Source organism: Arthrobacter cavernae, from assembly GCF_017368795.1.
Taxonomy (GTDB): Bacteria; Actinomycetota; Actinomycetes; order Actinomycetales; family Micrococcaceae; genus Arthrobacter; species Arthrobacter cavernae.
This window is the reverse complement of the sequence record NZ_JAFNLL010000002.1, coordinates 56,541-114,211: the sequence shown is the minus strand read 5'-3', so window position 1 is coordinate 114,211 and position 57,671 is coordinate 56,541. Positions and strand designations below refer to the sequence as shown.

43 protein-coding genes and 3 pseudogenes (2 of these 46 cut by a window edge) are annotated in these 57,671 nt (G+C 67.4%); 17 read left to right on the top strand and 29 right to left on the bottom strand.

The features are described from left to right. From mfd to lepB, 5 genes are all read left to right on the top strand, one after another. Positions 1–1,485 carry the 3' end of a transcription-repair coupling factor gene (gene mfd / locus J1902_RS00515; RefSeq protein ID WP_207614540.1) on the top strand. It extends 2,109 nt beyond the left edge of the window, so 1,485 of the gene's 3,594 nt are visible here — the last part of the coding sequence; its start codon lies beyond the left edge, outside the window; its stop codon occupies positions 1,483–1,485. A gap of 4 nt (positions 1,486–1,489) precedes the next feature. After that, positions 1,490–2,302 (top strand): metal-dependent hydrolase, encoded by an 813-nt coding sequence (locus J1902_RS00510; protein ID WP_207614234.1) that lies wholly within the window; start codon positions 1,490–1,492, stop codon positions 2,300–2,302. 240 nt (positions 2,303–2,542) lie between these two features. Then, positions 2,543–3,802, top strand: coding sequence for an S-layer homology domain-containing protein (locus tag J1902_RS00505; RefSeq protein ID WP_207614233.1), 1,260 nt, complete (start codon positions 2,543–2,545; stop codon positions 3,800–3,802). A gap of 281 nt (positions 3,803–4,083) precedes the next feature. Beyond that, a complete protein-coding gene (locus tag J1902_RS00500) occupies positions 4,084–5,568 on the top strand; it encodes a multicopper oxidase family protein (protein WP_242701414.1) in 1,485 nt (494 codons plus the stop codon). A 46-nt stretch (positions 5,569–5,614) separates the two neighbouring features. Continuing rightward, the gene (gene lepB / locus J1902_RS00495; RefSeq protein ID WP_307794335.1) at positions 5,615–6,079 is read left to right on the top strand and encodes a signal peptidase I; all 465 of its coding nucleotides are present in this window, start codon (positions 5,615–5,617) and stop codon (positions 6,077–6,079) included. A gap of 68 nt (positions 6,080–6,147) precedes the next feature. On the opposite strand, the gene J1902_RS00490 is transcribed toward lepB, so the two are convergent. The 13 genes and pseudogenes from J1902_RS00490 to nirB form a co-directional block, all read right to left on the bottom strand. After that, complete coding sequence (locus tag J1902_RS00490) at positions 6,148–6,375, bottom strand: hypothetical protein (protein ID WP_207614231.1); 228 nt, start codon at positions 6,373–6,375, stop codon at positions 6,148–6,150. A 54-nt stretch (positions 6,376–6,429) separates the two neighbouring features. Further along, positions 6,430–7,122 (bottom strand): deoxyribose-phosphate aldolase, encoded by a 693-nt coding sequence (gene deoC, locus J1902_RS00485; protein ID WP_207614230.1) that lies wholly within the window; start codon positions 7,120–7,122, stop codon positions 6,430–6,432. A gap of 136 nt (positions 7,123–7,258) precedes the next feature. Beyond that, positions 7,259–8,175 (bottom strand): annotated as a pseudogene (locus J1902_RS00480) (FAD-dependent oxidoreductase). 136 nt (positions 8,176–8,311) lie between these two features. Next, positions 8,312–9,673 (bottom strand): patatin-like phospholipase family protein, encoded by a 1,362-nt coding sequence (locus J1902_RS00475; RefSeq protein WP_207614229.1) that lies wholly within the window; start codon positions 9,671–9,673, stop codon positions 8,312–8,314. Continuing rightward, on the bottom strand, positions 9,670–10,155 hold the full coding sequence (locus tag J1902_RS00470) for a hypothetical protein (RefSeq protein WP_242701413.1): 486 nt from the start codon (positions 10,153–10,155) through the stop codon (positions 9,670–9,672). Before J1902_RS00470 ends, J1902_RS00475 begins: the two co-directional genes overlap by 4 nt. Then, complete coding sequence (locus tag J1902_RS00465; protein ID WP_207614228.1) at positions 10,152–10,634, bottom strand: DUF1772 domain-containing protein; 483 nt, start codon at positions 10,632–10,634, stop codon at positions 10,152–10,154. The genes J1902_RS00470 and J1902_RS00465 overlap by 4 nt, the downstream gene beginning before the upstream one ends. Beyond that, positions 10,631–11,599 (bottom strand): acetoacetate decarboxylase family protein, encoded by a 969-nt coding sequence (locus J1902_RS00460; protein ID WP_207614227.1) that lies wholly within the window; start codon positions 11,597–11,599, stop codon positions 10,631–10,633. The genes J1902_RS00465 and J1902_RS00460 overlap by 4 nt, the downstream gene beginning before the upstream one ends. Then, positions 11,596–12,633, bottom strand: a complete 1,038-nt coding sequence (locus J1902_RS00455) for an alpha/beta fold hydrolase (protein ID WP_207614226.1) — start codon at positions 12,631–12,633, stop codon at positions 11,596–11,598. Before J1902_RS00455 ends, J1902_RS00460 begins: the two co-directional genes overlap by 4 nt. 2 nt (positions 12,634–12,635) lie before the next feature. Continuing rightward, positions 12,636–14,696, bottom strand: a complete 2,061-nt coding sequence (locus tag J1902_RS00450; protein ID WP_207614225.1) for a hypothetical protein — start codon at positions 14,694–14,696, stop codon at positions 12,636–12,638. Continuing rightward, complete coding sequence (locus tag J1902_RS00445; protein ID WP_207614224.1) at positions 14,693–17,347, bottom strand: GMC family oxidoreductase; 2,655 nt, start codon at positions 17,345–17,347, stop codon at positions 14,693–14,695. Before J1902_RS00445 ends, J1902_RS00450 begins: the two co-directional genes overlap by 4 nt. A 128-nt stretch (positions 17,348–17,475) precedes the next feature. Further along, the gene (locus tag J1902_RS00440; protein WP_242701412.1) at positions 17,476–18,651 is read right to left on the bottom strand and encodes a uroporphyrinogen-III synthase; all 1,176 of its coding nucleotides are present in this window, start codon (positions 18,649–18,651) and stop codon (positions 17,476–17,478) included. Positions 18,652–18,661: 10 nt separating this feature from the next. Beyond that, positions 18,662–19,696 carry a uroporphyrinogen-III C-methyltransferase gene (gene cobA / locus J1902_RS00435; RefSeq protein ID WP_207614223.1) on the bottom strand — a complete coding sequence of 345 codons (1,035 nt, stop codon included), beginning with the start codon at positions 19,694–19,696 and terminating at the stop codon, positions 18,662–18,664. 8 nt (positions 19,697–19,704) lie between these two features. After that, positions 19,705–22,338: a nitrite reductase large subunit NirB gene (nirB, locus tag J1902_RS00430; RefSeq protein WP_207614222.1), complete on the bottom strand. Its 2,634-nt coding sequence runs from the start codon at positions 22,336–22,338 to the stop codon at positions 19,705–19,707. 280 nt (positions 22,339–22,618) lie between these two features. Here nirB and nirD point away from each other — a divergent pair, with 280 nt between their 5' ends. Continuing rightward, on the top strand, positions 22,619–22,999 hold the full coding sequence (gene nirD, locus J1902_RS00425) for a nitrite reductase small subunit NirD (RefSeq protein WP_207614221.1): 381 nt from the start codon (positions 22,619–22,621) through the stop codon (positions 22,997–22,999). A gap of 55 nt (positions 23,000–23,054) precedes the next feature. On the opposite strand, the gene J1902_RS00420 is transcribed toward nirD, so the two are convergent. From J1902_RS00420 to J1902_RS00405, 4 genes are all read right to left on the bottom strand, one after another. Beyond that, complete coding sequence (locus J1902_RS00420) at positions 23,055–24,800, bottom strand: phospho-sugar mutase (protein WP_207614220.1); 1,746 nt, start codon at positions 24,798–24,800, stop codon at positions 23,055–23,057. Between the two features lie 125 nt (positions 24,801–24,925). Beyond that, positions 24,926–25,468 carry a hypothetical protein gene (locus J1902_RS00415; protein ID WP_207614219.1) on the bottom strand — a complete coding sequence of 181 codons (543 nt, stop codon included), beginning with the start codon at positions 25,466–25,468 and terminating at the stop codon, positions 24,926–24,928. Between the two features lie 2 nt (positions 25,469–25,470). Then, positions 25,471–26,028: a hypothetical protein gene (locus J1902_RS00410; RefSeq protein ID WP_207614218.1), complete on the bottom strand. Its 558-nt coding sequence runs from the start codon at positions 26,026–26,028 to the stop codon at positions 25,471–25,473. A 219-nt stretch (positions 26,029–26,247) separates the two neighbouring features. After that, positions 26,248–27,066: a purine-nucleoside phosphorylase gene (locus J1902_RS00405; protein ID WP_207614217.1), complete on the bottom strand. Its 819-nt coding sequence runs from the start codon at positions 27,064–27,066 to the stop codon at positions 26,248–26,250. Positions 27,067–27,185: 119 nt separating this feature from the next. Between J1902_RS00405 and J1902_RS00400 the strand changes: the two genes are divergently transcribed. Continuing rightward, positions 27,186–28,595: an NAD(P)H-quinone dehydrogenase gene (locus J1902_RS00400; protein WP_207614216.1), complete on the top strand. Its 1,410-nt coding sequence runs from the start codon at positions 27,186–27,188 to the stop codon at positions 28,593–28,595. Between the two features lie 114 nt (positions 28,596–28,709). Here the strand turns inward: J1902_RS00400 and J1902_RS00395 are convergent, their stop codons facing one another. Genes J1902_RS00395 through J1902_RS00385 form a run of 3 tightly spaced genes read right to left on the bottom strand, consistent with a single transcriptional unit; the run spans position 28,710 to position 33,886 of the window. Beyond that, on the bottom strand, positions 28,710–30,275 hold the full coding sequence (locus J1902_RS00395) for an FAD-dependent oxidoreductase (protein WP_207614215.1): 1,566 nt from the start codon (positions 30,273–30,275) through the stop codon (positions 28,710–28,712). Further along, on the bottom strand, positions 30,272–32,473 hold the full coding sequence (locus J1902_RS00390) for a molybdopterin oxidoreductase family protein (RefSeq protein WP_207614214.1): 2,202 nt from the start codon (positions 32,471–32,473) through the stop codon (positions 30,272–30,274). The genes J1902_RS00395 and J1902_RS00390 overlap by 4 nt, the downstream gene beginning before the upstream one ends. Beyond that, entirely contained in the window at positions 32,474–33,886 is a 1,413-nt protein-coding gene (locus tag J1902_RS00385; protein WP_207614213.1) for an MFS transporter, read from the bottom strand. Between the two features lie 294 nt (positions 33,887–34,180). On the opposite strand from J1902_RS00385, the gene J1902_RS00380 reads away from it, so the two are divergent. Further along, entirely contained in the window at positions 34,181–35,593 is a 1,413-nt protein-coding gene (locus tag J1902_RS00380; RefSeq protein WP_207614212.1) for an MFS transporter, read from the top strand. A gap of 117 nt (positions 35,594–35,710) precedes the next feature. Here J1902_RS00380 and J1902_RS00375 read toward each other — a convergent pair whose 3' ends face one another. The 4 genes from J1902_RS00375 to J1902_RS00360 form a co-directional block, all read right to left on the bottom strand. Beyond that, complete coding sequence (locus J1902_RS00375) at positions 35,711–37,522, bottom strand: acetyl/propionyl/methylcrotonyl-CoA carboxylase subunit alpha (RefSeq protein WP_207614211.1); 1,812 nt, start codon at positions 37,520–37,522, stop codon at positions 35,711–35,713. Between the two features lie 115 nt (positions 37,523–37,637). Beyond that, positions 37,638–38,315, bottom strand: a complete 678-nt coding sequence (locus J1902_RS00370; protein ID WP_207614210.1) for a Maf family protein — start codon at positions 38,313–38,315, stop codon at positions 37,638–37,640. A 993-nt stretch (positions 38,316–39,308) separates the two neighbouring features. Beyond that, the gene (locus tag J1902_RS00365) at positions 39,309–41,831 is read right to left on the bottom strand and encodes an MMPL family transporter (protein WP_207614209.1); all 2,523 of its coding nucleotides are present in this window, start codon (positions 41,829–41,831) and stop codon (positions 39,309–39,311) included. A 1-nt stretch (position 41,832) separates the two neighbouring features. Beyond that, positions 41,833–42,549, bottom strand: coding sequence for a TetR/AcrR family transcriptional regulator (locus J1902_RS00360; RefSeq protein ID WP_207614208.1), 717 nt, complete (start codon positions 42,547–42,549; stop codon positions 41,833–41,835). A gap of 212 nt (positions 42,550–42,761) precedes the next feature. On the opposite strand from J1902_RS00360, the pseudogene J1902_RS00355 reads away from it, so the two are divergent. Together J1902_RS00355 and J1902_RS00350 are read left to right on the top strand one after the other, a co-directional pair. Next, positions 42,762–43,159 (top strand): annotated as a pseudogene (locus tag J1902_RS00355) (DUF6228 family protein). A gap of 226 nt (positions 43,160–43,385) precedes the next feature. Then, positions 43,386–44,846: an HNH endonuclease gene (locus J1902_RS00350; RefSeq protein WP_443623193.1), complete on the top strand. Its 1,461-nt coding sequence runs from the start codon at positions 43,386–43,388 to the stop codon at positions 44,844–44,846. Between the two features lie 14 nt (positions 44,847–44,860). On the opposite strand, the pseudogene J1902_RS19625 reads toward J1902_RS00350, so the two are convergent. The 5 genes and pseudogenes from J1902_RS19625 to J1902_RS00325 all read right to left on the bottom strand — a co-directional run. Beyond that, positions 44,861–45,049, bottom strand: a pseudogene (locus J1902_RS19625) (YbjQ family protein); the annotation flags it as partial. A 90-nt stretch (positions 45,050–45,139) separates the two neighbouring features. Then, the gene (locus J1902_RS00340) at positions 45,140–46,582 is read right to left on the bottom strand and encodes a dicarboxylate/amino acid:cation symporter (RefSeq protein ID WP_207614205.1); all 1,443 of its coding nucleotides are present in this window, start codon (positions 46,580–46,582) and stop codon (positions 45,140–45,142) included. Positions 46,583–46,879: 297 nt separating this feature from the next. Then, positions 46,880–48,565 carry a DUF885 domain-containing protein gene (locus J1902_RS00335; RefSeq protein WP_207614204.1) on the bottom strand — a complete coding sequence of 562 codons (1,686 nt, stop codon included), beginning with the start codon at positions 48,563–48,565 and terminating at the stop codon, positions 46,880–46,882. A 67-nt stretch (positions 48,566–48,632) separates the two neighbouring features. After that, positions 48,633–48,908 (bottom strand): acyl-CoA carboxylase subunit epsilon, encoded by a 276-nt coding sequence (locus J1902_RS00330; protein ID WP_207614203.1) that lies wholly within the window; start codon positions 48,906–48,908, stop codon positions 48,633–48,635. Then, the gene (locus J1902_RS00325) at positions 48,905–50,488 is read right to left on the bottom strand and encodes an acyl-CoA carboxylase subunit beta (RefSeq protein WP_207614202.1); all 1,584 of its coding nucleotides are present in this window, start codon (positions 50,486–50,488) and stop codon (positions 48,905–48,907) included. Before J1902_RS00325 ends, J1902_RS00330 begins: the two co-directional genes overlap by 4 nt. Before the next feature lie 206 nt (positions 50,489–50,694). Here J1902_RS00325 and J1902_RS00320 point away from each other — a divergent pair, with 206 nt between their 5' ends. From J1902_RS00320 to ligA, 7 genes are all read left to right on the top strand, one after another. Continuing rightward, positions 50,695–51,582, top strand: coding sequence for an SDR family oxidoreductase (locus J1902_RS00320; protein WP_207614201.1), 888 nt, complete (start codon positions 50,695–50,697; stop codon positions 51,580–51,582). Between the two features lie 56 nt (positions 51,583–51,638). Continuing rightward, entirely contained in the window at positions 51,639–52,562 is a 924-nt protein-coding gene (locus tag J1902_RS00315; protein WP_207614200.1) for a biotin--[acetyl-CoA-carboxylase] ligase, read from the top strand. After that, a complete protein-coding gene (locus tag J1902_RS00310; protein ID WP_207614199.1) occupies positions 52,555–53,157 on the top strand; it encodes a PH domain-containing protein in 603 nt (200 codons plus the stop codon). Before J1902_RS00315 ends, J1902_RS00310 begins: the two co-directional genes overlap by 8 nt. Beyond that, positions 53,147–54,313 carry an adenylate/guanylate cyclase domain-containing protein gene (locus J1902_RS00305; protein ID WP_207614198.1) on the top strand — a complete coding sequence of 389 codons (1,167 nt, stop codon included), beginning with the start codon at positions 53,147–53,149 and terminating at the stop codon, positions 54,311–54,313. Before J1902_RS00310 ends, J1902_RS00305 begins: the two co-directional genes overlap by 11 nt. 63 nt (positions 54,314–54,376) lie before the next feature. After that, positions 54,377–55,207 (top strand): PP2C family protein-serine/threonine phosphatase, encoded by an 831-nt coding sequence (locus J1902_RS00300; RefSeq protein WP_207614197.1) that lies wholly within the window; start codon positions 54,377–54,379, stop codon positions 55,205–55,207. Between the two features lie 126 nt (positions 55,208–55,333). Next, the gene (locus J1902_RS00295; protein WP_207614196.1) at positions 55,334–55,927 is read left to right on the top strand and encodes a hypothetical protein; all 594 of its coding nucleotides are present in this window, start codon (positions 55,334–55,336) and stop codon (positions 55,925–55,927) included. Between the two features lie 93 nt (positions 55,928–56,020). Next, positions 56,021–57,671 carry the 5' portion of an NAD-dependent DNA ligase LigA gene (gene ligA, locus J1902_RS00290; protein WP_372434282.1) on the top strand. Its footprint extends 593 nt past the window's final position, so the window shows 1,651 of its 2,244 coding nt (coding positions 1–1,651); the start codon lies at positions 56,021–56,023; the stop codon falls past the right edge of the window.

The window sequence follows — 57,671 nt, the reverse complement described above, 5'->3', positions numbered from 1 at the left end:
ACCACGCTGCTGGCCCAGCAGCACTACGAGACGTTCACGGAACGGTTCTCCGGCTTCCCGCTGCGCGTCAAGCCGCTGTCCCGCTTCCAGGGGGCCAAGGAGGCCAAGGAGACTGCCGAGGGTGTCAAGAACGGCTCCGTCGACGTCGTGATCGGCACCCACCGCCTCCTGTCCAAGGACTTCGAGTTCAAGGACCTGGGCCTGGTGGTCGTGGACGAGGAACAGCGCTTCGGCGTTGAACACAAGGAGGCGCTCAAGAAGATGCGCACCAATGTGGACGTCCTGGCCATGAGCGCCACCCCCATCCCGCGCACCCTGGAGATGTCCCTCACCGGCATCCGCGAGACTTCCACCCTGGCCACGCCGCCGGAGGAACGCCACCCGGTACTGACCTATGTGGGCCCGTACAGCAACAAGCAGGCCTCCGCCGCGATCCGGCGCGAGCTCATGCGCGAGGGCCAGGTCTTCTTCGTGCACAACCGCGTCTCCTCGATCGAACGGACGGCTGCCCAGATCCGCGAGCTGGTCCCCGAGGCCCGCGTGGAGGTGGCGCACGGGCAGATGTCCGAGAGCCGGCTGGAGAAGATCATTGTGGACTTCTGGGAGAAGCGCTTCGACGTCCTGGTCTGCACCACCATCATCGAGACCGGCCTGGACATCTCCAACGCCAACACCTTGATCGTGGACGGCGCGGACAAGTACGGGCTCTCGCAGCTGCACCAGCTGCGCGGCCGCGTGGGGCGTGGCCGCGAACGCGCCTACGCCTACTTCCTGTACCCCTCGGAGAAACCCTTGGGCGAGGTGGCACTGGAACGGCTCAAGGCCGTCGCAGCCCACAACGAGCTGGGCGCCGGCATGCAGCTGGCCATGAAGGACCTCGAAATCCGCGGCGCCGGCAACCTGCTGGGCGGCGAGCAGTCCGGCCACATCCAGGGCGTCGGCTTTGACCTCTACATCCGCCTGGTAGGCGAGGCCGTAGCCGAGTACCGCGGCGACGCCGAGGAAAAGGCAGCCGAGATGAAGATCGAGCTGCCGGTCAACGCCCACCTGCCGCACGACTACGTGCCGGGCGAACGGCTGCGCCTGGAGGCCTACCGCAAGCTGGCCGCTGCCATCACCAACGCGGCCATCGACGAGGTCCTGGCCGAGCTTGTGGACCGATATGGCGAGCCGCCGCTGCCGGCCAAGAACCTGATCTCAGTGGCCCGCTTCCGGGTGGGTGCCCGCGAAGCCGGGCTGTCCGACGTCGCGCTCCAGGGCAACTTCATCAAGTTCTCCCCGGCACAGCTGCCGGAGTCCAAGACCATGCGCCTGAACCGCATGTACCCGGGTTCGCAGTCCAAGCCGGCACTCGACGCCGTCTTGATCCCCAAGCCGAAGACCGCCAGGATCGGCGGCCGGGACCTGCAGGACGCCGAAATCCTCGAATGGGCCAACGGCGTCATCACGGCGATCTTCACTGATGTACCCCTGAAGGCGGGCTGACCGGATGATGGGAGGACACCACGCCGCGTCAGGTGCCGCGGCGTGGATAGCCATTGCCTCGACCGGTCCGTATGCCTTGGGCTGGTATCCGCTGGACTCCACCGGGATCCTGATCGGAGCCATGACGACGGCGGGAACCGCGCTGGTGTGCGACTGGGACCACCGCTCCAGCACGATCGCCCATTCTCTGCCGCCGCTCTCGAAGGTGATCGCGATCGGGATCGAGAAGGCCAGCGGCGGGCACCGGCAGGGGACGCATTCCCTGCTGGGGGCCTCGGCCTTCGTGATCCTCGCGGCCATGGCCGCACAGTTCCAGGTGGCCACGCCGGTGGGCCGTCTTTCCCTCGGGGCGGGGCTGCTGTGCATGTTCATGATCAACCTGGCCGCGGACGCGCTGAAGCTGTTCCCGAAACATGGCTGGCTCGCCAACTGGGTCTTCGCCCTGGTCATGGCTGGGCTGGTCACGTGGTTTGCCCCGCAGCAGTGGGGATGGCTGCCGCTGTCCATGCTGGCCGGCGTCGTGGTCCACATCGTGGGGGACATGATCACGGTGGGGGGAGTCCCCCTCCTCTGGCCGATCGTCATCAAGCCGCCCAAATTCTGGCGCAAGCTGCCGCTGGTGAGCGGGATCTGGAAGGCGAACGGGGCGTTGTCCATCCCGCTGCTGGGCAAGGCCGGCTCGCGCAGGGAATGGCTGGTGCTCATCCCGGTGAGCGGCTACGCCATGGTGGGAATGGGCGTGGCCTTGTGGGCACTGGCCCAGGACCACTGGCCCCTCGTGCAGGCCCTGTTGGACAAGGCCGGACGGGGGTCTTAGTCCGTTCCGATGAAACCGGCAGCGGAGAGCGGCGACTCGGGTTCCAAGGGTTTTCCCAAGCTTTGCCAAGCACAGTGGGCGAACGGGCGACCGCGGGCTGAAGCGGTTACCTTCGACGACAAGGGGACGGTTTTCATGAATCAGACGAAATTTCGCCGCAGCCCACGCTCAGGGGGGCAGCGGCACTTGCTTCGAAAGGCGGTGACGGGGCTGGCGGCCGGGGCCATGTTGGCGACCGTGATGTCAGTTCCGGCACACGCACTGCCCGAGACAGGGCCCATCGATCCATTCCACGGCTATCCTGCCTGGTATACGGACTCGGCCGGCGTCCAATTGGAGCTGTGCCTTGAGGGACCGCTCTGCCTCGCCTCCGGCGAGCTGCCCAATCCTGAGGCTCCGGTGAGCCCTCCCGGTGGCGGTAATTTCCCCCCGGAATCCTTCTGGTGGGCCGGCGAGGCCGCCATCACCACGGATACCACGGATGCCCTGCTGGTGTTGGCGCAGGAGGCTGCGTTCACCACTGAGGAGGCTGTGAACGGCGAACAAATAGCGTTCAACCGGGTGCGGATCCGGGTCAATGGCCTTGACTTTGGCGCAAGCTACACGGTCACCCATCCCTACGGTTCGGCAGTCTTTGTTGCGGAGGACGACGGTGTTGGAGGGGGCAAGATCAACAATACCGTTGACATCGGCTGCTTTGCGACGCCGTGTTCCCAAGCGGACTTCGGCCTGGCTCTGCCTTCGAAGCCGTTTCTACGCTGGGATCCGGCTGTAGGACCTGCAGCACCAGCCGGGTTCATCGGGGATCCTACTGTTGACCACGAAGTGGTAGGCAGCCCGACGGGCAACAACTTCTTCCGGGTGGTAGGACCGAACGTCGGAGGCCCTGGCGTCAACGCCATCCAGACGAACATGTTCGCCATCCAAGGCAAGCTCGCCGGGCCGTTCACCGACGTCCCGACGAACCACCAGTTCGCCACCGAAATCACCTGGATGAAGGATCAGGGCATCACCACCGGGTTCCCGAACGGTACGTTCCAGCCGCTGGGCTCGGTCAGCCGCGCTGCGATGGCGGCGTTCATGTTCCGGTTCTCCACGGACTCTGCTGCCTTCGTACCGCCGGCGGTGTCACCGTTCACAGATGTGCCGACCAACCACCAGTTCTACAAAGAGATCACGTGGCTGAAGAGTAAAGGCATCACCACGGGATTCACGCCCACCACGTTCGCGCCGCAGATGGCCGTGAACCGCAAGGACATGGCTGCGTTCATCTACCGTCTGGCCGGTGAACCTGCCTTCACGGCGCCGGCCGTCTCGCCGTTTACGGACATGACTCCTACCAGCCAGTTCTTTAAGGAAGTGTCCTGGCTGTCCACCACCGGCATCACCACCGGTTTCCCGGACAACACGTTCCACCCGTTTGAAGACGTCCACCGCGATGCCACGGCGGCGTTCCTCTTCCGCTTCGACCAGGCCTTCGGGGCACCCCCGCTTCCGTAGGTCCATCACCAAGCTGAGTGAGGGCAGCGGCCCCGGTCATCATTGCCGGGGCCGCTGCTTTTAGCACGCCGAACGAAACCTCCAAGGTTTCTCCAAGCGTTCCGGCGCATCCTGTTGATGACGATTAGTTTGTGCCCAAGGGGAGGGAAATCGTTATGTCCATCAGCCGACGGAGTCTGCTTGCGGCGGGTGGCTTCGGTGTTCTGACCGGAGCCGCTGCGCTGTACGGACCGCTGGCCACTGTCAGTGCTAAATCGGCCAGCAGGCTGGACAGTTCAAGGATGCCCGTCCCGTTCCGCCAGAAATTCGTCATCCCGCCGTTTCTGGCCCCGTACAAGAGGGGCATAGATCCCGGGGACGGACAGCCCGTGAACTACTACCGGGTGACCGAGCAGTCCACGACGATGGAGATCGTGCCGGGGATCAAGACGCCGATACTCGGTTACAACGGGGTCTTTCCCGGGCCCACAATCAGCAATGACCAAGGCACCCATGCCGTGGTGACCATGCGGAACCAGCTGCCCAGGAAGCACCCGGTGCTCGGCACACCGATCGCCACCTCCACCCATCTGCACGGCTCGGCGTCCCTGCCGCAGTACGACGGCTACGCCAGCGATACTACGCTGCCCGGTTTCAAGAAGGACTACCACTACCCGAACGTCCAGGATGCGCGCACTCTCTGGTACCACGACCACGGTGTCCACTTCACGGCCCAGAATGCGTACTCGGGCCTGGCGGCCATGTACATCATCCATGATCCGGTGGAGAAGGCGCTGCTCCCGCAGGGCGAATTCGACATCCCGCTGGCGATCAGCGACATCCAGTTCCAGGCCAACGGCTCGGCGATGTACGACGACCACAGCCACAGCGGCCTCTGGGGGGACGTCATTCTCGCCAACGGCGTCCCGTGGCCCGTCATGAACGTGAAGCGGCGGATCTACCGGTTCCGGCTGCTGAACTGCAGCATTTCGCGGTCCTTCCAGTTCCACCTGAGCACCGGCGACCCGCTGATCATCGTTGCCACTGACGCCGGTCTCATGCCCAAGCCGCAGCCGGTCAGGGAGTACCGGCACGCGAACTCAGAGCGCTACGAGTTTCTGATTGACTTCTCCCGGTACAAGCCGGGGCAGGAAATCGTTCTGAGAAACAAGTCGAATCCGTTCAACATCGACTACAACCACACAGACAAAGTCATGAAATTCGTGGTCACGGATGAGCCGTTCAACACGAACGATCCAACGGCCCGGACCATCCCCACGGTGCTGGCGGACAGCGCGGTGATGCACTTGGCGCGCTCACAGTCCAAGATCACCCGGAACCTGCAGGTGGAGCGGAAAAACGGCGAATGGAAACTCAGCGGCAAGAGCTGGGCGGACGTGATTGCCAGCAATTTCCAGTGGGCATGGGCCAACCCGGGCCTGGACGACGTCGAAATCTGGGAGATCGAAAACAGATCCGGCGGCTGGTTCCACCCTGTGCATATCCACCTGGTCGATTTCCACATCCTCAGCCGCAACGGAAAGCCCGCCTTCGCCTACGAAGAGGGGCCGAAGGACGTCATGTACGTCGGGGAAAATGAAAAAATCCAGGTCATCATGCGGTTCGAGCACCACAAGGGACGGTACATGGTCCACTGCCACAATCTGCCCCATGAGGACCACGACATGATGATCCAGTTCCGCGTCGGCCTGAAGGAAGGTGAATTCGATCCGAACGACCCTATCAAGGCGGCCCGTCCGGTCTGGGACACACCGGCACCAGCCTAGCGGCGGTGTTCGGCGCGCCCCGGCCAAGGTCCGGGACCTGGTTCTGGTGGCCACGGCAATACTCCTGCTGGTGGTCATCAGAATCTTCATTCTGCAGCCCGAACGAGTCGCCTCCGACAGCATGCAGCCAACACTGGCTCCGGGGGACGTGATTGTGCTGAACAAGCTTGGGCCAGCCCTTGGCGGCATCCACACCGGCGACCTCGTCACTTTGGACAGTCCTGCCAGCGGCGAATCGATCGTGAAGCGGGTAGTCGCCACGGGTGGACAGTCCGTGGAAATCTATGGCGGCGAACTGGTGGTGGACGGCAATGTTGTGCATGAATCATACGTTGACATGCACAACATGGGCGGGATCTTTTTCGGACCGGTGGCAGTCCCGGAGGGCCAGGTGTTCCTGATGGGGGACAACCGGCTGGCGTCAATTGATTCCCGCGACTTCGGGGCCGTTGACGCCGGTTCGGTGGAGGGCAGCGTCCTGCTGACTTTACCGCTAGGGGAGCGTGGATAGCTCCGGAGAGCCCAGGCCTTAAATGGCTGTGGCCCGGGCATCAGCCCGGGCCACAGCCATGAAAAGAATCAGCTTTCGCCGGCGGAATCCGAGCGGCCAAGAATGGTCTGCGGGATCCAGAAAGCCAGGGCAAACAGGCCCAGACAGACGGCCATCGGCCACGCGTTGTCCAGCGTCAGGAAGGCCAGCGAGTAGATCGCACCCAGGAACAGGACGATGCAGACCAGGAACAGAACAATGCTCTGGACGAGGTTGTTCTCTTTTTCAATGGGCGCGCTTACGGCGTTCTTGGACATTGCTTTCCTCCTCGGCCCCTCCGGGGCTCAAAAACTGTGGCGTGTGCGGATGCGTCAGTAGTCGGACGAACCCTGCTCGCCCTTGACAATGGCAATTCCGGAACTCGCGCCGATACGTGTTGCACCAGCAGCAATCATAGCCTGCGCGTCAGCCAGCGAGCGCACGCCGCCGGAAGCCTTGACGCCCAGCCCGGGTCCCACTGTCCGGCGCATCAGGGCCACGTCCTCGGCCGTGGCTCCGCCGCCGTTGAAGCCCGTGGAGGTCTTGACGTAATCGGCGCCGGCTTCCACGGAGGCCTCGCAGGCCAGGACCTTCTGCTCGTCGTTCAGCATGGAGGTCTCGATGATGACCTTCAGGATGGCACCGCCGGCGTGGACAGCCTCGGCCACGGCCTTGATGTCATCCACCAGGGCTCCCTTGTCGCCGGCGCGTGCGGCGGCCATGTCGATCACCATGTCGATCTCGTCGGCGCCGTCCAGCACGGCGCCGCGGGCCTCGAAGGCCTTCACATCGCTCGGTGTGGCGCCCAGCGGGAAGCCGATGACCGAACAGGTGAGCACGCCGGAACCCTTGAGGGCCTTGGTGACGGTCTTGACCCAGATCGGGTTGATGCACACGGACTTGAACTTGTACTCGGCGGCCTCGCTGCAGACCTTCAGGACCTCGGCCTCGCTGGCCTCGGGCTTCAACAGGGTGTGGTCGATGTACGAGGCAATGCTTGCGCCGGTGTCTGCTTCGTTGCTCATGGCATCCTTCCATGCCGGGCGTGGCCGGCCCGGTGGCCGCAAGGTTGTCACTGCCCGTCAAAGCACCATCTTGCCACAGCGAGGGGCCGGGGTTCAGGGGCCCGGGTTCAGGGGGCAGGGGCTCAGCGGGCGCTGATCACGCAGCGGCCGCTGTGGCGGTGCCGTCGCCCGGGCGGCGTTCCGACGCCTGACCCTTGTTTTCCAGGAGACCGTGGTCTTCCAGGAGCCCGGCGGCGCAGCGCCCGGCAGCGGCCTCGGCGGACAGGACCAGACCCAGGCGGAGCCCCTCGCAGGAGGCGCGTCGCCGATCGCCCAGATGCCCGGCACGGACGTGGCCATGTCGATGTCCACGGCAATGCCGCCGTCGGGGGCTGTCCTCAGACCGGCACTTCCGGCGAGATCGGTCCGCGGCGTCCGCTCCTCGGCCAGTACCACCAGGTCACCGTTCATGCTGCTGCCGTCCTCGAAGACGATGCCAGTTGCGGGGAGCACTGATTCGGCGCTGGAACGTCCCGCAGGGGAGGGAACGACGGCGGCCGGGCGGAGCGTGGTGCGCACAGGGCGGACGCCCCGGGCGCGGAGTACGGCTTCTGCCTGGCCGGCGGCCGGTCCGGTTCCCACGAGAATGCCGAGCGGGCGGCGTCCCAGGACGCGTGTGATGTCCCTGACGGCATCGCCGATCGGCCCGGCGTCGTCGATCGTGGAGTAGCTCAACCCTCCTTCCGCGCCCTGGACAGGAGGCAGCGCGGGTGCCGAGCCGGTGGCGATGACCAGGTGGTCGTAGGCGAACTCCATGCCGTCGCTCGTGGCGACGATGCGGGCCGTGGCGTCGATGAAGCTTGCCGGCTGGCCGAAACGGACGGAGACCTGGGGGAGGGCCGCCAGATCCAGCAGGGCTTCGGGGTTGTCGTCGCGGTTGCTGAGCACAGTGATGGTTCCGCCGACTGGTGCTGCGCCCGGCCGGCTGGTCAGGCGGCGGACCAGCGCCTGGGCAGCAGGACCGGCGCCGGCGATGACGATGCGGGGGGATGCTGCGGACGGGGTGGCGGACATGTTTGGCCCTTTCGCTGGACTGACCTTCAGGTATTGGTCTCCAGCGTAGGGTTGCGGTTTTTCGGCGTTGTTTCCCTCCTGTTGCCGTTTTGCAGCACGGGGACACACCATGTTTACCGGCCGGTAATAATGTGCATCACACTGCGCTTGAGTACCGCCGCAGCAGTTCCCTCAGCCCGTTGGCAGCGAAGGCGCCCACCGCGGCGGCGCGGTCTACGAAGCCGTGCGATCCCACGGGTTCGATGGAGGCGAGGAGCCCGGCGGCGTCGGCGAGGCTCATGGTGAGCCCGGTGTCCAGCCTGGTGCCGAGCTGGAGCCGGGCCTGGCGGGAGTCGGCCCAGGCATCCGGGCCGGGGTCGTCGTGGAGAGTCCGCGTGACCGCGAGGTCCTGCCACCCGTCGTCGAGCCTGACGCGGGCACGGTACCTGAGCTCCTCACCCCTGGCCTCCAGCCGGCCATCGGCGAGAAACACGCGCGGCCCGAAGGGCGCATAGTCCAGGAAACCGGAGAGCTGTGGCTGCTGGCCTGCGTCCTCAGACGGCAGCACCACGGTGGCCTTGAACGTGACTGTTTCGCCGTCCACGGTGCCGCGGAGAGTGTCGTTGAACCTGACGCCGGGGGCGGGCTCGGTCATGGCAGTGCAGCTCGCGTCCTTGGCGAGCCCTTCCGGGGTCATGGTGTCCAGGTACCTCCGGGCGTCCCGGTAGCCCATGCCGATCAGCGTGTCGGCGTCGATCCTGTTCAGGTAGAACTCGGGGTCCAGCGGCAGCGGATGCTCGGGCCGCACCACATGCAGCACAAACTCACGTCCAGCCGCCTGGGCGGTCTCGAAGTCCGCAAGAAGTGCGCCCATCGCGCTCATTTCGATCATATGGACGTACTGTTCCAGGGGGCCGTCGCCCCAGTACGGGGAGTTGCCGATGCACCAGATGAGCCATACCTCTTCGGCGCCGCGGCGCAGCGCCTCCGCCACATTGGCGTCCCGCACCCACACGGCGTCGGTCCAGATCTGCGCGCCCCGCCGCAGCGGCGTCAGGAAGATCGGCAGGGACATGCCGGCGGCCATCAGCTCGGCGTCGATGTCCGCAGCGTCAATCGCGTGGCAGCGCTTCCCGCCGAACTCCACCACGTTGAAGGAACCCCCGACGGCGCCCGGTTCCGCCGCGCGGCGGCTGATCTCCCCGGCGTCGATCCCCAGAGCCGGGAAGACCTTGGTGAGGAGGCCGTCCGCGTCGCCGATCGCGGGCAGCGACCACGGACCTTTCAGGTAATCGCCCAGCGGCAGGGCCGAGCCGAAGTCCTTGACGTTGACCCCGGACCAGTTGCTGCACATGTCTTCCGGCGAGACCCCGGAGAGCATCATGCCGGCCGTGAGGATACCGCCCGAGGTACCGTCCACGTGGTCGAATTCCAGCCCTTCCTCGGCGAGGGCCCGGACCACACCGGCCTGCCATGCCACGCGCATGCCGCCGCCGGCGAGCACTAGCGAGCGCTTCATGCCGCGCCTCCGGGACGTGCTGCGTCCTCGACGCGCGTGAGCCGGCGCCAGTACAGATACAGGAGCACCGCCGTCGTGAGGTCGAAGACGGCGACCGCCAGCGCAAGGGGAGAGAACACGGAGTTCAGCACGCCGGTGCCCACCGCACCGAAGGCGCCCAGCTTTTGGAGCCCGGACCAGAAAACCACGTCTGTGGACGGGGACGCGCTGAGCAGGGTCTGCAGCAGCAGCCCGCCCACCACCACCATGAACATGCCCACGGTGCCGAACAGCTGGCGCGCATCTGGCGTCGGCTCCGCGCCCAGCAGCTGCAGGATGGGCCCGCCGAACGGCACCTGAGCGGCGCCCGATACGACCGTGATGACGGCGATTGCCGCAAGAACGGCGCGCAGGGGATCGGCGGCCGCCCATCTCAGGGTGCCCGGGGGATGCGGGCGGTGCTGGCGGCCCGGGTGGCCGTGCGGCTGGCCGGTCGCGCTCATGCGAACGACTCCAGCAGACGGCCGCGGTCCGCCAGGAGCCACACCATGGCGGCCCAGGTCAGGGTGGAGACGTAGAAGCGGATGTCGTTGAGAACCATCCAGCGCTGCAGCAAGGACCGGAGTTCGCCGTCGTCCTTGAAGTCGCCACCGCGGATCCGGACGTTGATGGGGATGATGATGCCCTGGCCCACCACCGTCAGGACGATGATGCCGAGCAGGCAGATGACGGCCGGAATGACGCGGACGGTGCCCCACTCGGACCACACCAGAACGCCGCCGGAGATGAACATGACAGGGACCACCAGGGTGAAGAACTTGGTGGCCTGCCGGGTGGGCGTGCCAAAATGCATGTCCACGTTGTCGCGGGCCAGGGAGCGCCACGTGGGGTAGAGGAACCACTTGAGCACCCACATGGTGCCCACGTACATCGTGGCGCCAAACAGGAAGTAGAGCGCATTCAGGAGCAGCAGCCAGTTCATCGCGAGCTTCCCCGCCCGGGCTCAACGCGGGATTCCTGGGTCGTGCTGCGGTCCGGCGGCTCCAGCCAGTCCTGCCCTTGCCCCAGGCCCACCACGCTGTCCATCATGTCGCCGCCGCGGATGGCGGCGGCTTCGGCCTCGGTGGGGGCAGTGAGGAACCAGGTCTCGTAGTGGTCATCCAGCACGCCGTGGGCCTCGGGCAGCCAGGCGGTGAAGACCGGCTTGCTGCCCACTTTCAGTTTCTTCAACGGCGCGACGCCGGGCGCGTCGCCGAGGACGAGGCGCGCCTTGGCCTGCCCGCCGAGGGCGATGTCGCCGGTGGCTTCAAAGTAGATGTCCGATTTCCAGAGCATACCGCGGAAAGCGCAGTAGTTGGAGGCTGCGAGTTTCAGGGGCAGTCCGAGCGGGGCGGGCCGTTCGATTTCGATATAGCAGCCCAGCACGCCGTCCTGCTCGTACTGGGCCGAGACCGTGGTGTCCGTGACCACGAAGTCCAGATTGGCCTGGTGCTTGGGCATGCCCCAGATTCCCTTGCCCCCCTTGACTGAGACCTCGGTGCTGACGGGCAGGTCCACCACGAACTGGCCCAGCTTGAAGGTCTTCTGGAAGAGCAGCGGGAGGATGGGCGGCGCGGGCCGGCTGCCGTGGGTGATGGCGATGGCCAGCGAGTATTCGATGTATTTGCCGATGTCCGTGGACTTGTAGTTGACCACCGTGACCACCAGCAGGCCCTTGCCGCCGAGGCTGAACGGCCGCATTTCCCGGCCCGGCAGGGCGGTGGCCGCGGCCCGCTTGTTGATGGGGAACGCGGCCATGAGCACCGGGGAATCGTCCGAGTTCACCGGCATCAGGTACTTGATGCCGTCCACGCGGGCGTGCTGGCCGCGCAGCTGCTCCTGGCGGCGGGGGACCGGGGAGGGCATGAGCCTGAGCAGCGGGGCAAGCAGCTGGGTGAGGTTTTTCATGAGTTCAGCTCCTGGACAATGATCGGGAAGGTGTCCTGCCAGGCCCGGGCGCCGAAGAACACGTCCAGATGGCCGTAGCCGGGGATGAGGTGCAGCGAGTCCTTGCCGGGCCGGTGCTGCTGGAAGAAATCGAAGGTGCGCTCCTGGCTTTCGGGCAGGAAGCACAGGTTGTCCTGCCCGGCCAGGAAGGCGAAGCGGGCGTCGGTCTGGGGTGCCTGCGCCACGAAGTTCCGCGGAAGCTCGGGGTGGTTGCCAGCCGCCACCATGTGCCCGGCCCTGATGCTGCGGCCCATTTCCTTGAAGAACGTCATGGGAACCTCGGCGAACTCCCCCTTCAGCCATTCGTGCGTGGCGTGGTCGAGGTTTTCGTGCGACCACAGTGCCGGGCGGCCGCTGCCGTACGTGAAGCTCACCAGCTTGCAAACGGTGTTGTCGCATTCGTGGTGGCTGGCTTTGACGATTCCGCGGATGAAGCGGGTGAAGTAGCCCTGCGACTTGTAGCCCCAGGCGGGGGACAGATAGGGCGTGAACACCTTGACGATGGGGGTCAGGTAGTCGATTTTCAGCCGAGAGAACGGCGGCACCACCGGATGCAGGGACACCGCGTTGGAGACGATCGTGTCCACCCGGGGCAGCAGCCCGGCCACGGCGGACATCGTGAACGAGGTGGAGCCCTGGCAGTGGATCACGGCTTTGAGCGTGTCCGCGCCGGTCGCGTCCAGGACGTGCTCGACGGCGGCGGGATGGTCGTACACGGCGGCATCCGCGAGCGTCCAGGATAGCGGGTCAAGGTCGATTGAGGCCCGCCAGTTCAGCATCCACACGTCCCAGCCATCGTCCAGCAGGACGTCCACGATGGTGGTGGGAATCGGCGGCCGGAACAGTTCGGCCCGCACCCCGGAACCGTGGACCAGCAAAACCGGCCCCTTGGTGGCCTCCGAGGGCGAGCTCACGTGCACCAGGCTCAGCGGAGTGTTGTCCCGCGCCCGGAACGGGATGACGTCGGTCCGGTGTTCGGCCCGGGTGATGGTCATGGTCAGGCTCCCTTCCGGGCGATGGTGACCGGCTGCTCCAGCAGCCGGACGGCGGGCAGGCCGGACACCGGCACCAGGCAGGCGCCGTCGTCGTTGTCCTCCAACTTCCAGTCGCGGCAGATGCTGTCCACGGCCAGCGGGTAGACGGTGACGGAGCCGTCCGGGGCCAGGTGCAGGCGCAGGAAGCCCTTGTGGTCCTCGATGGCCTGGCCGGACATCCGCCACGAAGCCACCTCGCCGCCCGGCGTCCCCTGGATGAAAAACGCGAAGGCCTCACTGCCCACGGCCCAGCCGCCCACGTACACCAGCGCGAGCGCGAGGGCGGCGATAAGGAAATGCGGCCAGGGATTGGGCCACGGAATCAGGATCACGACGGCGGCACTCACCGCGAGGGCGGACAGCTGGTACAGGGCGCCGCGGAGGAAGACCACCAGGCCCCTGCGGGCGAGGCCAAGCCACTTGGCCAGCAGGGCCAGGAGGCCCAGCAGGACCAGCGGCACGGCGACCAGGAGGACGGCGAGCAGGAGGACGGCGAGCAGCAGGGTGTTTCCCCGGGTGAGGCCGCGCAGGCTGTCCACGAAGGACAGGCCGCGGAAGGCGCTGAACACTGTCCACAGCGTCAGGAAGGCCACCAAGTGCACGATGCCGAGCAGCACGCCGAACCCCGGATTGCGCACGGGCAGCCAGTACGGGGACAGCGGGTTGGCCAGGCGGCGGCCGTAGCGCCGGGAATCCGCAGGCTGGGGGTAGATGCCGGGCATGCGGGTGAAACGCCTGCCGCTTGCTCCGGGCGCTGTTGTCTCCGGCCCGCTTGCTTCCGGCACAGCCGACGACGGCGGCTGGGCGGCCGATTCCCCCGGCGAGCCTGCCATGGGAGGAAGGACAACGTCCTGTGGGAGCCAGTGCGCATCGGACAGGTAGGCGCCGCCCAGGCCGCAGGTGATGAGCTGGGCGCGGGCGGGATCCGGCGGAAGCTCCTGGGCCTCGCCCGGGCCGCGCTGCTCGTAGCGCGAATAGTGGTGGAGGTCGCCGCTGAGCCAGAGCCGCACGGTGGCCCCGGTGGCCTCGAACAGGCCGGTGTCCGGGTTGAAGCGCCGGCGCAGGTAGTCCTGCTCGAAGAAGTTGACCTGGCGGAACTCGCTGCTGCCGGGCTGGTCCGCGTAGACCCAGTACGGGGCGGCAACGCACAGGATGATGGCATCGCTTGGCTGCAGCCGGGTGGTGACGTTGCGGTAGAAGTCGTCCAGCTGTGGTTCGTCGATGTACTGCCCCAGCTGGCTGTCCAGCCCCAGCAGCCACCAGCCGGGAGTGCCCTGGTGTCCTTCGCGAGGGCCTTCGCCGCTGAGCCGCACGGCGAAGTAGCTGCGGGTCTGGATGGTGCGCCAGGCTCCGATGCTGCGCTGCCGCGTGAACATCCGGATGAACGAGGTCAGGCCGTCGTACCAGTCGTGGTTGCCGGGGAGCGCCAGCATGACCGCGGCAGGGGCGGCAACGGCGGCCGGGGGCCCGGCGGGGCCTCCGGCGGCGTTTCCGGGGATGGGGTTTCGAGACGCCGGGAAGGCCATCCGGTAGGGGCCGGTCATCCGGTCCTCATAGGCCACGGGCGAGGCCACGGGATAGACCTCGTCGCCGCCGAGCACCAGCACCCTGCCGCGCGGCAGCACCGCGCCGCCGACGTCGAGCGTTTCCTGGGCCAGCAGCAGCGCCACGGAGTATGTGGCGTCGAAGCCGTCGCCGAGGTCCGCGGCGAAGTCGAGCCACAGTTCCTTGCCCGTGTTGCTGGTTGCGGCTTCCTCGGCGGCGGGCTCCCCGGGAGACGGCAGGGGCCTGCTGCCCACCGGTGGTTGGGCGGGCTGCCCGGGCACCGGAAGCCGGTCCAGGTCCAGCGGATCGGAGGGGAAGCCGCCCTCCAGTTCGCGCTTGTCGCCGAAGTCCGCGAAGACCGTGGCGGCCATGACCTTCAACGCGGTCCGCGCCAGCGACATCGGCGAGAGCCAGCGGACGGCCTCCCGGGGCGTGAACCCCAGGACGGCGCGGTGTTCCGCAAGCTCCCGGCGTTTCATGGCCGCGGCTTGAAGGGGAACGGAACGCGTTTGGCGGCCCGGCCGTAGACGTACCACAGCTCGCCCATGAAGAGCTTCCCGAACGCGGCAAGCCCCGCGGCCGGGGAGGGGCCCACGGCCCGGAAAGTGGTCAGCTGTCTGGCGAAGTCCAGCGGCCGGATGTGCAGGATCCCGGCGCCGGCGATTCCGGGATCGACGGCGCCAGGCTCCGGCTCTGCACCCAGCAGCGGCTCCGGCGGCGGCACATGGCCGCGCAGGATGGTGGCGTACAGGATGGTGGTGTCCGCCCAGACGTCCAGCCCGGCGTCGTTCCGGATCTCCTTGAATCCGGTGAACGTCAGCGGGGTGCCGCCGGGATCGCGCAGCCACAGGCGGTACAGCATGCGGCGCGAGGGTCCGGCGTCGGATCCTGCACCGGGGCCGTCGGCAACGAACAGATTGAACCAGCCGCGCTCCACCGGCAGCCGGCCGCCGAACTGGTCCACCAGGACGTAGCCCTCCGCCGTGGCCGGGTGCGAGGGATCCGCCACGAAGGCGTCGATATCCTCGGCCGTGATGGTCAGTTCGAACATGATCCGCCGGCCCCTGTCGCGGCCCAGGCTGCGGCCCTTCTCCGGATCGGCCACTCCCGGGCTGAACCAGCCGTGCATCTGTTCGGTGAAGCTGACGGATGTCGCCTGCGGTCCGGCCGCCGCCCTTCCAGCGTCCAGTCCGCGTACCCGCCCTCGGGTCCCGCCTTCGGCAGGCGCTGTAGCCGCGGCGGGACGCTCTTCGCGCCCGGACTTCCCCTTGGTGGCGTCCGGTGCCAGTGCGCGGGGAGCCAGCTCTGCGGCGTCGACGACGGCGCCCGCCGCCACCGGGGCGGCCGCCGGCTTTGCTGCTGCCTCCAGTCCGCCGCGGCTCCGTGCGTCTGTCCCGCCCGCAGCAGCAGTCCCGTCGGCGGCAGGAGTGCTGCCGGCGTCGAGGATGCGCTCGCAGGCCCGCTCGGCGAAGGCCGCAATGGTCAACGAGGGATTGGCGCCCACCGGGCCGGGCATAGCGGCCCCGTCCACCACGTACAGCCCGGGGTAGCCGAATACTTCGCCGTAGGAATCGCAGACCCCTTCGGCCGGGTTGCGCCCGGCCGGTGCGCCGCCGATCGGGTGCACCGTGATGACGCGTTTGGCCCACCAGAGCGGGTTGTCCACGAAGTCCCCGTCCAGTTCCCGGGCGATCGAGGCCATGGTGGAACGGACCCTGTCGAAGTACGCCGTTGACGTGGACAACGTCCAGTCGATGGCGAGCCTGCCGTCCTGCAGGCCCATGACGCCGTCGGGGATGTCGCGGCCCATGCCCAGCAGGGGCAGGGAACTGGCAGACAGCCGGCCGTCGCCCAGGGCCGCGGCAACGTCGGCGGAGATGTTGGAGCGCCGGGCCTCGAAGAGCCTGTCCTTGAGCAGTTGCCTGGCCACCCGGAGGGTGCGGGCGGCAACCTTGCCCAGCTGCCCGGTTTCGATCAGCCAGTTCATGAAGGCCGGGTAACCGGCGTCCTCCACGTAGTAGCCGCGGCCGTCGCCGCCGTCGCGGGTGTCCGGCACACGGATGGCCGTGGTGATCACCGGGCCGCGGCTCCCGGACAGGGTCCGCACACCGGTGGCGGCGCCGTTGCCGTTGTCCGAGCCGTTGCCGCGCGTCTTGGCGTCCATGATGAAGGTCAGCAGATCCCCGTTCCCGCTGAAGCGCGTGCCGAGGGCCTCGCTGAGCGCCGGGAGCGAGCCGCGGTTGCGCAGGAGCAGGAAGTTGGTGCCGAAGGTGCCGGCCCCCAGGATGAGCCTGCGGCAGCGGATGAGCCGTTCGGTGAGCAGGGCGCCCGGGTTCGCGGGGTCGTGGACGACGTAGCGGACCTCGTAGCCCCCTCCGTCGAGGGGGCGGATGCCACGGACGTCGTGGAAGGTGCGGAGGTCCGCGTGCCGGGCCGCCGCCGAGAGGTAGTTGTGGTCCAGGGTGTTCTTGGCGCCGGAGTTGCAGCCGATGTCGCATTCGCCGCACAGGATGCATGTGGTCCTGACGGTGCCTTCGCCGTGGACGCTGCCGTAGGGCGCGGCGGGCAGGGGCTGGTTGGTGCCGGGGACCGCGCCGGGCCGCGCGGCGAAGGTGACGGCGATGGGCGGACGGCTGATGGACAGGCCCAGCGCTGCCGCGCTGGCCTCCATGGCGTTGGTCTTGGCGGTGTCCCGGTACGGGTAGGGGACCGGCTGGAGCATGGCCTCCGCGGCGTCGTAGTACGGGTCAAGATCGGCCCGCGTGAACGGCCAGTTCTCGTAGCCGCCGCCGGGCACCGGTGATTCCTTGACGAACCAGTTTTCGTCCTTGCGGAGCAGCACATTGGCGTAGATGAGGGAGCCGCCGCCCAGGCCGCTGGACACGAGGCCTTCCAGGCCGCGGAACGTCCAGGCATCGAAGAGTCCGTACAGTCCGCGGTCCGGGTCCCAGAAATTGCGGCCCATCTCGGCCGGGGTCCGCGCGAAGCTCCCAGGAGGGTAGGGCTTGCCGCGCTCCATGAGCACCACGGATTGCCCGGCTGCGGACAGGCGGTGGGCGGCCACTGAGCCGCCAAAGCCCGAACCCACCACCACGGCATCCACGGCCTCAATGGCCTCCAGCCCAACCATGGCCGTTCCTCTCGAGGAAGAGCAAATATAGCGCTATGTTCCCACCGGGCCTGGAATCTGTCCATGACTTGGAGTAATTCCCGGCAGGAAAGGCTATGGGAAGGCTGAGCGCTCTCCCGCCGTAAGTCTCAGACGCGGAGCCGGTACCCGCGCTTCACTACCGTTTCGACCAGCTTGCCGTCCGGCAGGGCGGAACGCAGCCGGCTGACGGTCATGTCCAGGGCATGGACGGAGCCGCGAAGCTCCAGCAGATCCGACAACGCCTCGCGGGACAGCACGGCGCCTCCGGCTCCGAGGAGGGCGCGCAGGAGCAGCAGGGGGGCCGGTGCCAGCTCCACCACCTCGCCGTCGATCCGCAGGCAGCGGCCGCGCAGTTCGATGTGGCCCGTGCTGGTCTCCAGCCGGCGCACGTGGTTCAGGGCGAGGTGCTCGGTGACGAGGCGGATGAGGGCACCCATCCGGAAACGCTCCGGGATCAGGGGCGAGAGGCCGGCGTCGATGAGCGGCTGGGCCGTCACGGGCCCGACGGCGGCAACCGTCACGGGACCCTGCAGGCTTTCGATCAGCTGCTTGTAGAGTCCCATCTCGTGGGCGGTGCTCCATACGGCGTCCACCGCGGGGGCGCTGGTGAACGTGAGCACATCCAGGTTGCCGCTGCAGGCGGCCTCGATCAGCCTCGGCAGCTTGTCCGCGCCGTCGGGCTTGACCCAGCGGTACGGGGTCACGGTCAGGACCGTGGCGCCGGACATGCGCAGCCGCTCCAGCTGGCGCACATCGGTGTAGCCATGCAGCTGCACGGCAACGGTCTTGCCGCGGACGCCTTCAGCGAGCAGCATGTCCACCAGGGTGGCGGTGGTTTCGTCACTGCTGATCCCGACGTCGGCCAGGCCGGCCGCGCGGACCGCGCCGCGGGCCTTGGGTCCCCGGACGAACATGCGGCAGGCGGACAGCGTTTCGAGCAGCTGTTCGCCGATGCCGAAGGAGTCGGCGGCTTCGCACCAGCGGCGCATCCCGTAGGCGGTGGTGGCGATGCAGATGTCCGGGCGGGCGTCGATGATGGCACGCGTGTCCTGGATGAGCGACTCGTCCTCCTGCACCGGGGCGATCTTCAGCGCAGGGGCGTGCAGCACCGTGGCGCCGCGGCGCTCGAGGGCCTCGATGAGGTCCCGGGAGCGGCGGTGCGAGGTGACGCCGATGCGGAAGCCGTCCAGGGGTGCGTCGGACGGATCCGGCAGCGCGGCCGGACGGACGGTATCGAGGGGACTGACGGTATCGGGCGATTCAAGGGTGTTCAGTGCACTCATGGGGTTTCCTTCAGGCTTCAAGAAGCGAAGCCGCGAGCCGGCTCAGTTCAGCGGAGGCACCGGCATGATTCCGGTTGGCTTCAGCCACCCGGACCACCTCGCCGATGACCAAGACGGCCGGGTTGCTGCAGCCGGAGGCTGCCGTTTCGATGGTGCCGAGCTCGGCAATGGTGGTGCGCTGGCCGGGGCGGTAGCCGCGTTCGACGACGGCCATCGGCATGTCTGCCTTCATGCCGGCGCGGCGCAGCCCGGCCGCCAGCTGGGGCAGGGTTCCGATGCCCATGAGCACCACGATGGTGCCGCCGAGCCCGGCCAGGTGGGTGTGCTCCTTGTCCGTGAGCGGTGCGTGGCCGGAGACCACGGTGAACATGTGGCTGACCTCGCGGTGCGTGACGGGGATGCCTGCCGCCGCCGGAACGGAGATGGCACTTGTGACGCCGGAGATCACGCGGACCGGGACGCCGGCGGCCACGCAGGCTGCCACTTCTTCGCCGCCGCGGCCGAAGACGTAGGGATCGCCGCCCTTGAGGCGGACCACGTTCTTGCCGGCCAGGGCACTGTCCACCATGAGCTGTTCGATGTCGCGCTGGGTCACCTTGTGGTGGCCCGGCTTCTTTCCGACGTCCACCAGCTCCGCCGAGCTCAGGGATGCCAGCAGCTGGTAGGGGGCCAGCCGGTCGTAGAACACGACGTCGGCATCCCGCAGGGCGTTGACCGCACCCACGGTGAGCAGGTCCAGGGCGCCGGGCCCGCCGCCCACCAGGGTGACGTGTCCTTCGGGTCCCGGTGCCGGTTCGGTGCTGACCGGGATCCCGGCCGTGAGGCAGCGCTGCAGCAGCGGCTCCCAGCCGGGCTCGCCGTCGTCGACCATTGCCACCAGGAAGGGGCGCTCGGGGAGGTGGCCGTCGCCCGGGGCACCGTCAGGGGTGCTCAGCCGGTAGACCACCGCGCCGGCGGCCTCGTAACGGCGGACGGCCTGGCGGGCTGCCGTGGCCGAACCGGTGACCAGGACTTCGCGGCCGGTGAGGTCGATGGTGAGCTGCATGGTTGCCCCTAGTTCTCTACGCCGGCGGCCGCGCTGCGGACCGGGATGGTGGAGGCGATGAGCACACCGCCCTTTTCCTCGTTGGTCGCCGGGCGCATCTGGCCGCGCTCGTCGGAGACGAAGGTGATGGAGTCGTCCTTCTGGTCGGGTGCGTTGACGAAGGAACGGAAGCGGCGCAGGCGCTCGGGGTCCTTGAGGGTGTCGGCCCATTCGTCCACGTAGGTGTCCACGTGCTTGGCCATGGCCGCTTCGAGCTCCTCGGCGATGCCCAGCGTGTCCTTGACCACCACGTCCTCGACGTGCTTGATGCCGCCGTCGAGCTCTTCCTGCCAGCGCGCGGTGCGCTGCAGGCGGTCGGCGGTGCGGATGTAGTACATGAAGTAGCGGTCGATGTACTTGATCAGCGTCTCGTCGTCCAGGTCCTTGGCGAGGAGCTGGGCGTGGGCCGGGGTGGCACCGCCGTTGCCGCCCACGTAAAGGTTCCAGCCGTCGGCCGTGGCGATCACGCCCACGTCCTTGCCGCGGGCCTCGGCGCATTCACGGGCACAGCCGGACACGCCCATCTTGAGCTTGTGCGGGCTGCGCAGGCCGCGGTAGCGCAGTTCCAGGGCGATGGCCATGGCCACCGAGTCCTGGACGCCGAAGCGGCACCAGGTGGAGCCGACGCAGGACTTCACCGTGCGCAGGCTCTTGCCGTAGGCCTGGCCGGATTCGAAGCCAGCGTCCACCAGTTCCTTCCAGATTTCCGGCAGCTGCTCCAGCCGGGCACCGAACATGTCGATGCGCTGGCCGCCGGTGATCTTGGTGTAGAGGTTGTATTTCTCGGCAACGGCGGCGATGACGCCAAGGCCCTTGGGGGTGATCTCGCCGCCGGCGATGCGCGGGACCACCGAGTAGGTGCCGTCCTTCTGCATGTTGGCCAGGGCGCGGTCGTTGGTGTCCTGCAGGGTGCCGCGGCCGGCGTCCAGCACGTAGGCGCTGTTCTGGCTGGCCAGGATGTTGGCGATGGTGGGCTTGCAGATGTCGCAGCCGGCGCCGGTGCCGTACTTGGCCATGATCTCCTCGAAGGAGGTCAGTTCCAGGACACGGATGGCGTCGAACAGTTCCTGGCGGGAGAGTTCGATGTGCTCGCACAGGGCCTTGGAGACCTCGACGCCGGACTTGGTCAGTTCGGTTTCCAGGAGCTTCTTGAGCATCGGCACGCAGGATCCACAGCTGGTTCCGGCGCGGGTGCAGCCCTTGAGCTCACCGAGTTCCTGGACGGGGGCGTTGCCGTCGCAGGCGCCGCAGCCGTTGACGGTGTCGCGGATGGTTCCGGCGGTCACGTTGTTGCAGGAGCACAGGATGGCGTCGTCCGGGAGTTCGGTGTCCGGGGCGTCGCCGCCGCCGGCCGCCGTGAGGTAGGCACCCGGTTCGGCGGACAGCTCGCGGCCCAGCAAGGGGCGCAGGCTCATGTAAGGGGAGGCGTCGCCCACGAAGATGCCGCCCAGGAGGGTCTTGGCGTCGTCGGTGGTGACGATCTTCTGGTACACGCCGCGCGCGGGGTCCGCGTAGACGATTTCGAGGGAGTGCTCGGTCCTGGCGAAGGCGTCGCCGAAGCTGGCCACGTCCACGCCGGAGAGCTTGAGTTTGGTGGCGGTGTCGAAGCCGGGGAAGGTGGCTTCTCCGCCGTGGAGGCGATCCGCCACGATCTCGGCCATGGTGTTGGCCGGGGCCACGAGGCCCAGGCACATGCCCTCGAAGTTGGCGACCTCGCCGATGGCCCAGATGCCGGGAACCTCGGTGGCGCAGGAATCGTCGATGACCACACCGCCGCGGGGGCCGAGGCCGAACAGCTGCTCTTCGCCCTCTACCGCGCGGAAGAGTTCGTCACGCGGCTTCACGCCGATGGCCACGATCACAATGTCGGCGGCGATGGTGCGGCCGTCGGCCATGAGGACGCCGGTGACCTGGCCGTCGTCGTCCGTTACAACCTCGGACGGGAAGACGCCACCGTGCACTTCGAAGCCCTTGGCTTCGATCAGGCGGCCCAGGGCCTGGCCCGCGCCCTCGTCCAGCTGGGTGTTCATGAGCCACGGCGAGCCGTTGATGACAATGGGAGTGGCGCCGAGCTGCTCGGTGCCGGCTGCGGATTCGAGGCCCAGGAGGCCGCCGCCGATGGTGACGGCGTTGACCTTGCGGCCCAGCTTTTCCGTCAGCTCGGCGATGGCCTTGTTGATGGCCCAGACGTCCTCCAGCGTGCGGTAAACGTGGGTGTGCTCGGCTCCCGGGATGGGGAGGCGGGCGGCGTCGGAACCGGTGGCGACCACCAGTTCGTCGTATTCGTAGCTGTTGCCGGCCGCAGTGGTGACCGTTTGGGAAACGGTGCAGATCTTCACGGCGCGCTCGCCGGTCCGCAGGTCCAGGGCCTCGTGCTCCCACATGGACGCGTTGCCCAGGGTGAGGTCCACGTCTGTTTCGGTGAGTGCCTTGCTCAGCGCCACGCGGTCGTAGGGAAGGTGTGCTTCCTCCGTCAGTACCGTGACCTGCCAGCCTTCGAGTCCACGGGTATGCATGGCGTCGGCGAATCGGTGGGCAGCGGGGCCGCCTCCGGCGACAACGATGCGGCGCGGGTTCTCGATGCTTGAAGTGTGTCCGGTCACGGGTGGGCCTTTCGCAAGTTGTTGCAGAAGGAGCTCTGCAACTTATGGATCCAGCCTAGGGAGCCGCAGTTTCGCTTCAGTTTCCCCTTTGTTTCGTGGTCTTAACTTCTGCATCACGAACACATTTCCGGTTCCGTGAGGTCTCTTTTACGCCGCCGACACAATTGGGGAGCGCCGCTGAAACACCCGGGTTTTAGCGTGGAGCTGTGGCCGTAAGCGCGGCCCGGCCTGGGAAGTACCGGCGGAAGCGCCGCACCCAGGCACTGCGAGAGGGGCTGAAATGACCGTAATTCTGGACCGTGTTGAAGAGCGGCGTGACGAACTGACTGAGGCGGCCGCTGCCGGCTGGCACCGGGTGTGCCCGGTGGATGAGCTTGAGCTTGCCTGGGGCGAAGCCGCGTTGATCGAGGGCCGCCAGGTGGCGCTGTTCCGCACCGCCCTGGACGAGGTGTACGCCGTCGCACAGCAGGACCCGGCCACCCTGGCCAATGTCATGGCACGCGGCATCATCGGTTCCCGCGGGAACCGGCCCACCATTGCCTCGCCGCTCCACAAAGAGGTCTACGACCTCAAGACGGGCGAATGCTTCACCAACCCTGAGCTGGCCTTGGCCACGTTTAGCACCCGCCTGGTTGACGGGTACCTCGAAGTCGAACTGTAGGCGGTACCTCCGGCCTACCCTCTTCCGGAGGACCGGTTTCTAGAGGCCCGGTTTTCTAGAGGCCCAGTGCCTCGCGGACGTCGTCCAGGACGTGGTCCAGAGCGGCGCGGGCGGCTTGGCGTGCCTGGGGTAGTTCGGCCGCGGAGCCCACTGCCTGGATGACTTCCAGGTAGCACTTGAGTTTGGGTTCGGTTCCGCTGGGGCGGATGATGACCCGGCTCTGGTCCCGGGTGATGTAGAGCAGCCCGTCCGTGGGCGGCAGTTGCGCGCTGCCTTGGGCGAGGTCCGTGAAGGTCTCGACGGCGGAGCCGGCGAACGCCTCGGGCGGTCTGACGCGGAGCCGGTTCATCATGGCGTCCAGCAGGCCCAGGTCGGCCACCCGGATGCTGAGCTGGTCACTCGCGTGCAGCCCGTGCACCAGGTACAGCTCGTCCAGGGTGTCGAAGATGGTCTTTCCTTCGGCCTTGGCCGCGGCGGCGAGCTCTGCGATGAGGACCGCGGCCGAGATGCCGTCCTTGTCCCGCACCAGTCCGGGGGCTACGCAGTAGCCCAGGGCTTCCTCGTAGCCGTACACCAGGCCGGGGACCCGGGAAATCCATTTGAAGCCTGTGAGGGTTTCCTCGTGGGCGAAGCCTGCCGCGGCCGCGACGCGGGCCAACAGCCGCGAGGACACGATCGAGTTGGCGAACACGCCCCCTGCTGCGTCCCCAGCGTGTTCCGAGGCCAGCCGGGCCACCACATGCGCACCCAGCAGGGCGCCCACCTCATCGCCGCGCAGCATCCGCCACGCCCCGCTGTCCGGGTCCTTGGCCGCAACCGCCGCACGGTCGGCGTCGGGGTCGTTGGCCAGCACAATGTCCGCGTCGAAGCGGTCCGCTGCGGCCAGCGCAAGGTCCAGGGCACCCGGTTCCTCGGGATTGGGGAACGGCACCGTGGGGAAGTCAGGGTCCGGGCGGGCCTGTTCCTCCACCAGGGTTACGTCCGTGAAGCCGGCGGCGTTCAGTACGGACACCGCCGTCGCACCGCCCACGCCGTGCATGGGCGTGAGCACGATCTTCAGCTCCCGGGCCGGGAAATTCGCGGTGTCCGCGAGGCCGGACATGGCGGCCTCATAGTCCGTGGCGATCGAGCCGGGCAGCACGGTCCAGCCATCGGCCGCCAGCACGACCGTGTCCAGGGCACCCACGGCGTCGATCTTCGCAGCGATCTTGGCGTCGTACGGGGCCACGATCTGCGCGCCGCGTCCGCTTTCCTCCACGGCGTGCCGGCCCAGGTACACCTTGTAGCCGTTGTCCTGCGGCGGGTTGTGGCTGGCCGTGACCATGACCCCGCCGTCGCAGTCCAGGGCCCGCACGGCGTAGGCCAGCAGGGGAGTCGGCAGTGCCGATGGCATCAGGAACGTATCAATGCCGGCCGCCGCGAAGATCGCCGCCGTTTCCAGCGCAAAGATGTCGGAATTGTGCCGGGCGTCGAAGCCGACGACGGCGCGTGGCCGGGTCCCCGGGGCCGCCGCGGCCAAGGCGTCGTTCAAGAAAGCCGCCAGTCCGGCCGCCGCACGGCGGACCACCACACGGTTCATTCGGTTCGGGCCCGGGCCCAAGGCCGCACGGAGCCCTGCCGTGCCGAACTGCAGTGTTCCGCTGAAGCTGTCGGCCAGCTGCTGCCCGGCGGCCGGGTCGCCCGCGGCGGCCAGATCGGCAAGTTCAACAAGGGCAGCCGCGTTGGCCGGATCCGGGTCCTGGGAAGCCCACTCGCGGGCTTCGATGATCAGTTGCTCGAATGCGGCACCGTTCGACGTCATAGGGATAAAGCTATCGTCAAAGCAGCCGGAAGCGCAGACCGTGCCCTCATCGGTCTGGTTACAGTTTGCGCCGCTCCGACCGCTTTGTATGACCTTGCTGTCCTGACGGTGCAGCGAACCGCCAATTAGCTGGCGCCGGGGGTCTCGGGACGGGCGCCGATTGCCGCGGCCAGCAACCGATCAAAGCTGGCGGGCCCGTTCTCCGGGGGGATAATGGTAAAGACCACAAACCATTTCTCGGGGGCATTTTTCTCCAGCGTTGAAGCCCGTTCCACGTGCAGATTCAACCCGGGCACCCCGTTGACGATGAGCGGAAGCTGCTCGCCGCTCTTGACCAATTGCCGAAATTGCCTGACCGAGAGTTGGTCATGAGGGTTGCCGGTCACTTCACCGATGGTGTCGTTCACCCTCTTGGTTAGCCCCCGCATAAAACTCCTCCGGCCGGAAGCCGTGGGAACCGTGAGAATCGCGGCGAAGATGGCCGTGAACAGTGCAACGGCACCGAAACTTCTGAGGCCGGGCATGAAGATCATCAGGAACAGGCACAGGATCAAACCAAGGACACTGAACATGATGAACTTGATGATGGGATCTTCGCCTGGCTTCTTCGACCAGCGCACGAGTGTGACGGTGTTCCTGCGCGGCTGATCGTGCGCTGAATTCTCCATGTTTAGTACCCCTTCACCTCCATGAGCGCTTCAGCCAGGATGACTGCCTCGCGTGCTTCCTTGAGATCGCTACGCAGACCCAGATCGGGAATGGTTGCGGCGGCGCCGGTTGAGCCGGCCAGCTCGGAAAAGGCCCTGCTCAGGTTTTCGCGGTCCTGGGACAGCATTCGGGACGAATTCAGCTTGACCCTGCTGACCTCAAGCTCCAGGAGTGACTTGTCGATTGCGTCGCGACGTCCCTGGATGACCGATAACTTTTCCGTGACGCGCAGGGTGCGGGCACGGAGCATCGATTCCATCTTCACTGCCACGTCGTGGAGCTCGCTCAGAGCGGTGTACGTCTGTGGCGTCCCAGAATGCCGGGCCAGCTGCTCGCTGACGTGGACGCGCCGTCGTTCCCATTTCCGTACGGCCGATTGGTATGGTCCCAAGAGCAACGAGACGGCCGTAAGTGCCCTGTCCAGCGATCCTGCCCGCGTGCTCAGGCTTGCCGTGGCTGCATCCAACCTCGCGAGGAACGCGGCGTAGCTGTCATGGGGCGGAATATTTCTAGTATTCATGCGTCACTCGCGCGCGGTGCCGCCGGATCCCGCTCAGGATGGCGGGATTCCCCTCGCCAAAATGTGACCCGAACGCTCATGGCATGAGAATAGAGGCTCCGAGCTCGTTCTCATAGGCTTCGGCGCGCTTTCCACGTGGGGAAGGTAGATGTGGACGCCGTCGGGCCTCTGGCGCCGGACCCGGGCCTGTGAAGCAACGGCGAGTCAGGGGCCGGTGCCCTAGAGTTTGGCGATGATGTCCGCGAGCAGTTTGGAGATGCGCTTGCCGGCGGCCTGGCCGGCTTCGAGGACTTCCTGGTGGCTCAGCGGGACCGGGCTGATGCCGGCGGCGAGGTTGGTCACCAGCGAGATGCCGAAGACCTCCATGCCTGCGTGGCGTGCGGCGATGGATTCCAGGGCCGTGGACATGCCCACCAGCTCCGCACCGATCCGCTTGGCGTACTGCACCTCGGCGGGGGTTTCGTAGTGCGGGCCGGTGAACTGGGCGTAGACGCCTTCGTCCAGGGACGGGTCCACCTCGCGGGCCAGCGCGCGGATGCGGGAGGAGTACAGATCCGTGAGGTCCACGAACGTGGCCCCTTCCAGCGGGGACGCGGCCGTCAGGTTGATGTGGTCGCTGATCAGCACCGGGGTGCCGGGGGTCCACTTCTCGTTGAGCCCGCCGCAGCCGTTGGTGACCACGAAGGTCTTGCAGCCGGCGGCGGCTGCCGTGCGCACGCCGTGGACCACGGCGCGGACGCCCTTGCCCTCGTAGTAGTGGGTGCGGGCGCCCAGAACCAGCGCGCGCTTGCCCTCCTTGGTCAGCACTGAACGGATAGTGCCCACATGGCCTTCCACGGCCGGGGCGTGGAAGCCCGGAACCTCGGAGGCCGTCAGGGTGGCGGTGGTCTCGCCGATGAGCTCGGCGGCCTCGCCCCAGCCCGAGCCCAGCACCAGGGCCACGTCATGGGATTCGACGCCGGTCTGCTCGGCAATGTAGTGGGCGGCGGCCTTCGCGGCCTCGAACGGGTCTGTGCTGCTCAGCTCTGCGTTACTCACTGGTACAAGCTACCTTGCGGCCGGACGGATTGGGTAGTGATCGGGCCGCGGCCGGGATGCCTGCCACTGAGGCATGGTCGAGTGGCAGCAACGGGTCCTATACGCAAGAATTGACCTTTGTGACCACCCAACGTGACTTCAGCCCCCCTCGAATCGCCATCCTGGGCGGTGGTCCCGGAGGATACGAAGCCGCCATGGTGGCTGCCTCCCTCGGTGCGCGCGTGACCATCATCGAACGCGCAGGCCTCGGCGGCTCCGCCGTCCTCACCGACGTCGTCCCGTCCAAGACCCTGATCGCCACCGCAGACCTCATGACCCGCGTGGGCGAGGCGGACGAGCTGGGAGTCAAGTTCGACGTCGACGGCGGTGTGTTCAAGCCGCGCGCCGATCTGGGCCACATCAACGACCGCGTCCTGGACCTGGCCCGCGAGCAGTCGGACGATATCCGCGTGGGCCTGGAACACCTGGGCGTCGAAATCATGATCGGCTCCGGCAAGCTGGTGGACAACAACACCATCGAGGTCCTCACCTCCGAGGGAACCAAGACGGTCGAAGCGGACGCCATCCTGCTGGCGGTCGGGGCGCACCCGCGCGAACTGCCCACGGCGAAACCCGACGGCGAACGCATCCTCAACTGGGCCCAGATCTACAACCTGGACGAGCTCCCCGAGGAGCTGATCGTGGTGGGTTCCGGCGTCACCGGCGCCGAGTTCGCCTCCGCCTACAACGGCCTGGGCTCCAAGGTCACCCTGATTTCCAGCCGCGACCAGGTGCTCCCGGGCGAGGACACCGACGCTGCCAAGGTCCTGGAGAGCGTTTTTGAGCGCCGCGGCGTCCGCGTGCTGTCCCGCTCCCGTGCCCAGGCCGTCGAGCGCACCGACGACGGCGTGAAGGTCACCCTGGGTGACGGCTCCGTGGTCACCGGCTCCCACTGCCTGGTGTGCGTGGGCTCCATCCCCAACACGGCGGGGCTCGGACTCGAGGAAGCCGGCGTTGCGGTGACCGACTCCGGCCACATCAAGGTGGACGGCGTTTCCCGCACCACGGCCTCCAACATCTACGCTGCCGGCGACTGCACCGGCGTCTTCGCGCTGGCCTCCGTGGCGGCCATGCAGGGCCGCATCGCCGTCGCCCACTTCCTGGGCGACGCCGTGAAGCCGCTCAAGCTCAACCAGGTGGCGTCCAACATCTTCACCTCGCCGGAAATCGCCTCCGTGGGCGTCTCCGAGGCCGACCTCGAATCCGGCAAGTACCAAGGCGATGTGGTGATGCTGTCGCTGCTCAGCAACGCCCGCGCCAAGATGCGCAACACCAAGGACGGCTTCGTCAAGATCATCGCGCGCAAGGGCTCCGGCACTGTGATCGGCGGTGTGGTGGTGGGCCCGAACGCCTCGGAACTGATCTTCCCGATCTCCGTTGCGATCACCCAGAAACTGCACGTCGACGACGTCGCCAGCGCTTTCACGGTCTACCCGTCACTTACCGGTTCCATCTCGGAAGCCGCACGCAGGCTGCACGTGCACATATAATTTATTCACATCAAAGGGGTCCAACCACGCGTTGTGGTTGGACCCCTTGCCGTTTCCGGCCGGAATTTGGGGCTTGAAGCGGCCCGAGCTGGCAAACGGGATCAGCCAGCAGCCTCAGGCGGCAGCCGCTTGGAAATGTTTTTCGATGATCCCCTTGATGTCCTCGTGGCAGCCGCCGCAGCCGGTGCCGGCGCGGGTGGCCTTGGAGACTTCCTGGACGGAGCTGCAGCCGTCCAGGACTGCCTCCTCGATCTTGGCGCCGCTGACGCCGGCGCAGCGGCATACGGTGCGCTCGGGGTCGTTGCTGTTGCCGCCCCCGGCGTCCAGCTGGTCGGGACCGTCGAGCCGGAGGAGCAGCGAGCGGTCCGCGGGCAGTTCGGCGGCGCGTTCGAACAGCACCACGAGTTCGGCTGCGGTGCGGGGCATGCCCACCGAGACCAGTCCTTCGAGGACTCCGCCGCGGGTGGTCATCTTCACGTAGCGTCCGTGCTCGGGATCGGCCCACTGGGAGATCTGGCGGCGTGGCCGCCCGTTGGCCGAGCCGGCCTCCAGCAGTTCCTCGTCCCAGGGATCGGCCAGGTTGTCGCCGGCCACGGCCAGGTTGATGCCGCGGGCCTTGAGGACCACGACGCCGGGCTGTTCCTTCGGCAGCGGGGCCAGGGCGTCCGCCGCTTCCTGCCCGTCACTGGCCAGCAGGACCAGGTATTCGGCGAGCCACTCGGCCTGGCGCCAGCCCGGCCCCACCAGTCCGGAGGGGCCGGTGGCTCCACGGCAATCAAGGCAGGAAGCATCGGGGCAGCGGACCTCGGCGCAGTCGCCGATCGCGAACATGTGCGGTTCGTGGTAGGTCCGCAGGTGGTGGTCCACCAGGATCCCGGAGCCCGTGGGCAGTCCGCAGCCCTCGGCCAGTTCGATCCGGGGACGCACGCCGCAGGAGAGAACCAGCAGATCGCCGTCGATCGCTGAGCCGTCCTCGAGGAGCAGCGCCGAGAAGCTGCCGCCGGGGCCCGCCGTCTCCACGCCGGTGGAGCGGGCGTTGCCGGCCATGCGGACGCCGCCGGCGCGCAGGCCGGCGGTGAGGACCGAGCCGCCGCCGCGGTCGATGTTGCGGCCCAGCGGGAAGGGGCCGTTGTGGACCACGGTAGTCTGGGCGCCTTCCTCGGCGGCGGCCAGTGCGGTTTCCAGTCCCAGGACGCCGCCGCCCAGGACCACGACGCGCTTGCGTCCTGCCACGGCCTCGCGGAGCACGGCGGCATCGCGGAGGTCCCGGAGCGCGGTCACGCCCGCCGGGAGGACGGGGCCGGAGGGATCCGGGTTGAGGCCCGTGAGGTTGGGGATGACCGGCCGGGAGCCCGTGGCGAACACGAGGCGGTCGTAGCCGGGCGTGGTGCCGTCGGACAGGACCACCTGCTGCCGGGCGCGGTCGATGCGCCGGACCTTGACGCCCAGGCGGACGTCGACGCCGTCGGCCGCCAGATCGGCGGCATCAGCCATGGCGAGGGCCTCGGGAGTGGTCCGCCCGACGCCGAGCTCGGCCACCATGACGCGGTTGTAGGCGGCTTCGGCCTCCTGCCCGATGACGAGCAGTTGCACCAGCCCACTGCGGACCGAGGGCAGCAGCTCCTCCACCAGCCGGGCTGCGACGGGACCGAATCCGACAACGACAATGCGCTCGCTCATGATGCCTCCTTGACGTGCAGCGGCAGTCCGGCGCCCGTTGGAAGAGCGACCGGGATTGCTTGCCGGACCCAGACCCGGCTGGTTTTGAACTCCGGCATGCCGGAAATGGGATCGGTGGCCGCCTCCGTGAGGCGGTTGGCGTTCTCCTGGCCCGGGAAGTGGAAGGGCAGGAAGACGGTGTCCGTGCGGACCGTATTGCTCAGCTCGGCACGGCACACGACCTCGCCGCGCTCGTTGCTGACGGCCACGAACTCGCCGTCGGCGATGTTCCGGGCTGCGGCGGTGGCGGGGTGGATCAGGAGCCTGGCCTCGGGCTGGCTGGCGGCGAGTTCGGCCACGCGGCGGGTCTGGGTGCCGGACTGGTAGTGCTCCAGGAGCCGGCCGGTGGCGAGGGCCAGCGATCCAGGTGCGGCGGCGTTCGCGAAGCTGCGCCGGGCGCGCTTGGACGGGGTCACCGGTACCAGGACGGCCCGGCCGTCGGCGTGGGCAAAGCCGTCCGCGAAGAGACGGGGCGTGCCCTGGCTGCCGGCGGGGTAGGGCCAGTAGGCGGCCTCGCCGCGGTCCAGCATGGCGTAGTCGATGCCGGAGTAGTCGGCCAGGCCGCCGGCGGAAGCGAGGCGCAGTTCCTCGAACACCGTTTCGGGGTCGTCGCTGAAGGTTGACGGTGCGTCCAGGAGTTCGGCCAGGCGGGCCATGAGCCAGAGTTCGCTGCGGACGCCAGGCGGCGGCGTCAGGGCCTTCCGCCGGCGGAGCACGCGGCCTTCGAGGTTGGTCAGCGTGCCTTCCTCCTCGGCCCACTGGGTCACGGGCAGGACCAGATCGGCTTCGACGGCGGTCTCGGACATGAAGAAGTCGCACACCACCAGAAAATCGAGGCTGCGGAGCCCGTCGACGACGGCGCTGGCGTCGGGCGCGGAGACCGCCACATTGGCGCCGTGCACGAAAAGGCAGCGGACGCCGTCGGGCTGTCCCAGCGACTGCAGCAGCTGCACGGCCGGCAGGCCCGGGCCGGGGATGAGGGACTCGTCCACGTTCCACACCTTGGCCATGTGGGCGCGTGCGGCGGGGTCCGTGATCTTGCGGTAGCCGGGGAGCTGGTCGGACTTCTGGCCGTGCTCGCGGCCGCCCTGGCCGTTGCCCTGGCCGGTGAGCGTGCCGTAGCCGCTGCGGGCCGAGCCGGGCAGGCCCAGCAGCAGGCTGAGGTTGATGGCGGCCGTGGCGGTGTCGGTGCCGTCCACGTGCTGCTCCACGCCGCGGCCGCTGAGGATGTAGGCGCCGCCGGTGCGGGCGCCGTGGGCGAGCCGGCGGGCGGTTTCACGGATCAGGGTGGCGGGGACGCCGGTGATGGACTGGACGCGCTCGGGCCAGAACGCGTTCAGGCTGCGGATCAGGGCGTCGTAGCCGGACGTGCGGGTTCGGAGGTATTCGGTGTCGGCGAGGCCCTCGTGGACCACCACGTGGGAGATGCCGAGCAGCAGGGCCAGATCGGTGCCGGGGGTGGGCTGCAGGTGGAAGCCGCCGCCGTCGGCGGTGAACGCGGCCGTCGCGGAACGGCGGGGGTCCACCACGATCAGCCCGCCGGCGTCGCGGGCGCCCTGCAGGTGCTGGACGAACGGGGGCATGGTCTCGGCAACGTTGGAGCCGAGCATCAGGATGACGGAGGCGGAGTCGAGGTCCTGGACGGGGAAGGGCAGTCCGCGGTCCACGCCGAAGGCGCGGTTTCCGGCGGCTGCCGCCGAGGACATGCAGAAGCGGCCGTTGTAGTCGATGCGCGAGGTCCGCAGCGCCAGCCGGGCGAACTTGCCCAGCAGGTAGGCCTTCTCGTTGGTCAGGCCGCCGCCGCCGAAGACCCCGACGGCGTCCATACCGTACTGCTTCTGCGTGTCCTTGACGGCGGCGGTGATGAGCATGAGGGCCTGGTCCCAGCTGATGGGCTGGTGGACGCCGTCGGAGCCTTTGAGCATCGGCTCGGTGACCCGGCCGTTGTGGCGCAACAACGACGCCGACGTCCAGCCCTTGCGGCACAGCCCGCCCCGGTTGGTGGGGAAGTCGCGCCCGGAAACGTCAAGGACGGGGACGGCAAGGCTTGCCGGTGCTGCGGCGGGCGCGGGCGCCGACCCCGGCTGGTTGGCCGGGGTCAGCGTCATGGCGCACTGGAGCGCGCAGTAGGGGCAGTGGGTGTCGGCGCCGTTGGGCATCTAGATGTGTCCGATCGTGTTGCGCTTCTGGGCGGGGCGGATGTAGAAGGCCCAGCAGACGATGAGCATCAGGACGTAGGCTCCGACGAATCCGTAGAACGCCGGGGTATACGAACCGGTGCTCGAGTTGGACGCGTTGAGCACCTGGGGGATGACGAATCCGCCATAGGCGCCGATCGCGGAGATCAGGCCGAGGGAGGAAGAGGCCAGTCGCCCGGTGACGGCGCCGCTGGCGCCGGAGCGGGCTGCGCGGCTGGACGTTGCAAAGATCACCGGGATCATGCGGTAGGTGGCGCCGTTTCCGAAGCCGCTGGCCACGAAGAGGAAGAGGAACAGGACCAGGAAGAGCCAGAAGTTCTTCAGCGGCAGGGTCGCGATCATGGTCAGCGTGATGACGGCCATGGAGGCGAAGGAGGCGATGGTCATGCGGGCCCCGCCCATGCGGTCCGCCATGCGTCCGCCGTAGGGGCGGGCCAGCGAGCCGACCAGCGGGCCAAGGAAGGCGAGCGACAGGGCCACCGCGCCGACGTGGATGGAGGAGAAGTCCGGGAAGTAGTCCTTGATCAGCTTGGGGAAGACACCGGCGAAACCGATGAAGGAGCCGAACGTGCCGATGTAGAGGAACGCCATGATCCACAGGTGCGGTTCCTTGAGGGCCGCCACGGATCCGGCCACGTCACCCTTGGCGCTGGTGAGGTTGTTCATGTATTTCCAGGCGCCGAAGGTGGCCACAAGGATCAGCGGGATCCAGATGAGGCCGGCCATGGGCAGATTGACGGTACCGGCCGCCAGCAGGGTGATGGCGATCGGAACAACCAGCTGTGCGACGGCGGCGCCGAGGTTGCCGCCGGCAGCGTTCAGGCCCAGCGCCCAGCCCTTTTCGCGGGCCGGGTAGAAGAAGGTGATGTTGGCCATGGAACTGGCGAAGTTGCCGCCGCCGAAGCCGGCCAGGCCGGCGACGAGGAGCATGACGCCAAACGGAGTGCCGGGGTTGGACACACACATCGCCAGGCCCGCCGACGGAATCAGCAGAAGCAGCGCGGAGACGATGGTCCAGTTGCGGCCACCGAACTTCGGGACCATGAACGTGTAGGGGATGCGGAGCGTGGCGCCGACCAGGCTGGGGATGGAGATGAGCCAGAAGATCTGGTTGGTGTCGAACTTGAAGCCGGCTGCAGGGAGCTGGACGACCACGATCGACCAGAGCTGCCATACGACGAAGCCGAGGAATTCGGCGAAGATCGACCAGTAGAGATTGCGCTTGGCGATGGACCGGCCTTCGGCTTCCCACTGGCCTTTGTCTTCGGCATCCCAGTTGGCAATCCAGCGGCCGGGGCGGTGTTCAAGGGCGGGGGCGGCGGTGGCAGTGGACTGGGCGAGGGCCAGTTCATCTGCAGTGCGGTCAACAGTCACGGAGTGCCTCCTGTGTGGGGGACGTTGTCCTTCAAAGGTAGGTACGGCTCATTTCACGGACCGTCGCCGTTTGTAAACGTGCTGTGACATTTGCCTATCTGGGGCATCACGAACGCGTGAGGCGAAGGTGAGGACTTTCCCCATGACCAGGGGGTGAGATTCCGTGCGGCGTCCGCATGGTGGACTTGGTTGTCCGGTCAATGGACTGCGGGAACTATTATTGAACTCTCGAATAATCCTTCGCCGGACAGGCTCCACGGGGCAGCGGCCGGTGCGAACGAAAGCAACCATTACATGTCTTCCATAGCGACATCCAGGGAAAGCGGGACCGCCAAACCGGCGAACTCGCGGGGACGGGTGATCTTCGCCAGCCTGATCGGCACGACGATCGAGTTCTACGACTTCTATGCGTATGCCACCGCATCGGTCCTGGTCTTCCCGAAACTCTTCTTCCCCAACGCGACCGACATCAACGCCCTGCTGAGCGCTTTTGCGATCTTCGGCGTTGCCTTCGTCGCCCGCCCCGTGGGCGCGATCGTGTTCGGCCACTTCGGTGACAAGATCGGCCGCAAGGGCACCCTGGTGGCCTCGCTGCTGACCATGGGCATCGCCACGTTCCTCATCGGACTCCTGCCGACGGCGTCGATGCCGGGCTGGGCAGTCCTGGCCCCGCTCCTGCTCGTCGTGCTGCGCTTCTGCCAGGGCCTGGCGCTCGGCGGCGAATGGTCCGGCGCTGCACTGCTGGCCACGGAGAACGCACCGGAGGGCAAGCGTGCCATCTTCGGCACGTTCCCGCAGCTGGGTGCGCCGATCGGCTTCATCATCGCCAACCTGATCTTCATCTGGATGAATGTGGCACTGACGCCGCAGCAGTTCCTGGACTGGGGCTGGCGTGTTCCGTTCATCCTCAGCGCCGTCCTGGTGCTGGTGGGCCTGTACGTCCGCCTGAAGCTCGTGGAGAGCGCCTCGTTCACCAAGGTCATTGAACAGGACAAGGTCCAGAAGCTGCCGTTGGCGGCCACCATGAAGAGCCACTGGCGGCCCGTCGTCGCGGGCACGTTCATCATGTTCGCCACGTACGTGCTGTTCTACATCATGACGTCCTTCACGCTGACCTACGGCACGGCCCCGGCCTCCGTTGAAACGGCCAAGGCTGCGGCCGAGAAGGCCGGCAAGCCGATGTCTGCCGAGCAGATCGCGGCCTTCGTTCCCGGCCTGGGCATCAGCCGCGGCGACTTCCTCTGGATGCTGATCATCGGCGTCGTGTTCTTCGGCATCTTCACGGTGGTCTCCGGGCCGCTGGCCGAGAAGTGGGGCCGCCGCAAGTTCCTGCTGGGCGTCACGGCCGGCATCTTCGTCTTCGGTGGAGTGTGGTTCACCATGTTCGGTCCCGGCCAGGCTGCCGCCATGGTGGGCCTGATCGTGGGCTTCACGCTCATGGGCCTGACGTTCGGCCCGATGGCAGCCATCCTGCCTGAGCTCTTCCCCGCCAACGTCCGGTACACGGGTTCCGCGGTGGCCTACAACCTGTCCTCGGTGATCGGCGCGGCCCCGGCATCCTTCGTCGCCATCGCCCTGTGGCAGGCAGGCTCCGGCAGCACCTGGCTGATCGGCCTGTACATGGCCCTCGCCGCCCTTGCAACGTTCGTGGCTCTCTGGATGACCCGCGAAACCAAGGACATGGACTACGAGAACAACGTGGCCTGATTCCTTCCTGCCTGAACAGAGAAATGCCCGGCGAGTCATGGACTCGCCGGGCATTCTGCTTAACGAGTCCGGCCCCGCACCAATGGTGCGGGGCCTTACCGGCCAGGAACCGTGTGGTCAGTCTTCGATCGTGGCGATAACCGCGCCCGCTGCCACCGTCTCGCCGGCCTTGGCGCCAAGGCCGTGGATGGTGCCGGCCCGGTGGGCCGTCAGGGGCTGTTCCATCTTCATGGCCTCGAGGACCACGATCAGATCGCCTTCGGCGACAACATCGCCGTCGGCCGCTGCCACCTTGACGATGGTGCCCTGCATGGGCGAGGTGAGCGCGTTCCCGCCGGCAACTGCCGCGGCAGCGCCCGCCGAGCGGGAGCGCTTTTTGGATTTGCCGGCCTTGCCCGTGCCGCCGCCCGCAACCGCAGCCACGGAACCCAGCGTCGCAGGAAGGACAACCTCGAGGCGCTTGCCACCGACCTCGACGACGACGCGCTGGCGCTCACCGGCGTCGGGGGCTTCCGGCCAGGCGCCGGCGCCGGACCACGCCGGGATGTTGTTCACGAACTCGGTTTCGATCCAGCGCGTGTGCACGCTGAACGGGCCCTCGGCCGGGGCGAACGCGGGGTCGGTGACCACAGCGAGATCGAAGGGGATGACGGTGGGGATGCCCTCCACCACCATCTCTTCAAGGGCGCGGCGCGAGCGCTGCAGGGCCTGGGCACGGGTGGAGCCGGTGACGATCAGCTTGGATAGCATCGAGTCGAAGTTGCCGCTGATGACGTCGCCCTGCTCGATGCCGGAGTCAATGCGGACACCGGGGCCCGTGGGGTTCTTCAGCGTGGTGACGGTGCCGGGGGCGGGCATGAAGTTGCGGCCCGGGTCCTCGCCCGTGATGCGGAATTCGAAGGAGTGGCCGCGGATCTCGGGATCGTCATAGCCGAGTGCTTCGCCGCGGGCGATGCGGAACTGCTCGCGGACGAGGTCGATTCCGGTGACTTCTTCGGAGACACAATGCTCCACCTGCAGGCGCGTGTTGACCTCGAGGAAGGAGATGGTTCCGTCCTGGCCCACCAGGAACTCGCAGGTGCCGGCGCCCAGGTAGTGGGCCTCCTTGAGGATGGCCTTGGAGGCCTCGTAGAGGCGCTTGTTCTGCTCCTCGCTCAGGAACGGCGCCGGGGCCTCTTCCACGAGCTTTTGGTTGCGGCGCTGCAGAGAGCAGTCGCGGGTGGAGACCACCACCACGTTGCCGTAGGCGTCGGCCAGGCACTGGGTCTCGACGTGGCGCGGCGCGTCCAGGAAGCGCTCGATGAAGCACTCACCGCGGCCGAAGGCGGCGATGGCCTCGCGGACGGCGGATTCGAAGAGTTCGGGGATTTCCTCCAGCGTGCGGGCCACCTTGATGCCGCGGCCGCCACCGCCGTAGGCAGCCTTGATGGCGACGGGCAGGCCGAATTCCTGGGCGAAGGCCAGGATCTCGTCCGCGGACTCCACGGGGTCGGCCGTGCCGGGGACCAGCGGGGCGCCGACCTTTTCGGCGATGTGGCGGGCCTGGACCTTGTCGCCCAGCGCGGAGATCGCGGCGGGGGAGGGGCCGATCCACGTGATGCCGGCGTCGATGACCTTCTCGGCAAACTGGGCGTTTTCGGCCAGGAAGCCGTAGCCGGGGTGGATGGCGTCTGCGCCGGACCGCTTGGCAACTTCGATCAGCTTGTCCATGAGGAGGTATGACTCCGCCGCCGTGTTGCCGCCCAGCGCGTAGGCCTCGTCGGCGAGCCTGACGTGCAGGGCGTCGCGGTCCGGATCCGCGTAGACGGCGACCGAGGCGATGCCTTCGTCCCGGGCTGCACGGATGATGCGGACCGCGATTTCGCCGCGGTTGGCAATCAAGACCTTGGTGAGAGGGCTGGAAATGGGCTGCGCCGGGTTAGCTGACAAGTTGACTCCTTCTGTCCTCCAAGGAGACTAGCGCGATTTTGAGGGTTCCGCCCATATTGATAGGGGATTCCGTGCTTGAAGCGGCGATGCTTTGTAGGGTTGCTACAAATTGCGTCTATTGCCCGTCGACCTGCCACAGCTCCGTGATGCCGACGTTCGCGTGGCTGAGCAGCTCGCGGAGGGTCGAGATGGAGAGGCCGACGACGGCATGCGGGTCGCCGTCGACCTTGCGGATGAAGGCCCCGCCCAGGCCGTCGATGGTGAACGAGCCGGCGCAGTGGAGCGGTTCGCCCGTGGCGATGTAGGCGTCAATGTCGACTTCGCTCATCTCGGCGAAATGGACGTCTGCGCTGGAGACGGCTCCCAAGGTGGCGCCGGTTCCTTCGGCTGTTTCGCGGTCTTCGGCGTCATCCGTCTCGTCAAAGTCGGCTTCCGTGTCGCGGCAGTCCACCAGCCAGTGGCCCGTGTGGAGGGTGCCCTTGGAGCCGCTCATGCGCAGCATCCGTTCCCGGGCCACCGCTGCCGTGTAGGGCTTGCCATGGGATTCGCCGTCGAACTCGAACACGGAATCGCAGCCGAGGACCAGGGCGCCCTCGGCCTCCGGCAGTGCGGCGACGGCCTCGGCCTTGGCCCGGGCCAGCAGGAGCGCGGTGTCGTGCGGGTCGGTCACGCCGTACCGTGCCTGGACTGCGTCCTCGTCCACATCGGAGACCAGGACTTCGTGGTGGATGCCGGCCTCCGTGAGGAGCTTGGTGCGGGCGGGGGACTGGGAGGCCAGGATCAATCGGGTCACCGCTCAAGGATAGTATGCGCCTTGCCAGGGTCCCGGATTCCCTTCAGGCGGGGGCGCCAGACGGAACCCGCAGCGGCAGCGCAGGACCTTCGTGGGGAAGCGGTGTACCGGGGGGTCTTGGGGCCGGGCGACAGCATAGGCTGCCAGTTCGGGGCCCGACATTTTCATCGGCTTCCCGCAATGGAAATAGTCGCCGTCGAAATGGAGGACTCCGGGCACAATGCCACTGTGGTCCATGATCGCGGCAGCCCGGTCGACCGCGACAGGGTGGGCGTAGAAGGAGTCACACTCCAAGCATGTGTAGGCCAGGTCCACTGCCTCGTGGCTCAATGGCCTTACCGGGGCAATGCTTTCCACCATCAAATGGGCGTCGCTTCGGCAGTCGGAGCACCAAGGACGCCCCCGAGAATGATCGGCGTTGTCAGCGGCAGGGGATGCGGAGATAGTCGTCATTCGCCAAATTCCTCTTCATCGAGTGAATTGCACGTTCAACGGCGCGGGATGAGGGCCGGGCTGTCTCAGGAGTACCAGTGCCATCCGGGCGGTGCCCAGCCGGAGGGAACCTGGTGGCTGCCGGCTTCCCCACACCTGACGCAGGTGTAGCTGGCCGATGGCGGCAGCAGTCCGCTTCCGTCTGCGGAGTAGACCTCCGGAATGTAGTCAAGGAAACTCAGCGAGGTGCCGGGGCCGCACCGTCCGCAGGCTGGCGTCTTGGGCTGTTGCCCGGGAACGCGGTCACGGTCGGAAGGTCGCCGTCCGGCATCAGCAAGAGTCATCTGTATCCCTCGTATCCTCGTCGGTCCCGGGCCACACAACCGATCTCCAGCTAGATGCCTGAGTCCCCGAATCTGACCGAATCCGGACCGGGTGCGCTCCGAAGGACGGGGCGGTTGGTGTGTGGTGGATCTCACCTTACGTCACGATTTGGTAAAGTAACATGCCCGAAGCGAAAAAAGTTAGTTGGCGATCGCTTAGCTCGGGCGTGTTCCGTGACTAGGAGACCAGCTCCTTGTCGAGGGTCTCGGCGCCCGTCCGCTGCAGGGAGGCGCCCTCGACGTCGGCGTCGGGCAGCAACTTGTCCAGCCAGCGCGGCAGCCACCAGGCCTTCCCGCCCAGCAGGTACATCACGGCCGGAACTATCGTCATGCGGACCACGAACGCGTCAACCAGCACGCCGAACGCCATCGCGAAGCCGAGCGGCCGGACCATGGTCAGGTGGCTGAAAATGAAGCCTGCGAACACGCTGACCATGATGATCGCGGCTGCGGTGACCACTGCGGCGGCGTGCCTGAAGCCGCTGCGGACCGCATGCTTGGCGTCCTCGCCGTGCATGAAGGATTCGCGCATGCCCGAGGTGATGAACACCTGGTAGTCCATTGCCAGGCCGAACAGCACACCGATCAGGATGATCGGCAGGAAGCTGAGCACCGCGCCCGGGTTGGCGACGTCGAACACCGCTCCCAGCCAGCCCCACTGGTAGACGGCCACGACGGCGCCGAAGGCCGCCGCGAGCGAGAGCAGGAAACCGCCGGTGGCGAGCAGCGGCACCACGATCGAGCGGAACACCAGCAGGAGGAGGATCAGGGACAGCCCGACGACGATCGCCAGGTAAGGGGGCAAGGCCGCCCCGAGCTTCTCCGAGACGTCCACGTTGCCCGCAGTCTGGCCCGTGAGGCCGATGGTGACACCTGTGGATTCGCGGATTTCCTTGCCTTTGGCGCGGAGCTCGGAGACCACCTGGACGGTGCTGGCACTTGCCGGACCCTCCTTGGGGATGACTTGGAAGATGGCGGTTCGGCGGTCTTCGCTGAGGGCGAGCGGAGCGGCGGCAATGACGTTGTCCACGCTGCGGAGTTCATCCGCGACGTCGAACTGCTTGTTCCTGGCCTCGTCCTCGCTGAGTCCGGCCGGGAATTCGCCCACCACCACGATGGGGCCGGTCATGCCCTCGCCGAAGCTCTGGCGGGTGAGGTCGTAGGCCTTGAAGGCCTGCGAATCCACGGGCTCGGAACCGCCGTCGGGCAGGGCGAGCCGCAGCTGCGAGGCCGGCAGCGCCAGTACGCCCAGCAGCACGACGCCGGCCAGCAGCGCGGTCCACGGATGGCGGGTCACCAGCCCGCCCCAGCCGCCGCTGCTGCGCTTCTCGGCGCGCTCGAGGTCCGCGGCCTCATGGCCGGGTTCAGCGTTGTGGCGTGCCGCCTTGGCCCAGGCCCGGTTGGAGACCAGCCTGCGCCCGATCAGCGACAGGACCGCAGGGGTCAGCGTCAGGGACACGACGACGGCGACTGCCACCGTGGCGGCGGCGGACAGACCCATGACAGCCAGGAACGGGAGCCCGGGAACCACGAGCGCGGCAAGCGCGATGACCACGGTGAGGCCGGCGAAGAGCACGGCGTTGCCCGAGGTGCCGGTGGCGAGGGCCGCCGACTCCTCGGGGTCCATGCCGGCGAGCAGCTGTCCGCGGTGGCGGTTGACGATGAACAGTGAGTAGTCGATGCCGACGGCGAGGCCCAGCATGAGGGCCAGCATGGGCGAAATGGAGCTCATGTCCACCACGCCCGTCAGCGCGAAGGTCCCGCCGACGCCGACTGCGACGCCGATGAGGGCCATGAGCAGCGGCAGTCCGGCGGCAATGAGCGTTCCCAGCATGACGATGAGGGCCAGGGCTGCGACGGCGATGCCGACGATTTCCGAGACGCCGAACAACTGCGAGACGTCCTCGGTGATTTCCTTGCTGGCCAGCGCCGTGACGCCGGCCGAGGAGACGCCGTGCACGATGTCCTGCACCTGCTGGCGCACGGCCGGGGTCAGGCCATTGACGGAGGTCTTGAACTGGACCTGGGCGATGGCGGCCCTCCCGTCGGTGGAGACGAAGCGCATGCCTTCCGATGCGGTGAGCTGCCGCTTGCCGAGCGCCAGTGCGGCGGCGCCGTCCGCGGCTTCCTTGGCGCCGGCGTCGAGCTTGGCCTGGCCCTCCGCAAGCTGGGCGCGCTGGGGCGCCAGCTGCGCCCGGATGGCCTCTGCCGGCAGCCCGGCCGCGGCCATCTGCTGCTCCGCAGCCGCCAGCTGGGACTGGCCGGCGGCCAGCTGGGTGCGGGAGGCGTCAAGCTCGGCCTGGCCTGCTGCCAGCTTGGCCTCCGCTGCGGAAATCTCAGCCGGGGCCCCGTCCAGCTGTGCCTGCGTTTCAAAGGGGTCCACCGTGCCCTGGACATCGGGCAGCGTCCGAAGCTCCGTCATGGCGGTCCCGACGGCGGTCTTTCCTGCCGGGGTGAAGCCTGCCTCGCCGGCCTCGAACACGATGCCGGCGGATCCGCCGGACGACTCCGGCAGCTCCTTCTTGAGCTTGTCCAGCATCCGCTGGGTCTCGGTGCCGGGGATCTGGAAGTTGTTGGACATGGTGCCGTGGAAGGCAGCAGCCGCCCCACCCATGCCCAGGAGGACAGCCAGCCACAGGGAAATCACCAGCCAGCGGTGCCGGTAGGAGAATTTGCCGAGCCGGTACAGGAGAAGCGCCATGTCAGAACCGTTCTGTGGTGGAGGACGTGGAATCGGAAGGGTGAGTGGCGGGGAGGGTGGTGGGCGCGGTCTGCGACGCGAAGCCCGAGCCGAGCAGGCCCATGGCGTCGATGAGGTATTGGCGGAGCCGTGTCAGGGAAGCAGGGGAGAGGTCGGAGTCGCTTTCCTCGAACCAGACCGTCATGGCCGCCTTGCCGCAGGAGATCACGGAACCGGCCAGCGCCCGGAGGTAGAGCTCGTTGGCGCGGGGGCCGAGCCGCTCACGTGCGGCATCGATGATCTGGCTGGTGCAGTGGTCCCAGGCTTCCAGTTCGGAGCGTGCCAGGGAGGGGCTTTCCTGCGTGAGGCTGAAGAACTCGGCCATGGGTGCGATGGTCGCGGGATCGGCCAGGGCCATGAGCGCGGCCTGTGCTGACTCCAGCACGGGCTCGCTGGCAGGGCGCAGCCGGAACTGTTCCAGGGCGCGGTCCAGGAAGCCGTCGGCAACGGAGGCCATGGCGGCTTCGAAGCTTGAGTAGTAGTTGAAGAAAGTGCGGCGGGAAATGCCGGCAGCCGCCGCAATGTCCTCCACCGTGAACTGGCCCACGCCCTTGTCGCGGAGCAGGCCCAGCGCCGCCGTCGCGATGGCACGTCGTGTGGCGGCCTTGTTGAGTTCCCGGCGTGACGGGGAGGCGGCGTCGCTGCCGCCAAGGACGTCGGGGCTGCTCAGAGGGTTCACATACTTACACTAAGTGCAATTTTGCACGCTGCGCAAGTTAAGGGTGCGTGCCTGGCCAAGTTGCTTCGGAAGCGGTTCTTTACGGAGATTGAGGATGGATTGGGGGCGATGTAGGCTCTCGGCCAACGCCTCCGCACCTTGAACCCAAACCTCTTCCGACGGCACGGATTCCCCTTGGACGTGAAAGGGGCATATGCCTACAGAATGGGGTGATGCGAAAAGTAGTGATTGGGCGCTCACAACAACTCACGTTCGAAGTTGTTCAGCGCGGTTCCGACGGCGAGGCAACCAGCCTGCTTGTCTCCGTTACATTGAAGGACCTCAGCGGGCACCGTAAGGTCGCAGCCCACTATGGAAAGGGCTTTGATGACCTGTCCGAATTCTTCGAGGATTTGGCGGGACATTGGAAGGGCTGGCCCGGTACCAAATCCTATGAATCCCTAGAGGGCGACCTGCTGCTCTCGGCGACCACACGGGCCATGTTAGGTTGAGCTTCACGCTGCAAGACCCCTCCTGCCCAGAGACCTGGCACGTTCAGGGTCAGCTGATTCTTGACGCCGGGGAGGAACTCGCACACGTCACCGAAGCGGTAAGGGATCTACTCACATAGCGCCATGCCACTGCACCGCCAGCATCGGGCAAGCGCAAGCGCGGTCGTCCACCATGCGTAGCCTGTTTCGCTGACCACAACTGGGGACGATCCCGATTGAGGTTCCTTCGGGCCTCTGAACAAGGCGGGTTGGCAGCCAGCCGTCACGCCATCGGACGGCGACCCTTCCGCTTTCCGGGCCTCGGCGGGCATCTGATCCAATAATGTCTGTGCCTGCTGGAAGAGTATGGACATGGACGGGATTCAGGAAACGCGGACCACTCGGGGAGTGGCACCTGCACGTTCCCGTGCTCCGGAAACTCTTGTTCCAGAGACTCCCTGGCGTGGCGACTGCGTGCAGGATCTCATCAACGCGGTGGGCTCCCTCCGCCCGGGCACCAGCAGTGACCAACTGGTCGATCAACTGCGTGGACTGGAGGACCTCAAGTCGGCCATCGCAGCCCTCCAGGCCAGGGTTGCTGTCGCTTTTGACCTCGCGCAGCGCCGCAAGCAAGCCCAGGGTGGCGTACCCACGTCCGAGCACGGCCAGGGCGTGGCCGCGCAGATCGCGCTCGCCCGGCGCGAATCACCCAACCGTGGATCCCGGATCCTCGGCCTCGCCAAGGCGCTTGTGACGGAAATGCCACGCACCATGGCTGCCTTGGAAACGGGGCAGTTGAACGAATGGCGGGCAACTTTGCTGGTCAAAGAGACAGCGTGCCTCAGCGCTGTTGATCGTTGCGCCGTGGACGAGGAACTCGCAGCCGACACCGGGACTCTCTCCGGGGCCGGAGACCGGGCCATTATCGCCGCCGCAAAGGCCGCGGCCTACCGCAGGGACCCCCGCTCCGTGACGGAACGGGCCAGCCGCGCCGCTGCTGAACGGCATGTCAGCCTGCGCCCCGCACCAGACACCATGACCTACCTGACCGCGCTGCTCCCCGTGGCCGAGGGCGTGGCGGTGCACGCGGCGCTTAGCCGCCAGGCCGACTCGGTCCGCTCGGACGGCGACCCCCGCAGCCGCGGCCAAGTCATGGCCGACACCCTCGTTGAACGGCTCACCGGCACGCCCGGGGGCCTCTCGGGCGTCGAGGTCCAGTTGGTCATGACCGACCGCACGCTCTTCCAGGGAGACAGCGAACCGGCACGCCTCACGGGCTACGGAATTGTTCCGGCCGGATGGGCGAGGTCCGTCCTCGCTGAACGACCTGCTGAGCCGGATCAGGACTTCAAGGTGTGGGTCAGGCGGCTCTACACGGCACCGGGCAACAGCGACCTCCTTGCCACCGATTCCAAGGCACGCCTGTTCCCACGCGGAATGCGACGCTTCATCGAAGCCCGGGATGACACCTGCCGCACCCCGTACTGCGATGCGCCCATCAGGCACATCGACCACATCGTCCCCTGGCGGTCCGGCGGGACCACAAACCTGCACAACGGCGCCGGACTTTGCGAACAGTGCAACCACACCAAGGAAATCAGCGGGTGGACCGTAAAGCCGCTGCCCGGGAACGAGCACTCACTGGAAATCAGCACGCCCACCGGGCACAGCTACCGATCGAAAGCACCGCCTTTACCTGGGCACCTGCACGCCGCAACTTCTTTACACCCAACAGCCATACCGCAGTCACGAAGCCACCGACGCCAGCTCCACAATCGTGCCAAGGCGCTCAAGTACGCCCGCCGCGCGGGACTGCTGGCCGCGTAGCGGTAGGCGCAGACTTCGGTCCAGTTGGTGCCCATCTCGGAGGTGTCGAAGCGCATGGCCAGGATGGCGTTGGCGCCGCGCTGCTGTGCCTCGGCCACCATGCGGGCCATGACTTCCTGACGGCTTTCGTACAGTGCCTTGGTCATCTCGGGCAGCTCGCCGCCGCCGAGGGAGCGGAATCCTGCCAGCATCTGCGAGCCGATGTCCTGCGGCCTACCCAGAAGCCACCCGTTAACGGACGAATCACCCGGGCATGGCCCGGGTGATTCGTCCGTGCAGAGGTGAGCCTCCGCTTAGGCCTTGCTGTCCGCGAGCTCGCGGGCCCCGCCGTCGGCCTCGGCGGCCGGGGCGTCGTTTTCAGGGGCGTCGTCGATGAACGGGGTGCCGTTGCGCGGCGCGTTGTAGAGCGACTCGTCCAGGATGCCCTGGCGCTTGGCCACGATCGCGGGGACCAGTGCCTGGCCTGCCACGTTGACGGCGGTGCGGCCCATGTCCAGGATGGGGTCGATCGCCAGCAGGAGCCCGACGCCGGCCAGCGGGAGTCCCAGCGTGGAGAGGGTCAGCGTCAGCATGACGACGGCGCCCGTGGTGCCTGCCGTTGCTGCGGAACCGAGGACCGAGACCAGGACGATCAGCAGGTACTGGCTGAAGTCCAGGTTGATGCCGAAGAACTGGGCCACGAAGATCGCGGCGATGGCCGGGTAGATGGCCGCGCAGCCGTCCATCTTGGTGGTGGCGCCCAGCGGCACGGCGAAGGAGGCGTAGCCGCGGGGGACGCCCAGACTGCGTTCGGTGACGCGCTGCGTGAGCGGCAGCGTGCCGATCGAGGAGCGGGAGACGAAGGCCAGCTGAATCGCGGGCCAGGCGCCGGAGAAGTACTGCTTGACGGACAGGCCATGGGCACGGACCAGCGCCGGGTACAGGCCGAAGAGCACCAGGGCCAGGCCCACATAGATGGCCACGGTGAACTTGCCGAGGGCGCCGATGGTGTCCCAGCCGTAGATGGCCACGGCGTTGCCGATCAGGCCGATGGTGCCGATCGGTGCAACGCGGATGATCCACCACAGCACCTTCTGGATGACGGCCAGCGCGGAGGCGTTGAGGTTCAGGAACGGCTCGGCCTGCTTGCCCACCTTCAGTGCAGCGATGCCGACGGCGATGGCGATCACGAGAATCTGCAGCACGTTGAAGCTGACGGAGGTGCTGACCGTGGTGGCAGCGGAGGCGCTTTCGGTCACGGTGGAGCTGGCGCCGAGGCCCAGGAAGTTCTTGGGGAACAGGCCAATGAGGAAGGACCACCAGTCACCGGTCTTGCCGGCGTACTTGGCCTCCTGGGTGATGCCGGTGTTGGCGCCGGGCTGCAGCAGCACGCCCAGGCCGATGCCGATGAGCACTGATACCAGCGAGGTGATGGCGAACCATAGCAGGGTGTTCCACGCCAGCTTGGCGGCGTTGGAGACCTGGCGGAGGTTGGCGATGGAGCTGACCACCGCGGTGAAGATGAGGGGGACGACGGCCGTCTGCAGCAGCGAGACGTAGCTCGAGCCGATGATCTGCAGGGTGGCGCCGAGGCCGTTGGGGGCAGCCTTGGTGCTGCCGGTGTACTTGGCGATCAGGCCGAGGGCCAGGCCGATGACCAGTGCCGCGATGATCTGGACGCCGAAGGATCCTGCCCACTTGGGGAGCCGGGACGCGGTCTTGCCGGCGGCTGCGGTGGTGTTGGTTGAAGTGCTCACCGGAACACGCTAGGTGCACGCCGGATAACAGAGCGAACGGACGTTTAGAAATATGACGTCCCATAATGTGCCAAGAGGTCATGGAGCCCGGTTATGCGGCGTGAATCCAGTCATTTATGAAGTTATTCCCCGGACGCTGTGGGATATCTAACAAGAGGAAGCTTTGGGCGGCAGGCATCCGGCAGCGTGCGTCTAAGCGAGCACGCATGGGCCCACACCGCCCGGGTTCCCTGGCCGAGCTTGCGAGGCGAGGGAGGCGGTGCAGAGGATGTCTGCCGCCCAAAGCGGCGTAGGGGCTCAGCCCAGCAGCGCCCGCCGCAGCGTATCCAGCCCCACGGAGCCGATGTTCAGGGCTTTGCTGTGGAAGGACTTCAGCTCGAAGCCGTCGTGGGTCTCCAGTTCGGCGCGGATCTGTTCCCAGAGGCGCTGGCCCACCTTGTAGGACGGGGCCTGGCCCGGCCAGCCAAGGTAGCGGGTGAACTCGAACTGCAGCTGGCCTTCGCTGATGTCCAGGTTGGCCTTGAGGAAGTCGAAGCCCTTGTCCGGGGTCCAGGTGCCGCTGCCCCAGCGTTCGGGTACCGGCAGTTCCAGGTGCACGCCGATGTCGAAGACCACGCGGGCTGCCCGCATGCGCTGTCCGTCCAGCATGCCCATGTGGTCGCCGGGGTCCTTCAGGTACCCCAACTCCAGCATGAGCTGCTCGGCGTACAGGGCCCAGCCTTCGCCGTGGCCGGAAACCCAGCAGACGTTGCGGCGCCAGTTGTTCAGCAGCCCCCGCCGGTAGCTGGCGGTGGCAATCTGGAGGTGGTGCCCGGGCACGCCTTCATGGAAGACGGTGGTGGTTTCGGACCAGGTGGTGAAGGTGTCCTCGCCGGCAGGCACGGACCACCACATGCGGCCCGGGCGGGAGAAATCGTCGGACGGTCCTGTGTAGTAGATGCCGCCCTCGTCGGTGGGGGCGATCATGCACTCGAGGGTCTTCATGACGTCCGGGATGTCGAAATGGACGTCGGCCAGTTCGGAGATGGCGCGGTCCGAGAGTCCCTGCATCCAGGCCTTGAGCTTGTCGGTGCCCTTGATCTGCCGGGTCGGATCGTTGTTGAGGATGGCCTTGGCTTCCTCGATCGAGGCCCCGGGCTTGATCTGCCCGGCCACCCGTTCCTGCTCCATGATGAGCCGTTCGAGCTCCTGCACACCCCAGGCGTACGTCTCTTCCAGGTCCACCGCGGCGCCGAGGAACGAGCGCGAGGCGAGGGCATAGCGTTCGCGGCCCACCGCGTCCTTGTCCGGGGCCGCGGGCAGCAACTCGTCCTCAAGGAAGGCTGCCAGGGCCGTGTAGGCGGCGCGCGCGGCGGAGGTGCCGGCGTCGAGCCTTTCCTGCAGTTCCGCGGGCAGCGGGGCGCCGTCCAGACGGGCGTCCGCCGCGAGTTTGGCGAAGAAGCCGTCCGCGGCGGCATAGCGGCCGCACTGCTCGATGACGATCCGCACCTGGCGGGCGGCGGCCACCTTGCCGGCGTCCCTGGCGGAGCGCAGCGAGGCGATGTAGCCCTCCAGTGCGGCTGGGACGTTGGCCGCACGGCCGGCGATGTGGTCCCAGTGCCCGGCGGTGTCCGTCGGCATGAGGTCGAAGATCGCCCGGATGTCCTGGGCCGGGGAGGCGATGTTGTTCAGCTCGGCGGCGTGCCAGCCGGAGGCGTGGATTTCCAGGTCCAGGCCTAGGCGTTCGCGCATCGCGTCCAGCGTGACGACGTCGGATTCGTCGGCCGGCTCGAGCACCGCGAGCTTGTCCAGGGTGTCCCGGGCCGCGGCGGCCCGGGCCTCGGCCCCGGCGGGGGAGTAGTCGGGATATTCGGTCTCGTGTCCAGGCAGCCCGAGGATGGTGGCGAAGCTTGGATTGAGGGCCAGGAGCGTGTCTGTGTACGCGTCGGCAGCGGCATCGATGTCGGTCTTCGGGCGTACGGGAGCTGTGTTTGCGGTAGTCACCCGAAGAGCCTAACGGCGCGGCCTTCCCCCACGGAAGCGGCCAGCCCCTGTGGAAGGCGGTGGGGACTTAGCCGCGGCTGCGCTTCCAGGCGCCGGGCCCCGGGGTGGGGGACAGGCGGAGCTGCTGCCGGCGCACCCAGTGCCGGGTGCTCGGCTGCCGGGGAGCCTCCGACGCCGGAGTGGACAGGGAGGCGACGACGGCGGCCAGCGCCGCCAGTTCCTCGGGCGTCGGTTCGCCCTTGACCACCGAGAGGAACGGCGCCGCCGGCTGGGCTGCCGCAGCCGTGTCCTGTGTACCGGCGTCCTGTGTGCTGGCGCTCTGTGTGCTGGCGTCCGGGCTCACAGGGGGATGTTCCCGTGCTTCTTGGCGGGCAGGCTGGCCCGCTTGTCGCGCAGGGCCCGCAGGCCCTTGATGATCTGCAGGCGGGTGTCGGACGGCGCGATGACGGCGTCCACGTAGCCCAGTTCCGCGGCCTGGTACGGGTTGAGGAGCTCTTCCTCGTACTGGCGCACCACCTCGGCCCGCTTGGCCTCGACGTCGCCGCCGGCCTCGGCAACGGCTGCGAGGTCGCGCCGGTACAGGATGTTGACGGCACCCTGGGCGCCCATGACGCCGATCTGCGCCGTGGGCCAGGCAAGGTTGAGGTCCGCGCCGAGCTTCTTGGAGCCCATCACGATGTACGCGCCACCGTAGGCCTTGCGGGTGATGACGGTCAGCTTGGGGACGGTGGCTTCGGCGTAGGCGTAGAGCAGCTTGGCGCCGCGGCGGATGATGCCCTGGAATTCCTGGTCCTTGCCTGGCAGGAAGCCGGGGACGTCCACCAGCGTGATGATGGGGATGTTGAAGGCGTCGCAGTGGCGGACAAAGCGGGCGGCCTTCTCGGATGCGGAGATGTCCAGCGTGCCGGCGAACTGCATGGGCTGGTTGGCCACGATGCCCACCGTGTGGCCTTCCACGCGGCCGTAGCCGATGATGACGTTGGGCGCGTAGAGGGACTGCATCTCCAGGAAGTGCGCGTCGTCCACGATCTGCTCGATGACCTTGCGCATGTCGTACGGCTGGTTGGCCGAGTCCGGGATGAGGGCATCGAGGGCGAGGTCGTCGTCGTTGAGCTCAAGCTCCTGCTCGTGCTCTAGCGCCGGGGCCTCGGAGAGGTTGTTGGAGGGCAGGAAGTCCAGGAGCTCGCGGACGAACTCGATGGCGTCGGCCTCGTCGCTGGCCAGGTAGGTGGAGGTGCCCGTGGTGGCGTTGTGCTGCCGCGCGCCGCCCAGGGTCTCCATGTCCACGTCTTCACCGGTCACGGTCTTGATGACGTCCGGGCCGGTGATGAACATGTGGGAGGTCTTGTCCACCATGACCACGTAGTCGGTCAGGGCCGGGGAGTACGCGGCGCCGCCGGCGCACGGGCCCATGATGAGGGAGATCTGCGGGACCACGCCGGAGGCATGGACGTTGTTGCGGAAGATGTCCGCGAACATGGCCAGCGAGGCGACGCCTTCCTGGATGCGCGCGCCGCCGCCGTCGTTGATGCCCACCATGGGGCAGCCGTTGCGGAGGGCGAATTCCTGGACCTTGACGATCTTTTCGCCGTTGACCTGGCTCAGCGAGCCGCCGTAGACGCTGAAGTCCTGGCTGTAGATGGCGATGAGGCGGCCGTCAACGGTGCCGTAGCCGGACACGACGCCGTCGCCGAGCGGCTTCTTCTTCTCCATGCCGAACGCCGTGGAGCGGTGCACCGCCAGGGCGTCGAACTCAACGAACGAGCCTTCATCCACCAGCAGCTCGATGCGCTCGCGGGCGGTGTTCTTGCCGCGGGCGTGCTGCTTCTCGATCGCCTCGGGGCCGGAAGGCTGCTCTGCACGGGCCTGGCGGTCGCGGAAGTCGGCAATCTTTCCCGCGGTCGTTGTCAGATCGTGGCTCATCAAGTGTCTCCGGCTCTGTAGCTGATTTACGCTGGCTGCATTTCGCGGACGGCTTTAAGTAGCATCCGTACAAAAAACAGGCCGTGTTGGCCAGTCTAGTGACGTCTTTGCCGTGAACCGCTGTAGAAACCCTACAATTTTCGGCCTCCAAGCCAAACACTTCGCCAAGTTACCCGCCGGTAACATAAGTGCGTTAGAGTGTCCCCATGACTCCAAGCAACGACGCTTCAGCCACGCCGTACCGGGCCTCGGGATCGCTCAAAGGCCGCACGCTCCTCATGTCCGGCGGAAGCCGCGGCATCGGACTTGCCATTGCCACCCGCGCTGCCCGCGACGGCGCCAATATCGTGCTCATGGCCAAGACCGGCGAGCCGCACCCCAAGCTTGAGGGCACCGTCTTCACGGCGGCCAAGCAACTCGAGGCGGCCGGCGGCCAGGCCCTGCCGCTGGTGGGCGATGTCCGCAACGACGGCGACGTCGCGGCGGCGGTGGCCGCCGCCGTCGAGCACTTCGGCGGGATCGACGTCGTTATTAACAACGCCTCGGCGATCGACCTCTCTCCCACCGACGCCGTGGACATGAAACGGTACGACCTCATGCAGGACATCAACGTCCGCGGCACCTTCCTGCTGTCCAAGCTCGCGCTGCCCGCGCTCCGCGCATCCGGGCACGGGCACATCCTCACGCTCTCGCCGCCGCTGAACCTGGACCCGAAGTGGGCCGGCATGCACCTTGCCTACACCATGGCCAAATACGGCATGAGCCTGACCACCCTGGGCCTTGCCGAGGAACTGAAGAACGACGGCGTGGCGGTCAACTCGCTCTGGCCCTGCACGCTGATCGATACCGCCGCCATCCGCAACATGCCCGGCGGCCAGCAGATCGTCCAGGCGGCCCGCGGCCCGGAAATCATGGCCGACGCCGCCCACGCCGTGCTCACGGGTGCCAACTTGGCGGCCGGAGCCGTCCCGGGCAGCGGCTCCGGCAATTTCTATACGGATGAAGAGGTGCTGCGGGCCGCCGGCGTGACGGACTTCAGCCCCTACAGCCTGGGCGCCCCCGAGGACCGGCTCGTCCCGGACATCTTCCTCTGAGCCGGACTTGCTCCGCTGCAGGGCAACTGCGGGCCCCGACTCGATAGGATTCAGACATGGATGCCGAACAGCCCGCCAGCAGCGAACCACGCACGCCCCGCCCTGAGTTGGACCGCCCTGCCCTGGACAGGGATGCCCTGCTCCACGCCGATCTCCTCTCAGCCACAGGCATTTCCCGGCTGGACATCGTTGAATCCACGGGATCCACCAACGCGGACCTGGTGCGGGCCGTGGCGGTGGAGCCCGAGAAGTGGACGGACCTGGCCGTGCTCACGGCCGAGTACCAGACTGCCGGCCGGGGCCGGCTGGACCGCCAGTGGGAATCGCCGGCCCGTTCGGCGGTGTCCGTCTCGGTGGTCCTGCGCCCCGTGAACGCGGAGGGCCTCCCGGTCCCTACGCAGAGCTATTCCTGGCTGTCCCTTCTTGCCGCGGTGGCGCTGCGTGAGGCCCTGCTGGAAACGGCCGGACTCCCCGCCGACATCAAATGGCCCAACGACGTCTTGGTCCGCGGCAAGAAAATTGCCGGCATCCTGGCTCAGATGACGCCGCTGGGCGCTGGATCGGTGCCCGCAGTGGTCCTGGGCGTCGGCCTGAACGTGACGCTGGAAGAGGACGAACTGCCCGTCCCCACCGCCACCTCGATGCTCCTGGAGGGTGCTGCGACGACGGACCGCACCGCGATCCTGAAAAGTTACCTGTCCCGCTTCGCCGCGCTGTACCGCAGTTTCTGCAACGCCGACGGCGACCCAGCGGCCGGGCTGGCCGGCGGGACCTCCCTGCACAAGCGCGTCGAGGCGGCCATGGTGACCCTCGGCCGTGAGGTACGGGCGCACCTGCCCGGCGACCACGAGCTGGTGGGCCATGCCTCGCGGCTGGACGAACACGGCTCCCTGCTGGTGGTTGACCACGGCGGCCGCGAGCATGTGGTGACCGCGGGGGACGTTGTCCACTTGCGGGCCACCGAAAGCGGCTATGCGTAAAGACCTGCTTCCGGGGGAACAGGTGATCGTTGAGACGAGGCAACAGGCGCGCATGCTGGTGCTGCCTGCGCTGGCCTTCATCCTGCTGCCGGCCCTGGCTGCCTACGCCTGCGCCTGGATCGTCAAGGGCGGCCCGCAGCGGCTGCTCCCCGCAGTGGTCACCGGCGCCTGGACGCCCTGGCTGCTGGGCCTTTGCCTGGCCATCGCAGCAGTGATCCTCTGCGGCTACAGCCTCCGCCGCGCCCTGACATGGCGGTCCATCAGGTACACGCTGACCAGCCGCCGGATAATTGCCCGCTTCGGCATGCTTCGGCGCGGAGACTGGCAGGTCTCGCTGGCCGCCGTGCGGAGCGTGGGCGTGCGGCAGGGCCTGCTCCAACGAATGTTGCGCTCGGGGAATATATCCTTGGATACCGGGCACCCCGGCGAAACCGTCCTGAAGAACGTGCCGGAGGTCCGAAAGTTCCGGAGCTTCATTCTTGACGCGATGGACGATCTCCCCGATGGTGAGATTTTCGAGGCCGATGTACTGACAGACTTCAGCGATGAGGCTTTGCCCTGGGAATTGAGAGAAGGTGGAAGAGATGAGCGTTGAGGACCAGCAGTCCGGCGAGGACCTGGACGAGGATTTCGACGCCGTGCCGGAACCTTCCGTGGACGAAGAGCCGGCCGCGCCGGCAACGAACGCTTCCCCGCCCACCGGGGTGATGTCCGCCGAGCGGATCGCCATCAAGGCGCTCGAAGCCCGGCTCCTCGGCGGCGAACGCAAGCTCCGCCGTCGTGAAGTCGCCGCGGGTGCGGGCGTGTCCCTGCTGTCCGCGCGGAAACTGTGGCGGGCCCTCGGCTTCCCCAACTTCGGCGACGAGGACGTGGCGTTCACCGAACGCGACAAGGCCGCGCTGTCCACCATCCTGGACCTGGTGCGTGCGGGACTGCTGACGGAAGAGGCCGCCATCTCCGTCACCCGCTCCATCGGCCAAATGACGGACCGCATGGTCGTCTGGCAGATCGAGGCCCTGGTGGAGGACATGGTCTCGGAGCAGGGCATTCCGGATGCCGTGGCCCGCAAGCAGCTCGTCAGCCGGCTGCCCACCCTGATCGATGCCCTCGAGGAAATCCTCGTCTACTCCTGGCACCGCCAGCTGAACGCCGGCGTGCAGCGGCTCGCCGTGCGCGCGGAAGCCGGGCTGCAGGCCAGCGAGGAAGGCCGCGAAGGCGACGAGGACGATGCTCCGCTGCCCCTGGCCCGTGCCGTGGGCTTCGCCGACCTTGTCTCCTACACCAGCCTGTCGCGCCGGATGAACGAGAAGACCCTCGCCCAGTTGGTGCAGCGCTTCGAAAACAAGTGCGCCGAAATCATCTCCGTGGGCGGTGGCCGCCTGGTCAAAACCGTGGGCGATGAAGTCCTCTACATCGCCGAAACCCCGGCAGCGGGAGCGGAGATCTCGCTCGCCCTGGCGCAGGCGTTCACTGAGGACGAGATCCTGCCCCAATGCCGCGTGTCCATGGTGTGGGGACGCATCCTGTCCAGGCTCGGCGACATCTACGGGCCCACCGTGAACTTGGCCGCCCGCCTCACAGCACTGGCCCAGCCCGGGACCGTCCTGGTGGACGCCATGACGGCTGCGGCTTTGGGCCAGGACGAACGCTTCGTGCTGGTGCCACAGAAGTCCGAGAACGTGCGCGGCTTCGGCGAAATCCACCCGGTCATGCTGGCCCGGGGCCGCGGCAAGGGCCTGGTGCTGGACTAACCGTTTTGTCCGCCCGGGCTCCACCGTGCACGTCGGGGACCGCACCTTCCACCAAGGACAAGCATGAACTCACAACCGGCAGCCTCCGCAGACACCGCTTCCGGCGAACCTGGTTTCAGCCTCAGCTATGGCTACGGCACCGACCGCGGACTGCGGCGCGAGCTGAACGAGGATTCCTTCATCGCCTCGGATCCTGTCTTCGCCGTCGCGGACGGCATGGGCGGCCATGAGGCCGGCGAAATCGCCAGCGGCACCTGCGTGCGGACCCTGGCCAGCGCTCCGCAACTGTCCGCTGGCGTGCGTTCCGCGACGGCGATGGACCTGCAGGCGTGCCTGCTCGACGCCGACTCCCGCATCCGGGCGGCCACCGGCGCCCGCGCCGGGACCACCCTGTCCGGCGTCGTGGTGGTCGAACAGATGGGCATCCCGTACTGGCTGGTGATGAACATCGGCGATTCCAGGACCTACCGGCTCAGCCAGGGGGAGTTCTCCCAGGTCAGTGTGGACCACTCCGAGGTGCAGGAACTGGTGGATTCCGGCGACATCAGCCCCGAACAGGCCGCCGTCCACCCGCGCCGCCACGTGGTGACCCGCGCCTTGGGCGCCGGAGACGAGACCGAAGCCGACTTCTGGCTGCTGCCCATCCAGGAAGGCGACCGCGTCATGGTCTGCTCCGATGGGCTCAACGGCGAACTCGGCGATGAGCACCTGTTCCGGATCCTCAGCACCGTTGCACGTCCCCAGGACGCCGTCGATGCCCTGATCCAGGCCGCCCTGCGCAGCGGCGGCAGGGACAACGTCACCGTGATCGTGATCGATGCCAATAACGTAGCCGGCGAGGCCGGTGTTGCCACCACAGCCCCGTACCTCAGTGCCGCGGACGGCATCGAATAGCTCGCGCCGCCCGGATCCTTGGCCCGGCCGCTGCCGGGGCGGATTTGCGAAGGCCGGGTGGGCTGTAGGAAGATTCCGGAAACACCCCCAACTTTGGGCGACCCCAACCGCCCAGCCGAGGTACCCATGATCCGTCGATCCTCCGCACCCTCCGCCGCCCGGCGCACGGTGCTCTCCGTACCGCTTGCCGGTGTTGCACTGGCCTTGTCCTTGTGCGCCTTCCCCGTGGTGGCCGCGCACGCCGAACCGGCCTGCCCGCCAGGAACACTCATCTGCGCACCCACGGGCCCAGGGGACGCCACCGAAAGCCCCGCACCGGATCCCGCACCGCAGCCGGCCGAGAAGCCACGGCCAACGGTTTCTTCCGCGCCTCCTGTGGTGACCCCGCCTCCGGCACCGAAGCAGGAAGCCCCGCAGCCGATGCAGACGCCGGTGCCGTCCGCCACCGTGGAGGAAACACCGTCACCGGAACCCACGATGTCGGAGACCGCCACGTCGTCGGCCACTCCTTCGGCCACGCCCAGCCCCTCGTCGTCGTCGAACTGGAACACCCCCATCGACGACGGCAAGAAGAAGGCGCAAGCCGCCGTGCTGGCATCCGACAACGGCAACGGCCCCAACATGTTCGGCTTGTTCGCCATCATGGGTGGCGTGCTGCTGGTAGGCCTCGGCGGCATGGCCTTCGCACTCTGGATGCGCAACCGGGTGGCCGCGCACTGACGCTGGCCGTCAGCGGCAGTGCCCGACGGCGGGAGGCCGCCGCCGGGGACGGCATGCAGTTTGATTGTCGGCCCGGTGCGGCAAGATAGGACTGTGAGCACAGCAGAAACCGCAGATCCGGCAGACACGAACCCGTCCGAGGCATTGCGTGACGAGTACCAGAACCTGGCCGATCTGGTCCGCAAATACCGCTACGCCTACTACCAGGAGGACGCCCCCACGGTGTCCGACGCCGAGTTCGACGAACTCTACAGGCGCCTGGAGGAGCTCGAGGCCCTGCACCCGGAGCTGGTCTCCAACGATTCGCCCACCCAGGAAGTCGGCGGCGAGGTGTCCGCGGCCTTCGCCGCAGTGGAGCACCTGCAGCGGATGTACAGCCTGGAGGATGTCTTCTCGCTGGAGGAGCTCGAGGCCTGGGTCCGCAAGGCCGAGGGCTCCGTGGAAAAAATGGGCTCCACCGTTCCTCCCATCGCCTGGCTCACCGAGCTGAAGATCGACGGCCTGGCCGTGAACCTCCTCTACCGCGACGGCAAACTGGTCCGTGCCGCCACCCGTGGCGACGGCACCACGGGCGAGGACATCACCCACAACGTCCTCACCATCAAGGAGATCCCGCGCCAGCTGAGCGGCACCGGATACCCCGCCGAAGTCGAGATCCGCGGCGAGGTCTTCATCCCGTCCAAGGCTTTCCTCGAATTCAACGAGGCACTGGTGGAGGCCGGCAAGGCGCCGCTCGCGAACCCCCGCAACGCCGCAGCTGGTTCCCTGCGCCAGAAGGACCCCGCGGAGACGGCCAAACGCCCCCTGAGCATGTTCGTCCACGGCATCGGGGCGCGCTCGGGGCTGGACGCCCTCAGCCAGTCGGAGACCTACAAGCTGCTCGTGGACTGGGGGCTGCCCGTCAGCCCCTACCTGCAGGTCCTGGACTCCCTCGAAGCCGTCCTGGGCTTCATCAAGCACTTCGGCGAACACCGCCATGACCTCCTGCACGAGATCGACGGCATCGTGGTCAAGATCGACGACTTCGGCACGCAGCGTGCCCTCGGCTACACCTCGAGGGTGCCCCGCTGGGCCGCCGCCTACAAGTACGCCCCGGAAGAGGTCCACACCAAACTGCTGGACATCCAGGTCAACGTGGGCCGCACGGGCCGGGTAACGCCGTTCGGGGTCATGGAACCGGTCAAGGTGGCCGGCTCCACCGTGGAGATGGCCACCCTGCACAACCAGGACGTGGTCAAGGCCAAGGGCGTGATGATCGGCGACATCGTGGTGCTCCGCAAGGCCGGGGACGTCATCCCGGAGATCGTGGGCCCGGTCCTGGCGCTGCGCGACAAGCAGGACCCGCCGGTCCGGGAGTTCGTCATGCCCACGGAGTGCCCGTCCTGCGGCACGCCCCTGGCCCCGGCCAAGGAGGGCGACATAGATATCCGCTGCCCCAATGCACGGTCCTGCCCCTCGCAGCTTCGCGAGCGCGTGTTCCATGTGGCCAGCAGGGGAGCGTTCGACATCGAGGCGCTGGGCTGGGAAGCTGCCATTGCCTTGACGCAGCCGGCAGAACCGGAGACGCCACCGCTGACCAGCGAGGCGGCCCTGTTCGACCTCAACCGCGAGGTCCTGGCCGACGTCATGATCCTTCGGGAGAAACGCTCCAAGGGCGCCGGCACGGGCACGTTCGAGCTGGTGCCGTACTTCTACACGAAGGCAACCGCCAAGACTCCATCCAAGCCCACCGCCACCACGGAGA

Coding starts and splice junctions, on each gene's coding strand:
- J1902_RS00510 (WP_207614234.1), top strand. CDS start 1,490: ATGATGGGAGGACACCACGCCGCGTCAGGTGCCGCGGCGTGGATAGCC.
- J1902_RS00505 (WP_207614233.1), top strand. CDS start 2,543: ATGTCAGTTCCGGCACACGCACTGCCCGAGACAGGGCCCATCGATCCA.
- J1902_RS00500 (WP_242701414.1), top strand. CDS start 4,084: ATGCCCGTCCCGTTCCGCCAGAAATTCGTCATCCCGCCGTTTCTGGCC.
- J1902_RS00490 (WP_207614231.1), bottom strand. CDS start 6,375: ATGTCCAAGAACGCCGTAAGCGCGCCCATTGAAAAAGAGAACAACCTC.
- deoC (WP_207614230.1), bottom strand. CDS start 7,122: ATGAGCAACGAAGCAGACACCGGCGCAAGCATTGCCTCGTACATCGAC.
- J1902_RS00475 (WP_207614229.1), bottom strand. CDS start 9,673: ATGAAGCGCTCGCTAGTGCTCGCCGGCGGCGGCATGCGCGTGGCATGG.
- J1902_RS00470 (WP_242701413.1), bottom strand. CDS start 10,155: ATGAGCGCGACCGGCCAGCCGCACGGCCACCCGGGCCGCCAGCACCGC.
- J1902_RS00465 (WP_207614228.1), bottom strand. CDS start 10,634: ATGAACTGGCTGCTGCTCCTGAATGCGCTCTACTTCCTGTTTGGCGCC.
- J1902_RS00460 (WP_207614227.1), bottom strand. CDS start 11,599: ATGAAAAACCTCACCCAGCTGCTTGCCCCGCTGCTCAGGCTCATGCCC.
- J1902_RS00455 (WP_207614226.1), bottom strand. CDS start 12,633: ATGACCATCACCCGGGCCGAACACCGGACCGACGTCATCCCGTTCCGG.
- J1902_RS00450 (WP_207614225.1), bottom strand. CDS start 14,696: ATGAAACGCCGGGAGCTTGCGGAACACCGCGCCGTCCTGGGGTTCACG.
- J1902_RS00445 (WP_207614224.1), bottom strand. CDS start 17,347: ATGGTTGGGCTGGAGGCCATTGAGGCCGTGGATGCCGTGGTGGTGGGT.
- J1902_RS00440 (WP_242701412.1), bottom strand. CDS start 18,651: ATGAGTGCACTGAACACCCTTGAATCGCCCGATACCGTCAGTCCCCTC.
- cobA (WP_207614223.1), bottom strand. CDS start 19,696: ATGCAGCTCACCATCGACCTCACCGGCCGCGAAGTCCTGGTCACCGGT.
- nirD (WP_207614221.1), top strand. CDS start 22,619: ATGACCGTAATTCTGGACCGTGTTGAAGAGCGGCGTGACGAACTGACT.
- J1902_RS00420 (WP_207614220.1), bottom strand. CDS start 24,800: ATGACGTCGAACGGTGCCGCATTCGAGCAACTGATCATCGAAGCCCGC.
- J1902_RS00415 (WP_207614219.1), bottom strand. CDS start 25,468: ATGGAGAATTCAGCGCACGATCAGCCGCGCAGGAACACCGTCACACTC.
- J1902_RS00410 (WP_207614218.1), bottom strand. CDS start 26,028: ATGAATACTAGAAATATTCCGCCCCATGACAGCTACGCCGCGTTCCTC.
- J1902_RS00395 (WP_207614215.1), bottom strand. CDS start 30,275: ATGAGCGAGCGCATTGTCGTTGTCGGATTCGGTCCCGTCGCAGCCCGG.
- J1902_RS00390 (WP_207614214.1), bottom strand. CDS start 32,473: ATGCCCAACGGCGCCGACACCCACTGCCCCTACTGCGCGCTCCAGTGC.
- J1902_RS00380 (WP_207614212.1), top strand. CDS start 34,181: ATGTCTTCCATAGCGACATCCAGGGAAAGCGGGACCGCCAAACCGGCG.
- J1902_RS00365 (WP_207614209.1), bottom strand. CDS start 41,831: ATGGCGCTTCTCCTGTACCGGCTCGGCAAATTCTCCTACCGGCACCGC.
- J1902_RS00350 (WP_443623193.1), top strand. CDS start 43,386: ATGGACATGGACGGGATTCAGGAAACGCGGACCACTCGGGGAGTGGCA.
- J1902_RS00325 (WP_207614202.1), bottom strand. CDS start 50,488: ATGAGCCACGATCTGACAACGACCGCGGGAAAGATTGCCGACTTCCGC.
- J1902_RS00320 (WP_207614201.1), top strand. CDS start 50,695: ATGACTCCAAGCAACGACGCTTCAGCCACGCCGTACCGGGCCTCGGGA.
- J1902_RS00315 (WP_207614200.1), top strand. CDS start 51,639: ATGGATGCCGAACAGCCCGCCAGCAGCGAACCACGCACGCCCCGCCCT.
- J1902_RS00310 (WP_207614199.1), top strand. CDS start 52,555: ATGCGTAAAGACCTGCTTCCGGGGGAACAGGTGATCGTTGAGACGAGG.
- J1902_RS00305 (WP_207614198.1), top strand. CDS start 53,147: ATGAGCGTTGAGGACCAGCAGTCCGGCGAGGACCTGGACGAGGATTTC.
- J1902_RS00300 (WP_207614197.1), top strand. CDS start 54,377: ATGAACTCACAACCGGCAGCCTCCGCAGACACCGCTTCCGGCGAACCT.
- J1902_RS00295 (WP_207614196.1), top strand. CDS start 55,334: ATGATCCGTCGATCCTCCGCACCCTCCGCCGCCCGGCGCACGGTGCTC.